The sequence below is a fragment of the Arthrobacter sp. NPDC058097 genome, assembly GCF_042884885.1.
Lineage (GTDB): Bacteria > Actinomycetota > Actinomycetes > Actinomycetales > Micrococcaceae > Arthrobacter.
Map to the genome: position 1 here is coordinate 57,672 of NZ_JBHVSZ010000006.1, position 57,671 is coordinate 115,342.

The 57,671-nt window shown below is 63.1% G+C and carries 49 protein-coding genes, 1 tRNA gene and 1 pseudogene (1 of these 51 only partly in view); 12 read left to right on the forward strand and 39 right to left on the reverse strand.

Annotation, left to right across the window (positions count from 1 at the left end):
• Positions 1-61: 61 nt before the first annotated feature.
• The 10 genes from ACFVTE_RS11830 to ACFVTE_RS11875 form a co-directional block, all read right to left on the reverse strand.
• Positions 62-799, reverse strand: a complete 738-nt coding sequence (locus tag ACFVTE_RS11830; RefSeq protein ID WP_387100619.1) for a M48 family metallopeptidase — start codon at positions 797-799, stop codon at positions 62-64.
• Positions 786-3,887 carry a type I restriction endonuclease subunit R gene (locus ACFVTE_RS11835; protein WP_387100621.1) on the reverse strand — a complete coding sequence of 1,034 codons (3,102 nt, stop codon included), beginning with the start codon at positions 3,885-3,887 and terminating at the stop codon, positions 786-788. Before ACFVTE_RS11835 ends, ACFVTE_RS11830 begins: the two co-directional genes overlap by 14 nt.
• Positions 3,884-5,149: a hypothetical protein gene (locus ACFVTE_RS11840; RefSeq protein WP_387100623.1), complete on the reverse strand. Its 1,266-nt coding sequence runs from the start codon at positions 5,147-5,149 to the stop codon at positions 3,884-3,886. Before ACFVTE_RS11840 ends, ACFVTE_RS11835 begins: the two co-directional genes overlap by 4 nt.
• On the reverse strand, positions 5,146-7,596 hold the full coding sequence (locus tag ACFVTE_RS11845; RefSeq protein WP_387100625.1) for an N-6 DNA methylase: 2,451 nt from the start codon (positions 7,594-7,596) through the stop codon (positions 5,146-5,148). Before ACFVTE_RS11845 ends, ACFVTE_RS11840 begins: the two co-directional genes overlap by 4 nt.
• A 69-nt stretch (positions 7,597-7,665) precedes the next feature.
• Positions 7,666-7,872, reverse strand: coding sequence for a helix-turn-helix domain-containing protein (locus tag ACFVTE_RS11850; RefSeq protein ID WP_377953475.1), 207 nt, complete (start codon positions 7,870-7,872; stop codon positions 7,666-7,668).
• 290 nt (positions 7,873-8,162) lie between these two features.
• Positions 8,163-8,933: a TIGR02391 family protein gene (locus ACFVTE_RS11855; protein ID WP_387100627.1), complete on the reverse strand. Its 771-nt coding sequence runs from the start codon at positions 8,931-8,933 to the stop codon at positions 8,163-8,165.
• A gap of 69 nt (positions 8,934-9,002) precedes the next feature.
• Positions 9,003-9,848, reverse strand: coding sequence for a nucleotidyltransferase (locus ACFVTE_RS11860; RefSeq protein WP_387100629.1), 846 nt, complete (start codon positions 9,846-9,848; stop codon positions 9,003-9,005).
• A complete protein-coding gene (locus ACFVTE_RS11865; protein ID WP_387100630.1) occupies positions 9,845-10,027 on the reverse strand; it encodes a hypothetical protein in 183 nt (60 codons plus the stop codon). Before ACFVTE_RS11865 ends, ACFVTE_RS11860 begins: the two co-directional genes overlap by 4 nt.
• Before the next feature lie 13 nt (positions 10,028-10,040).
• Positions 10,041-10,376, reverse strand: coding sequence for a hypothetical protein (locus ACFVTE_RS11870; protein WP_387100632.1), 336 nt, complete (start codon positions 10,374-10,376; stop codon positions 10,041-10,043).
• Positions 10,377-10,399: 23 nt separating this feature from the next.
• Positions 10,400-14,071 (reverse strand): hypothetical protein, encoded by a 3,672-nt coding sequence (locus tag ACFVTE_RS11875; protein WP_387100634.1) that lies wholly within the window; start codon positions 14,069-14,071, stop codon positions 10,400-10,402.
• 1,231 nt (positions 14,072-15,302) lie between these two features.
• Here ACFVTE_RS11875 and mobF point away from each other — a divergent pair.
• Together mobF and ACFVTE_RS11885 are read left to right on the forward strand one after the other, a co-directional pair.
• Entirely contained in the window at positions 15,303-18,869 is a 3,567-nt protein-coding gene (gene mobF, locus ACFVTE_RS11880; RefSeq protein ID WP_387100636.1) for a MobF family relaxase, read from the forward strand.
• A gap of 20 nt (positions 18,870-18,889) precedes the next feature.
• Positions 18,890-19,447, forward strand: coding sequence for a hypothetical protein (locus ACFVTE_RS11885; protein ID WP_387100638.1), 558 nt, complete (start codon positions 18,890-18,892; stop codon positions 19,445-19,447).
• Positions 19,448-20,104: 657 nt separating this feature from the next.
• Here ACFVTE_RS11885 and ACFVTE_RS11890 read toward each other — a convergent pair.
• A complete protein-coding gene (locus ACFVTE_RS11890; RefSeq protein ID WP_387100640.1) occupies positions 20,105-20,227 on the reverse strand; it encodes a hypothetical protein in 123 nt (40 codons plus the stop codon).
• Positions 20,228-20,628: 401 nt separating this feature from the next.
• Here ACFVTE_RS11890 and ACFVTE_RS11895 point away from each other — a divergent pair.
• Positions 20,629-21,920: pseudogene (locus ACFVTE_RS11895) on the forward strand (IS110 family transposase).
• Between the two features lie 125 nt (positions 21,921-22,045).
• On the opposite strand, the gene ACFVTE_RS11900 reads toward ACFVTE_RS11895, so the two are convergent.
• The 9 genes from ACFVTE_RS11900 to ACFVTE_RS11940 form a co-directional block, all read right to left on the reverse strand.
• Positions 22,046-22,555 carry a single-stranded DNA-binding protein gene (locus ACFVTE_RS11900; protein WP_387100642.1) on the reverse strand — a complete coding sequence of 170 codons (510 nt, stop codon included), beginning with the start codon at positions 22,553-22,555 and terminating at the stop codon, positions 22,046-22,048.
• A 60-nt stretch (positions 22,556-22,615) separates the two neighbouring features.
• Positions 22,616-23,773, reverse strand: a complete 1,158-nt coding sequence (locus ACFVTE_RS11905) for an ArdC-like ssDNA-binding domain-containing protein (protein WP_387100644.1) — start codon at positions 23,771-23,773, stop codon at positions 22,616-22,618.
• Positions 23,774-23,861: 88 nt separating this feature from the next.
• Positions 23,862-24,173, reverse strand: coding sequence for a hypothetical protein (locus ACFVTE_RS11910; RefSeq protein WP_387100646.1), 312 nt, complete (start codon positions 24,171-24,173; stop codon positions 23,862-23,864).
• Between the two features lie 187 nt (positions 24,174-24,360).
• Entirely contained in the window at positions 24,361-26,169 is a 1,809-nt protein-coding gene (locus ACFVTE_RS11915; protein ID WP_387100648.1) for a type IV secretory system conjugative DNA transfer family protein, read from the reverse strand.
• Between the two features lie 9 nt (positions 26,170-26,178).
• Positions 26,179-27,630 carry an ATP-binding protein gene (locus ACFVTE_RS11920; protein ID WP_387100650.1) on the reverse strand — a complete coding sequence of 484 codons (1,452 nt, stop codon included), beginning with the start codon at positions 27,628-27,630 and terminating at the stop codon, positions 26,179-26,181.
• Entirely contained in the window at positions 27,627-29,132 is a 1,506-nt protein-coding gene (locus ACFVTE_RS11925) for an SCO6880 family protein (RefSeq protein ID WP_387100965.1), read from the reverse strand. Before ACFVTE_RS11925 ends, ACFVTE_RS11920 begins: the two co-directional genes overlap by 4 nt.
• On the reverse strand, positions 29,125-30,519 hold the full coding sequence (locus ACFVTE_RS11930) for a hypothetical protein (RefSeq protein ID WP_387100652.1): 1,395 nt from the start codon (positions 30,517-30,519) through the stop codon (positions 29,125-29,127). The genes ACFVTE_RS11925 and ACFVTE_RS11930 overlap by 8 nt, the downstream gene beginning before the upstream one ends.
• A 12-nt stretch (positions 30,520-30,531) precedes the next feature.
• Positions 30,532-30,819, reverse strand: coding sequence for a hypothetical protein (locus ACFVTE_RS11935; protein ID WP_387100654.1), 288 nt, complete (start codon positions 30,817-30,819; stop codon positions 30,532-30,534).
• 666 nt (positions 30,820-31,485) lie between these two features.
• Entirely contained in the window at positions 31,486-32,004 is a 519-nt protein-coding gene (locus ACFVTE_RS11940) for a hypothetical protein (protein ID WP_387100656.1), read from the reverse strand.
• A 98-nt stretch (positions 32,005-32,102) separates the two neighbouring features.
• Between ACFVTE_RS11940 and ACFVTE_RS11945 the strand changes: the two genes are divergently transcribed.
• The 4 genes from ACFVTE_RS11945 (at position 32,103) to ACFVTE_RS11960 (ending at position 34,487) form a co-directional block, all read left to right on the forward strand.
• On the forward strand, positions 32,103-32,843 hold the full coding sequence (locus ACFVTE_RS11945; RefSeq protein ID WP_387100657.1) for an adenylate/guanylate cyclase domain-containing protein: 741 nt from the start codon (positions 32,103-32,105) through the stop codon (positions 32,841-32,843).
• A gap of 38 nt (positions 32,844-32,881) precedes the next feature.
• Positions 32,882-33,583, forward strand: a complete 702-nt coding sequence (locus tag ACFVTE_RS11950) for an adenylate/guanylate cyclase domain-containing protein (protein WP_387100659.1) — start codon at positions 32,882-32,884, stop codon at positions 33,581-33,583.
• Entirely contained in the window at positions 33,584-34,090 is a 507-nt protein-coding gene (locus ACFVTE_RS11955; protein WP_387100661.1) for a Pycsar system effector family protein, read from the forward strand. It begins immediately after the preceding gene.
• Positions 34,091-34,202: 112 nt separating this feature from the next.
• A complete protein-coding gene (locus ACFVTE_RS11960; RefSeq protein WP_387100662.1) occupies positions 34,203-34,487 on the forward strand; it encodes a hypothetical protein in 285 nt (94 codons plus the stop codon).
• Positions 34,488-34,612: 125 nt separating this feature from the next.
• Here ACFVTE_RS11960 and ACFVTE_RS11965 read toward each other — a convergent pair whose 3' ends face one another.
• The 4 genes from ACFVTE_RS11965 to ACFVTE_RS11980 all read right to left on the reverse strand — a co-directional run bounded on the left by ACFVTE_RS11965 (position 34,613) and on the right by ACFVTE_RS11980 (position 38,302).
• Positions 34,613-35,365 (reverse strand): DUF2971 domain-containing protein, encoded by a 753-nt coding sequence (locus ACFVTE_RS11965; RefSeq protein ID WP_387100664.1) that lies wholly within the window; start codon positions 35,363-35,365, stop codon positions 34,613-34,615.
• A gap of 154 nt (positions 35,366-35,519) precedes the next feature.
• On the reverse strand, positions 35,520-36,635 hold the full coding sequence (locus ACFVTE_RS11970) for a C40 family peptidase (protein WP_387100666.1): 1,116 nt from the start codon (positions 36,633-36,635) through the stop codon (positions 35,520-35,522).
• Positions 36,635-37,117, reverse strand: a complete 483-nt coding sequence (locus tag ACFVTE_RS11975; protein ID WP_387100668.1) for a hypothetical protein — start codon at positions 37,115-37,117, stop codon at positions 36,635-36,637. Before ACFVTE_RS11975 ends, ACFVTE_RS11970 begins: the two co-directional genes overlap by 1 nt.
• Positions 37,118-37,396: 279 nt before the next feature.
• Positions 37,397-38,302, reverse strand: a complete 906-nt coding sequence (locus ACFVTE_RS11980; protein WP_387100669.1) for a sigma factor — start codon at positions 38,300-38,302, stop codon at positions 37,397-37,399.
• Between the two features lie 193 nt (positions 38,303-38,495).
• Between ACFVTE_RS11980 and ACFVTE_RS11985 the strand changes: the two genes are divergently transcribed.
• Entirely contained in the window at positions 38,496-38,819 is a 324-nt protein-coding gene (locus tag ACFVTE_RS11985; RefSeq protein ID WP_387100671.1) for an ArsR/SmtB family transcription factor, read from the forward strand.
• Here the strand turns inward: ACFVTE_RS11985 and ACFVTE_RS11990 are convergent.
• The gene (locus ACFVTE_RS11990; RefSeq protein WP_387100673.1) at positions 38,773-39,276 is read right to left on the reverse strand and encodes a hypothetical protein; all 504 of its coding nucleotides are present in this window, start codon (positions 39,274-39,276) and stop codon (positions 38,773-38,775) included. The two genes, ACFVTE_RS11985 and ACFVTE_RS11990, sit on opposite strands and share 47 nt — an antisense overlap.
• A gap of 39 nt (positions 39,277-39,315) precedes the next feature.
• On the reverse strand, positions 39,316-39,657 hold the full coding sequence (locus ACFVTE_RS11995; protein ID WP_387100675.1) for a hypothetical protein: 342 nt from the start codon (positions 39,655-39,657) through the stop codon (positions 39,316-39,318).
• Between the two features lie 182 nt (positions 39,658-39,839).
• On the opposite strand from ACFVTE_RS11995, the gene ACFVTE_RS12000 reads away from it, so the two are divergent.
• The 3 genes from ACFVTE_RS12000 (at position 39,840) to ACFVTE_RS12010 (ending at position 40,796) form a co-directional block, all read left to right on the forward strand.
• Complete coding sequence (locus ACFVTE_RS12000) at positions 39,840-40,148, forward strand: ArsR family transcriptional regulator (RefSeq protein WP_387100967.1); 309 nt, start codon at positions 39,840-39,842, stop codon at positions 40,146-40,148.
• Complete coding sequence (locus tag ACFVTE_RS12005; protein WP_387100677.1) at positions 40,145-40,360, forward strand: helix-turn-helix domain-containing protein; 216 nt, start codon at positions 40,145-40,147, stop codon at positions 40,358-40,360. The genes ACFVTE_RS12000 and ACFVTE_RS12005 overlap by 4 nt, the downstream gene beginning before the upstream one ends.
• A gap of 190 nt (positions 40,361-40,550) precedes the next feature.
• A complete protein-coding gene (locus ACFVTE_RS12010; protein ID WP_387100679.1) occupies positions 40,551-40,796 on the forward strand; it encodes a hypothetical protein in 246 nt (81 codons plus the stop codon).
• Between the two features lie 17 nt (positions 40,797-40,813).
• Here the strand turns inward: ACFVTE_RS12010 and ACFVTE_RS12015 are convergent, their stop codons facing one another.
• From ACFVTE_RS12015 to ACFVTE_RS12025, 3 genes are all read right to left on the reverse strand, one after another.
• Positions 40,814-41,662 carry a tyrosine-type recombinase/integrase gene (locus tag ACFVTE_RS12015; RefSeq protein ID WP_387100681.1) on the reverse strand — a complete coding sequence of 283 codons (849 nt, stop codon included), beginning with the start codon at positions 41,660-41,662 and terminating at the stop codon, positions 40,814-40,816.
• Positions 41,663-41,668: 6 nt separating this feature from the next.
• The gene (locus ACFVTE_RS12020; RefSeq protein ID WP_387100683.1) at positions 41,669-41,944 is read right to left on the reverse strand and encodes a hypothetical protein; all 276 of its coding nucleotides are present in this window, start codon (positions 41,942-41,944) and stop codon (positions 41,669-41,671) included.
• Positions 41,945-42,032: 88 nt separating this feature from the next.
• Positions 42,033-42,114: transfer RNA gene (locus ACFVTE_RS12025), tRNA-Leu, on the reverse strand.
• Between the two features lie 206 nt (positions 42,115-42,320).
• On the opposite strand from ACFVTE_RS12025, the gene ACFVTE_RS12030 reads away from it, so the two are divergent.
• Positions 42,321-42,926 (forward strand): ANTAR domain-containing response regulator, encoded by a 606-nt coding sequence (locus ACFVTE_RS12030; protein ID WP_306922492.1) that lies wholly within the window; start codon positions 42,321-42,323, stop codon positions 42,924-42,926.
• Positions 42,927-43,057: 131 nt separating this feature from the next.
• Here the strand turns inward: ACFVTE_RS12030 and pyk are convergent, their stop codons facing one another.
• The 10 genes from pyk to ACFVTE_RS12080 form a co-directional block, all read right to left on the reverse strand.
• On the reverse strand, positions 43,058-44,572 hold the full coding sequence (gene pyk, locus ACFVTE_RS12035; protein ID WP_387100684.1) for a pyruvate kinase: 1,515 nt from the start codon (positions 44,570-44,572) through the stop codon (positions 43,058-43,060).
• 83 nt (positions 44,573-44,655) lie between these two features.
• The gene (locus ACFVTE_RS12040; protein ID WP_387100685.1) at positions 44,656-46,113 is read right to left on the reverse strand and encodes a glutamate synthase subunit beta; all 1,458 of its coding nucleotides are present in this window, start codon (positions 46,111-46,113) and stop codon (positions 44,656-44,658) included.
• A complete protein-coding gene (gene gltB, locus ACFVTE_RS12045; RefSeq protein WP_387100686.1) occupies positions 46,106-50,722 on the reverse strand; it encodes a glutamate synthase large subunit in 4,617 nt (1,538 codons plus the stop codon). Before gltB ends, ACFVTE_RS12040 begins: the two co-directional genes overlap by 8 nt.
• Positions 50,723-50,987: 265 nt before the next feature.
• Positions 50,988-52,295, reverse strand: coding sequence for a prolipoprotein diacylglyceryl transferase (gene lgt, locus ACFVTE_RS12050; RefSeq protein WP_387100687.1), 1,308 nt, complete (start codon positions 52,293-52,295; stop codon positions 50,988-50,990).
• Positions 52,296-52,302: 7 nt separating this feature from the next.
• Positions 52,303-53,121 carry a tryptophan synthase subunit alpha gene (trpA, locus tag ACFVTE_RS12055; protein WP_387100688.1) on the reverse strand — a complete coding sequence of 273 codons (819 nt, stop codon included), beginning with the start codon at positions 53,119-53,121 and terminating at the stop codon, positions 52,303-52,305.
• Positions 53,118-54,443, reverse strand: a complete 1,326-nt coding sequence (gene trpB, locus ACFVTE_RS12060) for a tryptophan synthase subunit beta (RefSeq protein ID WP_387100689.1) — start codon at positions 54,441-54,443, stop codon at positions 53,118-53,120. Before trpB ends, trpA begins: the two co-directional genes overlap by 4 nt.
• A gap of 94 nt (positions 54,444-54,537) precedes the next feature.
• Positions 54,538-55,356: an indole-3-glycerol phosphate synthase TrpC gene (gene trpC, locus ACFVTE_RS12065; protein ID WP_387100691.1), complete on the reverse strand. Its 819-nt coding sequence runs from the start codon at positions 55,354-55,356 to the stop codon at positions 54,538-54,540.
• Between the two features lie 2 nt (positions 55,357-55,358).
• On the reverse strand, positions 55,359-55,643 hold the full coding sequence (locus ACFVTE_RS12070; RefSeq protein ID WP_331574738.1) for an HGxxPAAW family protein: 285 nt from the start codon (positions 55,641-55,643) through the stop codon (positions 55,359-55,361).
• Positions 55,644-55,739: 96 nt separating this feature from the next.
• Entirely contained in the window at positions 55,740-56,372 is a 633-nt protein-coding gene (locus ACFVTE_RS12075; protein WP_387100693.1) for a Trp biosynthesis-associated membrane protein, read from the reverse strand.
• A protein-coding gene (locus ACFVTE_RS12080) for an anthranilate synthase component I (RefSeq protein WP_387100695.1) crosses the window boundary here: on the reverse strand, positions 56,372-57,671 show its 3' portion. Its footprint extends 260 nt past the window's final position; 1,300 of the gene's 1,560 nt are visible here — the last part of the coding sequence; its start codon lies off the right edge, out of view — the gene reads right to left on this strand; it ends in the stop codon at positions 56,372-56,374. The genes ACFVTE_RS12075 and ACFVTE_RS12080 overlap by 1 nt, the downstream gene beginning before the upstream one ends.

A 57,671-nucleotide genomic window follows, 5' to 3' on the forward strand; every position in this document is an offset into this window, starting at 1 on the left:
GCAAAAGTTTCCCAAAACGTTCACCAGCACCTGCACCAGGCCCTGCGGCTGCTCCGTTTCATCACGCCCGCTCGCATTCTCCCCACTCTTCGTGCCCGAGCGGGGCTTCGTTCAACTCGTCGCGACGTGCCCGCCAGTCGGGAAGGGCCTGGTCCATCAAGGCCACGAACTTCTCGCCGTGGCCACGCTCCAGGAGGTGACCGAGTTCGTGGACGACGATGTACTCCAGGCACCGCCGGTTCTTCTTCACCAACTCCGGGTTAAGCCAGATCGTCCGTGACGTAGTGACGCAGGTGCCCCACTTGGTCTTCATCCGGCGCACGACGAATTTGTCAGCCTCGACCCCGAGGATCGGCTGCCACTTCTCCAGCAGCGCGGGCAAGGCGGCCTTCAGCTCACGCCGGTACCAACGATCCAATGCCCCGAACCGCCCGGCGGCGTCGGTTCCGGTTGGAGTGATCACCCAGAGCGTATTGCCCTTGATCTCGACACCGTACGCACCGCTCGACTTGGAGACGTCGAGGAGATACCGCTGCCCCCACACGAAGTGCGTCTCCCCCGAGACCATCCTGCGCTCAGTCTGCCTGTCTGCGTTCTGGAGCTGCTCCCGCTTACGCTTGATCCATGAGAGCCGCTGCACGACCGCGAGCCGGATAGCGTCTTCAGTGGTCCGTTGCGGTGCAGCGACTCGCACCCGCCCCACCGGGGGGTAGACCGAGATGTGCAGGTTCTTGATGTTTTTGTAGACGACGTCGACGCCAAGGCCGGCGACGGTGAGGTAGGCGTTAACGGTACTCATCGTTGTTCTTCAACAGTTCGATGAACTCCGCCAGTGAATCCTCTTCGACGCCTGAGAGCTCCTTGCGCAGCTCACGGGCGAGCGCGCGTTCCTTCATCCGGCCGGCACCGGCGTCGGCCCATCCGTGTTCCTTGCTCGCTTGGATTCGGTGATGCAGTGCTTCGTGGTCGACAACCAGATCTTCCGGACGCCATCCGAAGTCCATGATCGCCCGACGCGCTGGTGTGCTCGCCCATTCCGGGTACGTCTTGCCGTCTGCTGCCTCCCGGGTGCCGACCTTCTTCGTCAGCTCGATGAGTTTGCGGAGGTAGTCCGCGTAGTCCTCGGCGTCTTCCTTCTGCTTCTCGATGAGTGCGTCGAGGAGTTCGGACATGTGCTCGTAGTAGCGCGGGTTCATCGCGTGCTCGTCGACGATCGTCTTGCGGACGTTGTTGATGATCGTCTCCGCTGTGGCTGCGCTGCTGCCCCTAATTCCAGGTGGCAACGTGTCGATCGCGTCGGGCCCGCGCTCGACGATCAACTGGACCAGGGTCTTCTCCAGGTCGGCGACCTGTTCGACGGGTTTGGCATTGATGTAGTTGTCGAGCAGTTGGCGCATCCCTGCCTCGTACTGCTTCATGTCGATGTTCTCGCCGGCTCCGGCCTCGACCTCGCTCTTGACGGCGGCGTAGTGGGCTACCTCGTCCTTGATCGACGCCATCTCAGCGGCAGTATAGCCGGCGGCTTCCATGTCGCTGGCGACGGCTCCGAAGGCGCGTACGAGGGTGGCAACGAACTTGTAGAGCAGGACGCGTTTGGGTTCGTTGTCCTTGATCTGGTCGGCATCGCCGGGCGTAGACGCAACGAAGTAGTGCTGGTATTCGAGCGTGCCTTTGGGCGGGGCGACCGGCTCGCACAGAGCACGGACGGCGTCCAGGGCCTCCTCGAGATCTTTGCGGTCCTGCTCATTGCGGTCGCTGATGAGTCCGTCGACGTCATCGGCCTCGTATTCGCCGAAGGCTTCGGAGGTGTAGTCGGTCACGGTCTTGTCAAGCGACTTGAACAGGTCACGGTAGTCGACGATGTACCCGTAGGTCTTGTCGTCGCCATCGAGACGGTTGACGCGGCAGATTGCTTGGAAGAGACCGTGATCGCGCATTCTCTTGTCGATGTACAGGTACGTCGCGCTCGGCGCATCGAAGCCGGTCAGGAGTTTGTCGACCACGATGAGCAGCCGCATCTGGCCGGGCTCGTTGACGAACTTCTTTTTGGCATCTGTCTCGAACTCTTCGACCCGGCCGATGGCCTTGTCGGGGTGCTCGCCGAAGTAGTCGGCGAGCATCTGCCGGTAGATCTCGTATTTGCGGAGCTCTTCCGTGTCGCCCTCGCCAGCGTCTTCCTTGGAGATCGCGGTCGGATTGGGCTTGTAGCTGGTGACGATCGCGACCTTCCCCCTGAAACCGCTCTTCACGAAGGCCTCGTAGAAGGTGCAGGCCTGATAGACCGAGTCGCTCACCAACATGGCGTTGCCGCGGCCGCTGATCAACCGTGGCTGGGTCTCCATGTCCATGAGGATGTCCTGGACGATTTGCGCCGAGCGGGGTGCAGAGGAGAAGACCTTTTGGAGCGTGCCCCACTTCTGTTTCAGCCGCGCCTTCGACAGGTCGGTAAGATTCTGGGTTTTGGCATCGAACCACCGGTCGACCTGCGCGGATCCCTGGAGCTCCTGCTCGACTTTGCGGGCCTCGTACTTCAGGTCGAGTACGACACCGTCACGGACGGCCTCGTCGAACTTGTAGGTGTGGATGAACGACCCGAAGGTTTCGATGCTGGTCTTCTTGTCGCTCTTCAGCAGCGGCGTGCCGGTGAAGCCGATGAACATCGCTCCCGGCAGCAGGTCTTTCATGATGCGGTGCATCTTGCCGCTTTGGGTGCGGTGGGCCTCGTCGACGAACACAAAGATGTTGCCCTTGGCCCTGAAGCCGTCGGGGATCTTCGTCTTTAGCTCCTTCGCGAAGTCCTCGGCGTCCTTATCGCGGACCTCGTCGTCGGTGCCGCGAAACTTGTGCACCAGGGAGCACATGAGCCGCGGGTTCGAGGTGTTGAGCATCGCGAGCATGTCCGCGCCCGACTGGGTGCGGACGATCTTCTCCCCGACCCCGGAGAACCCGCCCTCGATCTGCTCGTCCAGCTCAGTGCGGTCGGTGATCACGAGGACGCGGGCATCATGCTGGGTCTCCAGAATCCACTTGGCCAGCCACACCATCGTCAGGCTCTTCCCCGACCCCTGGGTGTGCCAGATGATGCCGCCCTCGCGCTTGGCGATGCGAACCTGAGAGGCCTTGACGCCGAAGTACTGGTTGTGGCGCGGGGACTTCTTCACGCCCGCGTCGTAGACGATGAAGTCGTGGATGATCTCCAGGAAGCGCTCTTTGGAGCACATCTGGGTGATCGCCAGGTCAAGGTCGGCGTTCTCGCCTTCCTCCTTCCACCGCAACCAGTACTTCTCCGGGGTCTCGATCACCCCGTAGTGCAGCCCCTCGACATCGTTGCCCGCGAACAGCAGCTGGACCGTTGTGAAGAACGGGCGGACGAAGTCGTGGCGCTGGTTGCCGATGTTCTGACGGATACCGCTGGCGACGCTCACCGTCGAGCGCTTCAACTCCACCACACCGAGCGCGATCCCGTTCACATAGAGGACGAGGTCGGGTCGCTTCGTGTGCTGGCCCTTGACGGTGACTTCTTCGGCCACGACGAAGTCGTTCTTCGCCGGATTGGTCCAGTCGACCAGGTGGACCGACTGGGTGGTCTGGTCGACGTCGGTCTTGACCTTCGCGCCGTATCTGAGCAGCTCATAGACTTTGCGGTTCTGGTCGTACAACGAAGTGCCACCGCCGAACGCTGCTGCGGTTAGGAGCTGATGTACCGCTCGAGAGACCAAAGCCTCGTCGTATCCACAACGGAGCAGGTAAGCGCGGAGCTTGGCTTCATCGACGTTGCGGTTGTCCTGATCCTTCAGGTTCCCGCCATAGCCGTACCCGAGCTTGTGTTGGAAGAGCTCGACGACCCGGCGTTGTGTCTCACGCTCCTTCTGACCGACCGCGCTCATGCCTCCTCCTTCACTGGCAGACGGGTCCGGCCCGTCAAGAGCTCCTGCATCATCCCGACCTTCACTGCGCGAGCAGACTCCAGACGACGCTCCACAGCCTCGATCTCGGCTTCAGCATCACGCAATACAGCTACGACCGCCTGCTGTTCATCAATCGGTGGGAGCTCGGGCTCGAGTTCGATGAGTTTCGTTTTTGCGATGTTGTAGCGCGTCGCACCTTGCGCCAAGACGGACACCGCCGCGCGCCCTCGGCTAGAACGGAAGTAGTGCGCCAAGTAAACGGGATCAATTCGCTGACGATCACTCAACCGGAATCCGAAGCAAAAGCTATTAAGAAATACATCACCTGATGGATCGAAATCTACGGCGGCCGCTAGAGCGACTTCCTCAGGGATTTCGCTGGATCCATTGAAAATGATGTCACCTCGCTCGACACGATTTTGACGCTCGCCCTTGCTTACGCGAACCCGCTCAAGACGACTACCTCGAAGACGCGGCCCCGTCATGACCTCCGTGAAGGAAACGAATAGTCCTGAACCAGACCCGAAGTCAGACTTATCTTTGCCAACCAGACCCCCGTACGTGGATCCAACATCACGCAGACGGACCGCGCCCCACTCTTCAGTGAAGCCGGGGAGGCGGGTGCGGCCGGTGAGGAGTTCCTGCATCATGCCCTGCTTGACATCACGCGTCTTCGCACTCAGCCGTTCCAAGGAATCGATGAGATCCGAGGCTTCATCCAGTGCAGACGCGATTCGGTCTTGCTCGCGTCGCTCCGGGAGCCAAACAGGAACACGCTCGAGGAGATCCTGATTCAGCGTTGCCATCGTTGTCCCTGTCGCGTTGCGAAGAAGCCATCGTCGAACGTCCGCTGCATGCAATGCATACCCAAGATAAATGGGGTTTACCTGTCGGCTCCCCCGCCCAAGGCGCACACGGATTCCATCGGATCCTAGGAACCAGCCATCCTGACCATCCCGAACGACGGCAGAGCGATCGACCGCCCCTTTACGCGCAAACACGATGTCGTCAACGTTCAAGCGATACACGGGAAGTCGCTTCAGGACCTCCGGTCCGACGCGACGCGTTTCCTTGTGAACTCGAAACGTGCCGTATCCCACCTCTCCCACAGAAACGACCGGCACCCCAACCGCTGCATACTCCGAAGCCTTGAGGGTCGTTCCGAAGGGACCCGTTCGTATAGACCCCCGTTCACGGCGAATAATGTCGCCCAGCAATAAGAAATCCGACACCGAGGTCATCGATTCACCTTCATCTCGATTAGATGTTGGTCGACCTTCGCGGACAGCCGCTCTATGTCCCGCTCCAATCTGGGAATTGCGAACTCGTAACGGAGCGCCAAGACTGAAAGTCGCGCGATCAAGTTTTGCCCGAGCGCTGTCACCTCACCCTTGATCTGTCGCTGGAGCGTGGCCCCCCACTTGTCACCGATAACGAGATCCTGTACGTCGGTCTCGGTGAGCAGCTTGTATTTCGCGACAGCCCTTTCGTTGAGGGCGATGGTGGCGTCTTTGACAGCGCCCTTTGCTTTGGCCTCCGCCGTGTACAGCGCGATGACCTTGGTCAGGGCGGCGATCTCGTCAGGGTCGCCCTTCGTTGCCTTGAGTTCCTTCAATGCCTTCGTCGCTGCTGCGTTGGTGAGCTTGCCCTCATCATCGGCTGCATCGAAGAGCAGGCCTCCCTCGATGGCGTGTTCTTCGATGTACTCAGCGATCGTGAGGGTCGCAGTATCTTTCGCTTCGGTCAGTCGGTCGAGTTCGGCCTGTTCGGTTGCGAAGTAACGGGCGATCACGTACTCGGGCGGCAGGAGGTCCATCACCCAGCGCTGCGCATTGACACCGGAGCCGAAGACAATGTGGGCGTCTTCGTACTTAGGCTTGTTGTTCTTGTCCTTCCAGGTGCGCGCGGTGCGCGGCTGCACGGCCTGGGTCCAGCCTTCGCTGGCGATCAGGAAGACGTCATCGTGCATGACGTCGTTCCAATAGCTCATGAGCTGCTCGTAGACGCCGTACTCGTCGATCAGAGGTCGCGACCGGAACGCTTCCAAGAGGGCCTCGGAGATGTCGTGAATGAGGTCAGCAGGTTTGGTGTCCGGTCCGATCGTTTCGAGCAGGCCGCGCTTGCTCGCCCACCACTGCTGCACCGTGTTCGCGGTGTCGTGTTCGAAAGCTTCGTACTCAGCGGAGCCGGTGACCGTTGACCGGATCGCGCTCGGCTCGACCTTCAACTCAGAGTAGCCGTCACGCAGCGGCGCGAAGAGTTCGCTGCGGAGGCTCGGGAACGCATCCCAGTAAGGCTGGAGGGCATCAATGTCATAGGTCGGAATGCCGCCCAGCATATGGGCGTGGAGGTCCTGGATGTCCTCGGGCTCGGAAGAGTCGATGTAGCGCGGGATGTTGAGGTTGTAGTCGTTCTTCGGATCCGCGATCTCGCTGACAGGCACCATTCGGGAGTAGCGGGCGATCTCTTTGCCGCTGGTGTAGGAGTCGACGATCTTGTGCATGTCGCGCGGGCGCAGCCGGTTTTTGGGGCCGTCCTTTGCGAAGCCCTTGCTCGCGTCGATCATGAAGATGCCGCTGCGCGCCTGGGCGTCTTCCTTGTCGATCACGATCAGGCAGGCGGGGATGCCGGTACCGAAGAAGAGGTTACCCGGCAGACCGATTATCGCCTTGATGTAGCCACGCTTGATGAGCTCGGTGCGGATCCTCGCCTCGGAGTTCCCGCGGAACAGCACACCATGCGGGAGGACGACTACACCCTTGCCTCGCGGCCGCAACGACTTGACCATATGCAGGAGGAAGGCGTAATCGCCGTTCTTGTCCGGCGGAGTGTCAAATCCGTCGAAACGGCCGAAGGAGAAGTCGAAGCCGTTGCGCCAGGCCTTGTGGGAGAACGGCGGGTTTGCCACGAGGTAGTCGAATGTCTGGAGGTTGCCGTTGTAGGTGAACTTCGGGTCCGCCAGCGTGTTGCCCTGGCGCAGGTCGTGGGTCTCGTTGCCGTGCAGAATCATGTTCATCCGCGCGAGCGCCCAGGTGGCGTTGTCGTTCTCCTGGCCGTAGATCGTCAACCCGTTCGGTGCGGCATCGGCGACTTTGATCAGCAGCGATCCGGAGCCGCAGGTCGGGTCATACACGGTGGTGGACTTCGGGGTATCGCCAGGGATCTGGAGCAGCTGCGACATCACGCGGGAGACCTCGGCCGGGGTGTAGAATTGACCCTTGCTCTTGCCGGACTGCGTGGCGAAGTGCCGCATGAGGTACTCGTAGGCGTCGCCCAGGAGGTCGTCACCCTCGGCTTTGGAGCCGGTGAAGTCCATGTCCTGGAAGATGCCGATCAGGTTCGAGACCTTGTCCTGCAGTTCCTTCCCGGACCCCAGCTTGGCGGGGTCGTCGAAGTTGGCGTTGTTGATGACGCCCAGCAGGTCGTTCTCTTCAGCGAGACGCCGGATGGCGCAGTTGACCTTCTCGCCGACGTCGGGCTTGCCCTTGAGCGAGATCAGGTGATCGAAGGAGCCGTCGTCGGGGACGTAGATAAGCGCCGACTTGTCTGCCTTAGCCTTGTCGGAGACGTACTTCACGAACAGCAGGGTGAGGACGTAGTCCTTGTACTGGCTGGCGTCCATCGATCCGCGCAGCTCGTCGGCGCTGCTCCACAGTGAGGAGTAAAGGTCAGATTTTTTCAGCGCCACAGTTCACTCTTTCTACGTTCATGCATGTATCCCGGGCCGAGAGCAGGCCTCCCGGGCCGCCAACACTGCTCAGGGTCTTCCACTGCCATCGCCCTCGTCCGAGATCGCGGCCCCGCCGCTGCGGACCCAGGCGTCGACCTCGCTGGTCTGGAACTTCCAGAGCCTGCCGACCTTGTGGGCCGGCATGGAGCGTTCGGCGATCCAGGTGTAGACAGTCTCCTTGGTTACGCCGAGGTGGGCTGCGATTGCGTCAGCGGCAAGCCACGGTTCGCTCAATACTGCACTCCTCGGGTCAGACGGCGGCCGCCTGGTCGCGGTCTGTCCCGATTTTACAGGTGTCCCACCCGGTCTGACTCGGTTTAGATCGGAGTCACCCGGGTACGCAGGTACATTGTCTCAGTGACTGTTCGTGTCCCATGCGACCTTCAACACGAGACTCGGACGCCCCCGGCGATGACTAGCAAGGCCGGCAGTTCCGTTCAAGCCTTGTCAGGTCCTGCTCCACAACTCTGCGCGCTTCTGGCCGTGGCGCGAAGTTCCGGACGAGGCTCCCTCGTTCTGTGGCACTAGTTGACGTCTCCATCTCGTCGAGCCTCGTTGAGCCGGCGATGGACCATGGAGACCATCGTCAGCACCTCCAACAGCTCCTCGTCAGTCACGGACCGGCTAAGGCGCGGATCATGGGCCGTCGGGTTGCGATAGAGTCCACCGAGCCCCTTGATCAGATTCGCCAGGCCGCTCTGCTCGTCTTTCTCGGTCTGGGTCTGCAAGGTGTTGATCGCGAGCATCTGCGTGCCGCTCTTGCCGAGCGCCAGGGCCGCGTCCACGAGCGCCGCGCCGTCCCCCGGCGCGCCGGTCAAGGTCCTCAGCCTGTCGAAGATACTCTTCGTCGCTTCCAGGCAGGCGTGGAAGCGTGAGCGCTTCAGAACCTCGGTCGAGCAGTACCTCAACACTTCGGGGTGTGTCCTGCGGCGCTGGAGCTCGTCGCGGATCGACGTCGCGATTCTAGTCGCCTCGTCCAGGGTCTGCGCCTGGGCACCGCGGGCGACCTGGCCTTTGTCGTTGACGTGGAGCCCGACGAATGCCAGCCGCTCGTTGAGGCGGTCCTGGCGCAGCGTGAACAGCTCAGGACGATCCCGGTATCTGACGGGTTCCATCGCGTGCACGATGAAGGTGATGATGCGCTTTGCGCTTCCGTCCTTGTTCTGGCGTGCAACAAACGCCTCGGTCAGCCGGTCCCGCTTGGTCGCGCCGGGCAGTGGGTCGGCCATGGCGAGTCGAACGAGCAGGTCACCGATCTCCTTGCCGGTCAGACCATGCTCAGTGTCCGCGAGCACTGCTCCGACCTCTTTCAAAGTCGCATACGACCACTGGGCTTGTTGCACAACCACGTCTTCACACCCCCGTCATGACTGAACGTTGAAGAGCCGGACGAGGTGTCCGACGGCTGACGCATGGTCGCCGGCCTCGGCTGCTCCTCGCGCGAGGGCCGCGAGTCTCGCCGCCTCGTCCACGGCAAACTTCGCAAGGATCGACTCTGTGACGCTACTGGTGCCTGTAGCTATGCGCCGTCCGTAGTTGGTGGGGTCATTCATCTCTCGGAGGCCGTTGCTTGAAAGCGACTTGAAGAGGTTGCGGAGATCCCAGTCGTAGATGATCGGCTTGTTACCGAGCGCGTATTGGGCCGTGCGGATCTCCAGGTAAAACGACGACAGCGGGACGTTGTTCCAGGCCCGCCAGGTCTTCGCAAGGCGGATGAGGCCTTTGGCCCGGCCATCAGTCTCCTGTTGTGCTCGATTCACGTACTCCAGATGCACAGCCGGATTGCTGCGGATCCAGCCGATGCCGCTGGGGTCGGGGATGTCGTAGTCGTCTGTGTTCTGGAAGTAGGCAGGCGTGATTTCCACGTCAGGGCCGTCACCGAAGTAGCGCAGGCGTACTGCTGGCCGGTCTATGGATACAGACGCACCCTGGATACCACGCGCCAGCGACGCCCGCAGCACTTCGAGCGTTGTGGAAGAGAAGTTCGGTCGGATCCCCGGCATTGTGACGAAGTAGTCTAAGTCGCTGAACCGGTCGAGGGCGGTGCCGTGGTGCCACGAGCCGGTCTCCCGCATGCGGATGATGCCCAAATCGGACGTGAGCCAGTCCTCGATTTCTTCGCGGTGACGTGCCGCCAAAGTACGCGCCGCCTCATCGGGTGTCATTGCGCGGATCAGCGAATCCAACGTCGAGGCTGCTGTTGCGCTCATGCGGCATCGGCCCTGAACTGCTGGCCGCCATCCCGCTCGACGTTTCGTTTAGCCTTCTTGTAGGCAAATCGAGGAATCGGATCCGAGATGTGGTCGAGATCGGATGCACGTGCGGCGAGCCCGTCGAGTGCTTCACGAAGTGTGGCGATTGGATCGCTGGGAACCTGGATGTGGAGCAACCTCCGAGCGTCGTTACGCAGCGTGGTGTAGTCGTTTGCCCCGAGCGACGGCAAGCTCGGCAAGCTTGTCCGGGTGGCTAGTAGTGAGTACAGCGGCAGCCACCGCTGCAAGTACAGCGAGGATGCCGGAGGCCACTTGTGAGTCGGTGGCGAACGTCAATACCGCTGCGAGCGTGCTGAGGGCAGCGGTGAGGCCGCCAAGGCTCCAATGGATGGTTCGCCAAGCCTTGGCGGCCTCGAACTGTCCTTGTGCTGAATAGACCGCGCTTTCGTGGATGCGGGATACTTCGCCGCGGATGGACTCACGCTGAGAAGATTCTGCGAGACTCAACGGGTCACCCATAGCCATGCTCCCGCTTCTCCGCCCGGATCTCATACAAGGTTCCGGACCTTCCTTCCGCGGATGAGCTTTGGAACGATCTCAATCCTCCCGGCGGCTTCGAGGCGCTTGAACAGAGTATCGTTCGACGATCCTCCAGGGAGGTCGAACTCAATCCCGGGACCTGCCGACAGCTCGTCGTAGGGCTGGCCGAGCGACACAAGGATGCCCGAGAGATCGGCCGGGTCGGTGTCTTTAGCGTAGGTCAGCTGACGCAGGACCACGTCCGGGTCCTGTGTAACACGAGCGATATGTCGGATCTCCCCGAGGGGCAGCCAGATCTGGTTTGCGATCGCGAACTGTCCAGCGGCGCGTAGAGCTTTCTTGTCGTCGCCGGGCACATAGTCGCCAAGGCGCTCGACCACCATCCGACGCAGCTCGTCGGGAATCCATGGGCTCTCCACGAACTCGCCGACGAAACCCGCCACGAGCGCCGGCGTCATGAACTCCGAGGCATTCTCCGACACCGCAAAGGCCTCGGAGACCGATTCCCACCCGCACTTCGCGAAATGAGCGAAGGTGTCGAAAGTATCCGGCAGCAGCTTCGCCTCCAGCGCCCTGGCGAGCAGCTGGTCGGGGCTCGGAGTCACCTCAGCGAGCTCAATCGCGGACTCGAGATTCAGCTGCTTGACGAGCTGGACCCGGGCCTGCGCCGTCAGATGCGCCGAAGCATTCAGTACGCGGACCGCGAGGACGCCTCGGTCCTGGTCCGCAATCTCCTCGACGTCCCGCAGTTCGACCGGATCGGCTTCGTCCGGGACGAGAAGGCCGGACAGACGTCCGTCGACCCCATGAGCCAGTGCGTAAGCGGACACGTTGGCGACCGTCGGAGCCATGAGGCCAGCATCCACGATCAAGGGCCAGGTCGGCTGTGGGACGTCCTCGATCTCCTGGATTGTGGCGGAATCGGAGCTCCGCTCGATGACGTCACGCAGCTGGTCCTCCGTCCAGGAGCCGTGCTGCTCGTTGATGACATCGACCAGTACGGACTCCATGAGCACGATCGGCCGGGCCGACCCATCGGCCTCCATTGCGGCGATGTAGTCGTCGATGTGCGTCTTGCAGAACTCCCACACGCTCGGCTTTTTGCGCACCTCGTCGAGCGTCGGGGCTTCGTCGACCCCGAGTGCCAGCTGTAGGTTTGGCGGGCTGATCTTGTACCTGTGCGCTGCCACGATGTGGTCCCGGAGCGGGGCGCTCAGATCGCCAAGGTCCGTGACCAGCAGCTCCACCGTCTCGAGGATTTCGAAGACCCGCTCAGTCTGTGCTGCGGTCTGACTCTCGCGGACGGCGGTGAGCCGTGGATAGGAAGACTCGAGCAGCGCCCGGGAGGATTCGCCGATCTCGTAGGCGTCGGCATGCAGCGCGTTCAGGAGCGCCGCGTCGAACAGCTTCAGCCGCGTCTCTTCATCCGGGATGCCGGGGTGGTTCGCGAGGTACTCGAAGACGTCGCGCCACGGGTGTTCCGTCAGCTGCTGGACGAGTAGATCGCGCGGGGCGTTAGGTGCGTTGAGGAAGGCATCCATGAATGCCTGGGCGTCCTTGCCGTCATGCGTGATGACGTACGTGACAAGTTGCTTGGCGTCTTCGGGCTTTTCTTTGAGCAAGTAGGACGCGACTTGGAGGTTCAGCGCGCTCACGCTGCTCGTGAAATCGGCCGGGACCTGTTCGAGCAGATTTCTTATGGCATTTTCAGAGGTGAACTCGTGGTCGATGTACATCTCGTTCGGCTGGACGCTGTGGTTGTAAAAGAAGGCGACATCGACTCCGACGAAGCTGCCGTAGAAGATCGCGGAGTATTCGGCGTAGTTGCGCGTGATGAAACCCCGCCGCACGAGATCGCGCGCCAGCTCCGACTCAAGTACGTCGGTGATGCGCTGGTCGAACCCGATTCGCCCCTTCGGTACGCGTTCGTAGCGGGCCAGTCCGGCGAAGTCCGCTCCTCGCAACGTCGCAATGTCCTGGTCGTACCGCTGGATCAAGCGGGCAAGCTCAACGGGATCAGGATCCAACCATTGCGCGGAATTCATGACCTCAGGGAAGACGCGGCGGATCTGTTCTGCAGAGGGCGTCACCGTAGCCCCGCGGTTCTGCTGTACGAGAGAGAACGACTTCGTCTTGGCAACGCGCTCCCAGAAGTCCACCGAGCCGACGGCATCGAACCCGTAGCCATGGCCATCGACCGTGACCGAGACGTACTGCCAGCCGTTTGACGGAGGGAACAGGTCCTTGATCTCGCGGAGCCGACTTCCCAGCTTCGCAGCGGTCTCCTCTTTCTGCTCGCGCTGTTCCTCGGTCCTCATCCGTTTGCGGCGCTGCTCTTGCAGGACCTCGATCAGGGCCCTGACCTCGTCGCGGTGGAGCCGTTCGAGCTCATCGAGCGTGCTGGTGCGCTGCGAGATGGCCTCGAAGTCGGCGAGGTGGAAGTTCTTGTACGCGACGAGCGCGAAGAGATGGTCCGCCGTCATGCCCGGCGCGGGGGTCTTCGTCCACAGGAGGTGCTCGGCGAACACCACGAACTCGTTGCAGATGTTCTTCATCAGGCGCATGTCGGTGGTGTGCCGTGCGATCAGGTCCAGGAGAGGACGTGACAAGACGTTTTCGGCAAGCCCAAGTTTCACCAGCTCCCCGGCGAGGAGGTCACGGGCGTTGCGGTGCGAGATGAACGGCACCATGGGAACGACGATTTCGAAAAACTTTGTCCGGTTCGCCCGCCGGACGGCCTCTGCAGCAATGTCGAGCCGGGGCTTCGCGCTGGCCGTTGGGCTGTCCTTGCCGTCACTGGCTTTAGCCTCGCCGTCCTTGGATTCCGGTTCCTTTCCGAGCTGCTCGAACAGGCTGTCCTTGATGGCGTAGATGAACCGCAGAGGCTCGTCACTGGCCTGCCAGTTCGCGGAAGCGTTGATGAGGGTGTTCAGTTCCCGAAGCGAGTCGAAGATCTGCGGATCCTCGAAGCGGTCCAGATCTTCGAAGATCACGAACTTCGGCCTGACGGTGTCAAAGAAGGCAACGATCTCGTCGAGAAAGCTGTCGAAGTAGGTGGTCGGGCCTTCGCCCAGGGCGATTTTCGTGCCGGCGGTCGTGACCTCCGAAACGATCCGGTCGCCGATGATCCACCGGGCCGCCCACAGGGACGCCAGAACAAGACTGAAAAGCATTCCAGCCCGCACGAGGTACCCGGGCAAGTCAGCTTCGGCGTCCGGCCAGCCGGGTCCGGAACGCACCCCCAGCACCCACAGAAACCCCAGGCCCACCACGCTGATAAAGAGGGCATGAAGGAACGCACGGCCCTTGGTCACGGGTTTGGGCCGGGCGAACCGGGATCGACGGATCTTCCCTGGTGTCAGCCGGTAGACGAGTTGCTTGACCAGTTCCTTCTGGATCCGGTTGGTCAGGTCCTCGTCGTCTTTATCCGGGCCAAGGGTGTTGATACTGATGCGGACAGTGTCTTTGTGGTGCTTCTTCTGAAAGTCATCCAGCACGCTGGACTTGCCGGCTCCGTAGCGGCCGGTGAGCGCGATGTTGCGGTTCCTCTTGTCCATGACCGCCTCTTCAAGGTGCCGCACGTAGATCTCGTGCTGGCCGCTCTCGAATTCAGGAGCGAGGCTGCGCAGCTTGATCTGCTGCCTCGGTGCCTCCGGCTGGCTCGGACGTTCCTCGGCCACGATTCCTCTTCCCCCAACGAGCCATGGCAGCGCTTGAGCGCACTACCTCCTTGATCTTATCCGGGACCAGGATGCGGTTGTTTCCCTCACCGCGTCACGCGACGGCAGTGCTTCTCCGTGCCTCGATAAGCGCACCTATCAGGAACCCGCCAGCGAATGTCGCGTCTGTCCATCGACTGGTAGGAGACACTCGCGGCATGAGCGCCGTAAAGGGAATCGGGCATCCAGCACGCGCAGAAAGTTCTGGGCCAACCCTTACCCACCCGAAAAGATAACTGTCACTCTGAAACGGCCGTCAGGTGCGTCAGGCACGCGGTTTTCACGGCAGCCGCCAGTTCCTCGCCGAGCCCCCCCTGTTCGCCGGTGATTACAGCGAGAACCCGGCCGCGGGCATCAGGGGCAAGCCAGACAGAAGCCGCGGCAAACCGCCTATCTTAGGCGGCCCTGGCCTCGGCAGTACAGCTAGTCCTGCGCTGCTGCCAGCCTGACGGCGCCTGCACCCCTTTCCGCGGTGGATCCGCCGAAGCCAATTTCTTCACCGCAGCGTTCCCACAGACCCGAACCCGGTCGAATTCTTCTGCGTCGGCTACCAGTCCGGCTCTTATCGCTGGTGAATCACCTGCCTCACACCTCTGGCATCCAAGGCAGTCGCCGTGAGTGCGGCTCACGGCGGATCATGTCGCGAAGTCGACCTCTGCAGATGAACCAACGTGAGCGGGTTAATGTGTGCCGAGTGTGGTGAGCCATTTGAGCCGATACGTCGTTCCCAGCGCTTCTGCTCTGCTCGCTGCGCCAACAGACAGCGCGACCGTCGACGGCGCCGACGGACCACGGGGTCGCTGCCGACTGCCCCTGCGGCGTCACGAAACGACTCCGCCATGACCGCAGCGGCGTCACCGGGGTGTCAAGACCGACCACGCGTCAGGCTGGCTCCTGCACAGGCCCGGAGCGGCAGGCTCATAGATTCGCTCCGCGCCCGACTCCGGCTCCAATCCGTAGACACCGAACGCCTCGAAGCCGAGAACGCGGAGCAGCGGGCCATCGTCAAGAGCCTTAGGCATGAGCTCGCCCGCCTTCAAGCCACTCAAGAATCCGATACCCGCGACTTGGTTCACCTAGCCGGCAAGCTACTAGCACTCAGTCGTGCCACCGGCGTCGACCTTGACCACGGTTCCAAGGAGCTGTTCCGCCGCCGGGGATGGAGCAGCTCCGGCCGCCGAGGTCAACATCCATGACCATGTCCATCGCCCGCCTCTCGGCCCAGTCCGGCCTGAGGTACCTGTTCAAAACCACCATGATGGACGACATGAAAGTCGCTCCCGTGGATGCCACTAACTACTACATGAAGTCGGGAACACCGCCTGGTCGATGGATAGGCTCAGGCGTGCTAGGAATCAGTCGTGCAGCCGGGGACGTCGTCACGGAAACGGACGCCAAGGCCGTCTTCGACCGAGCCGCTCATCCCGATACCGGCACTCCCTTGGGCCGTCCCCACGGCCAGCCGACACTAGTTCAAAGGAACGGAGGAAGAACCGAAACGCGTCACGCCGTCGTCGGGTTCGACCTCACATTCAGCGTCCCCAAATCCGTTTCAGTCCTCTGGGCTCTCAGCCCACATAGCATCCAGGACCAAATCCTCCAGACCCACCGCCAGGCCGTCAACGCCACCCTGCAATGGCTCGAAGCGTCGGTCATCCACACAAGGGCAGGCCGCAATGGCGTCGCCCACATCGGCACCCGTGGGGCTATCGCCGCCGCCTTCGACCACTGGGAGTCACGTGCAGGCGATCCTCAGCTGCACACGCACATGGTCATCGCCAACCGGGTCCAGCGCAGCACCGACGGTGCATGGGTGACACTGGATTCTCGGACGCTGTACAAGGCGGCAGTCGCGGCCAGCGAGCGCTACAACGGCCTCCTCTTCGACGCTCTCAGCCGGAACCTCGGCACCGAGACCGATTTCCGCAAGCCAGCCGCGAACACACACAATCCCAGTCAGCAACTCACCGGCATCGACGATGCGCTGATTCGCGAGTTCTCCAACCGCTCCCGCCTCATCGATCTCGAAACCGACCGGCTCGTTGCCGAATGGTCCATCGGCCACGGCACGCCCCCATCCGCGACAACCGTCATTAAGCTCCGACAGCAGGCCACCCTTTCAACCCGGACAGCCAAATCGGAAACGGTCGCACCACTGCATGAACTCTCAGCGCAGTGGCAGCAACGGGCAACCAACAAAGGCTTCAGCCCAAGTCATGTTCTCGCCGCAACGGTTCGGCGCAGCCAAAGAACCCCATTCCGCTCCCGTGACTTCGCTCCGTCCTGGATCGACGCCGTCGCGTCACTAGCACGGGAGCGTGTGGCCATGAAACGTGCCACCTGGAACCGGTGGAACCTCCTCGCGGAAGCGGAACGTGTCTGCGCCGAAATTCGCTGCAAAACAGCGGAGGACCGTAACGCCATGATCGATGCCGTGGCCAGGGCCGCAGAAAACCAGTCCGTAGCGCTCAACGAGCGTCGCTACACCGTCCCGGTCAATGCGCATTCTGATCTTCATTTCGCGGGCCATTCGGTCTTCGATTTCCAGGGTTCACGCCTATTCACGGATGCGGGAACTCTTGCTGCCGAGGATGCCGTGATGGACGCAAGGAACGACGACGGCGGTCCGGCTGTTAGCGCGGATGTCATGGAATCGCTCGCCAATTACAAGCACCATGGGCGTCTTGAACTGCACGTCGATCAACGCGCGGCTACGGCCACTGTCTTGGCCAGCGGCAATCACCTCGACGCCATCGTCGGCCCTGCCGGTACCGGCAAGACGACCACCCTTGGTGCCGTAAAGGCAGCATGGGAGGCAGAGTTCGGCATCGGTACCGTGGTTGGTCTGGCGCCGGCAGCAGCGAGCGCCGAGGTTCTTGGGCGAGAGCTTGCGATGGCCACTGAGAATGTCGCCAAATGGCTCTACGAGTCCGTCGGCCAGGGAGCCGGCACTCGGGCTGCCCAGTTCTTCGATGTGGAGCAGCGTCTTACTCGTCACCAGGGCGACAGGAACCCCCACGCCGTCCGGCTGGCACAGAAGGCCGCATGGCTCGCTGCCGAACAGGACAGGTGGCGTTTCCATCGGAATCAGCTGATCGTCGTCGACGAGGCCTCGATGGTGTCCACTCTTCAGCTAGCCGCCTTGGTACAGCAGGCGCGAGACGCCGGGGCGAAGGTCCTGCTGGTGGGCGACCCGGGACAATTGGACGCTATTGATGCCGGCGGAATCCTTGGCTGGCTGGACCGTCAAGGCAAGACGTCCCGGCTGACAACTATCTGGCGGTTCGAGCAGGCCTGGGAGCAAGGTGCATCGCTGATGCTCCGGTCGGGCGATTTCTCCGCAGTTGCCGAGTACAACCGTCACGGACGCCTTCGACACGGCTCGTACCTGGACATGGTTGATCATGCCTATCTCAATTGGCAGGCCGACATCAAAGCTGGCAAGTCCTCCATTCTCATTGCAGCCGAGAATGACACGGTAAGCATGCTCAATCTGCGCGCTCAGGCTGACCGGGTAATCCAAGGTGACGTAGATGCCGAGCAAGCCGTGCCGATCGGCGATGGATCACGTGCAGGCCGCGGTGACGCCGTCATCGCCCGCCGGAATGACCGCACAATCATGGACAGCAACGGAGACTTCATCCGGAACGGAACGATGCTCGACGTCGTCCGCGCGGACAGACGCAACGGTTCCCTTACCGCTGTGCGCCGGGACACCGGTGCAGCCATTTCCTTGACCCGTGACTACGTCGAGAGTTCAGTTGAGCTTGGATATGCGACTACTGCCCACCGTTCGCAGGGCCTGACGGTGGACACAGGACATACCGTCGTGACGCATGGTCGTCTCACACGAGAGCTGCTGTATGTGAGCATGACCCGTGGACGCGTGGCAAACCATGCCTATGTCAGCGAGAGCGATCCGCTGGAGGACGAACCTCTGGATCCCGCTCTGCAAGCCACATGGCAGCAGATCCTCGGCGAAGTCCTTGCTGCCGAGGGCGCTGAACGGACGGCGCACGAAGTCCGCGACGCGGAGAGGACGAAGGCGGATGGCTTGCAGCGCCTCAGTGCTGAGTACGACTATCTCGCGCAAATCGCCGCTGCGGAGGACCTGTCGGCATTCCTAGAGACGTACTCCCCCGGCTCAGTCGCTGAGCTGCAGCAGTGGCCAGCCTGGGGTGCGACTGTTGTGGCCTGGCGCCGCTCTGTTCAAGTCAGCCGTCCAAGCGCGCAGCGCGTGGTGAAGGCCGCCCTGGGAACCAGCGAATCGGCCAAAGACGTGGCAGCCGTGGTCCATTCCCGGCTCCGGCGCTTCCTGACTGAGATGCCCGCAGTTGCAGAAGATCCGCTAGCCCCAGTGCACTCCGCACGCCCTGACCTGGCAAACCTAATCAGCCAAGTCCAGGAGCGGATGCAACACAGGATGGATCACATCATCACAGACGCCCTCACTCATGATGCAGTTTGGAAACGGCACCTTGTGGAGAGTTTGGCCCCGGACGTTCGGTCCGATGGCGCACACGACGTCGTACGCCGAGTCGCGATTTTCAGGGACAGATGGGGAATTGAAGATTCGCCCCTTCCTTTGGGACCCGTTCCGGCAGCGTACGAGTGGGAGCAACGGGAGCAGCGCTCGGGCATTGACCAGCTCATTGGCCAGCTGGCTCTCCCGCTTGCCGGACAGGCTCAGGGGTACGGCTGGGTCGGAGAACCGGTTGCTCAAGCAGACAGCCTTATCAATGTCGGCTGGCAGCTCTAAACTGGGCGCGGGGGTAACCAGTGGATGTAAACCCAGTCCTGAAGCCCAAGCTTGCAACACCTGCGCTGATCCTCGTCAGCGTGGTGACGGTGATCTGTGCCGCCTCTCTTCTAGCATCTATTGCCGCGAGCTGGCCGTCTCAATGGCCATCAATGATGGCGGCTATTGCATTCCTTCTCGCTGCGCCCATCGTTGGTGCGATCTGGCTGGCCCGGGTACGTCGGCGGCGTAGTTGGACGGCGGCAGCAAGGGAGAGGTGGAAGGGCTTCGATGAGGCGAAGCGCCTACACGGCACGACGGCGGAGGTCACCGTACTGAGCGTCGATGCCCTTGAGCCCACAGGATCTTGGATCACCATCAAGTGGAACCGCTTTGACCACGTGCAGCCCGCTTGGCTCGAGGCCCTGCACGAACCAATCTGGCCCGGCTCCGTGCTACTTATTTCACCGGATCCTGCTCAAGTCGTGCCGGGTTCGCCGTGGCCGGTAACATACTACATACCTGCTTCGGATTGCCTTGCCTGGGCGCCGGCGGCGGCCGACGCGGGAGCGATCCAAGGAGTGGCCGAGGAGCGCTAGGACTGCGTCGACGTGCGTAAGTAGCGGGCTGGCCCAGGTATGACTCCCGCTTTCCCGCAAGAGGCTTGTTGCTGAGGATGCCAGCTGCCCACGGTTGCTCGACCAATGCCGACAAAACCCATGCAGAATTGGCTGTCCAGACGAACACGGCCAACACCACCGTCAGCCACAGCACGCCGAAGACAAGCGGCACCACAGTGGTGCACCGTTGTGATTACTTCCTCCCGGGGGGGAGGGCACCAAAAGAGTCAACTAATATCGCTGCTACGGGGCAACAAACTTCGCGGTCTCAGCACCGTAGCCGCACCACGACAAGACACAAAGGTCCCATGGGGGGAACAAAAATGAGCAAGGCCTTTACCATGTCCGATCTCGCACACCACTTCGGGATTTCACGATCCCAGGCTTTCCGGGAATGCAGTCCTGGCCGCACGACACGCAGGGCGCCACAATCACTTCACGCTGGATCACATGACGGAAATCAACCGGCCGATGAAGTCTGGCCCGGATGCGCAGCTCGCACGGCTGACGCTGATCGAAACCAAACGGGCAGCACTACAGGCGCAAGACGCCGCATAGGTTCACAAACAAGGAAAGCCCCTGCCAGCATGGTTCGCTGGCAGGGGCTTTCGTCGTCATTCGGTCACGGTCGCTTGATTACCGCGAGTTGCTGCGCAGGAACTTGATCAGGATCACGATGAGCCAGAGGCCCCCGGTGAGCAGAGTCAGAATCACGTCGAGCAGCAGTTTGCCGAAGCCGTAGGACTTTTTACGTGCCATTGTTTTCTTCCTTTGTATTTTCCGGGGCTTTCGACCCGGTGCTTTTTCCTCGACCGGGCAACGCCCAGGACTTCGATGACTGTAGACCGAATCCAGAGGCCGGCCCAACTTGATGCCGATGTAGTCCGAGGTTGGTGGCCTGGCAGCAACAGAACCCCCACGTGCCTTAGCTTGATAAGTGAGGGGCCCTCGTACAGCAGCCCCGTTACATTTATTCCGGCCTCGAAAGCCGGGGACCTGGTCGCTGGACCTGGTATAACTTTCTTGCCCTGTCGCTAATGATCCGGGGGTGTTGTCGCCAGATTCGGAGGCACGCGTTGACTGCTGATAGGGACACGGCCGGCTCCTTCCACGGGGGCCAGGTCTCTTTGTAACGTGGGTGCCAGCATCGGGTGTCGTGACTGCGGCCATTAGGGTGCGAAGGAGCGCCGGATGGACGAAGGATACGAGGTCTACTGCGGCTTGACGTTGGCAAGTCCGAGCATCACGCCGCGGCATTGAACACAGCCGGTGAGCGGGTCTTCGACAAGCCCCTGCCCCAGGACGAGGCTCGGCTGCGCGGAGCTCTTCACCGGCCTGCAGCAGCACGGCCGGGTGCTAGTGATCGTGGACCAGCCCAACACCATCGGCGCACTGCCGATAGCCATGGCCCGGGACAGCGGCTGCACCGTTGGTTACCTGCCGGGCCTGGCGATGCGTAAAGCCGCTGACCTGTACCCGGGAAAGTCCAAGACGGACGCGCGGGATGCGTTCATCATCGCCGAGACGGCACGTGCCATGCCGCACACGCTGCGGGCCGTTGACCGGGACAGCGAAGTGCTCGCGGCGCTGAAGGTGCTCTCTGGATTCGACGCGGACCTGACCCATGAATGCACCAGGGCGATCAACCGGCTGCGGTCGCTGCTGCTGCAGATCTTCCCCGCTCTGGAGCGGGTCTTCCCCGGAACAGTGCTGACCCGGTCCCTGGTCCTGGAACTGTTCATCAAATACACCGGACCGACCGGCCTTCGGGCAGCCGGGCGATCCAACGTGCTGCGCTGGGCCAGGAACCACAGCCGCAAGGACCCGGTGAACCTGGTTGACGCCATCTTCACGGCACTGGGCGAGCAGACGGTCACCGTCATCGGCACCGAAGCCGTCGAACTGGTCATCCCCCGCGTCGCCGCCCAGATCAAGGAACTCAACCACCAGCGAGCCATCGTGGCCGAAGAAGTCGAAAAGCTCCTCGATGACTTCCTTCTTTCCCAGGTCTTGATGTCCATGCCAGGAGTAGACATCAAGACCGCAGCGACGATACTCCTGACCATCGGCGACGCCGGCACCTTCACCTCCGCTGGACACCTCGCGGCCTACGCAGGCATAGCCCCGGTGACACGACGCTCCGGCACCTCGATCCGCAGTGAATTTCCTGCCCGCTCCGGCAACAAACAACTCAAGAACGCCCTGTTCAGATCGGCGTGGATCGCCAGCTGCCACCACCCGGCCTCGAAGGCCTACTACCAAAAGAAACGCGCGCCCAGGGAAAGAAGCACAACGCGCCGCCGTCATCTGCCTGGCCCGGCGCCGCTGCGACGTCATCTACTCAATGCTCAAAAAACGGCACCCCCTACGAGGAGAAACCTGCCCAAGCCGCTTGACGAAAGACATAGGGACACCCCCCTTCTGCCGACGGGATCAGTTCGCATCCGAATGATCTACTGTTCCAGGGCAGGTTGATAAGGTGCCGCATAAACGAGGAATCGGAAGGCAGCCAAGCTTGCCTTCCGATTCCTCGCTTTATCAGGCCGCGAGCGCCACGGCGCGACTCAGCGGCGGCGGCTAGAAGCTGATCTGATTCCCGGCCGCCTGGCCTTTACGAGGCAGAAACACCGGAGGCTTCAACGAGACGTTGTACGCCGGCGCCACAGATTCGACAGCTGCCGCCTCGACACCGGCTTGAACCTCGGGAGAGGCCATCACGCCCGAGGCATGCGACGAACGCTGGTATGCCGCCGTCCCGAACCGAAGGTCCGGCCCGATCGTGTCGGCGACAATGCGGCGGGCTTCGCGCCGTTCGCCGTCCTTCTCGTACGAACGGAATTCCAAATCACCAGCAACGGTGACCGGGTCCCCCTTCTTCAGAGAAGTCGCGGCGTTCTCCGCCAGCGCTCGAAACGCCGAGACGTTATGGAAAACGGGTTCTCCGTCCTGCCATGTGCCGTCCGCCCCCTGGATTCGCTGATTGACAGCGACCCTCAGCTTGGCGTGCGCCACCCCGCTTTCACCAACGGTCAGCTCGGGATCGGCAACTAAGTTGCCCGCGATGTTGATCGGGATCTTCGTACCCATTTACTTCTCCTTTCAGGAGCCAGCGGGACTCTCCCGCCGGACAGATATACGCAGTCGACTTCAGGGTCCAGCCATCACCGGCCCATCGGTCGACGGCGGCCGGCCGATCCCGACGTAAGTCGGGATCGGGTCCAGCCGAGGGTCCGCCTCGACGGCCGTGATCTTTCCGCCGAATCCCGGCGGATGCGTGATTTCGAGGATTCCTTTGCTCGCAGCAGTAACGCGGCCCAGTACCGACTTCGCGATGTCCACACGGGACTCAGGAAGCTTGCTGCCCGCCTCTTGGGAGATCGCATCCTTCTCCGCGTCTAGGACTGCATCAGCCCAGCCGGCCAAGTAGGTCGCGGATTGGGGGCCTCGGTCGATTCCGTGAGCCTTGAGGACCGTGTACGCCACGGATTCGGCCTCCACCTCAGCCAGTCCACGGTGGTCGGCACTGCTCCCGTAGAGGCGTCCCAACCTGTCATCGGGCCCATGGAGCAGCACGTGTCCGAGCTCATGTGCGAGGACCGCTGTTCGCTCCTCAGAGCTGAGCCAGGCGCCAACCTGCACCCGATGTTCGGCGAAATCCGTGAAGCCACTGGTCAGCCCATACTGCGCATCCGTCACGTCGACTTTGAATCCATGACTCCTCGCTACGGCTTCCAGAGAACCCCAAAGTTCAGCGGCATCGACCCCGGAGCCGAGACCCCGCGGCACCAGCAGCGGAGTACCCTGCGTCTGGGACACATCGAAGACTGCTTGGCCACGCCAACCCGTGATTACGGTCTTTTTCCCGTCGTCGAAGGCGCCATGCGGCAACTGATCGCCCACAGGCACGCGCCGCCGGCTACCGTCGGGAAAAGTCACCTGCTGGACTCGCGCCGTGCGCGGAGCGATCACCCAGAGTGCATGTTCACCTTTTGTCACCGTACGGCCGTGGCGGGCCCACTCCTTGTACCCAGCAACAAGGGTGGGTTCCTCGGTACCGCGCTGGGCCATCTGCATCATGAGCAGTGCGACGTTGCCGCCCGAGTATCGCCACAGAGTTGACGAGGCATCAAGCAGCACCTGCCAGTGCGACGGCGACTCCACAGCTTTCTCCAGGATCCTATGGAGCCCCTCTGTCAAAGTGGAGATGCGCTCTTCCGGTGTCCTGCGCGTCGTGCCGGACACCTTGCCGTCAGCCGGGATATCGGCCGTAACGGCGCTCGACGCGTCTTCAGGTCTGGGGGCCACGACAGCCGCCTTCCTTGCTCCTTGGGAATCCGCCGGAACCTCTTTGCGGGTACCAATTCATGTCCTCGGCTGCGCCAGCAGCATGACTTCAGAACTCGTCGACGAGCTGGTGGGCAGCCGTCTGCCACTCGATAAACTCCGGCGTGTCCGTCAGGAGGATTCTCCGCGTCGGGTCCTTATGAGCCTGCAGTCCGACACAACCGGCAGTCCTGGTATGAGTCCGCAGACGTTCGACGGCGTGGGGCAGCCTTTCGTGAAAGGCCAGGGGTCCGAAACCAGAATCGTCGCCGGCGTATGAGGCCAGTTCCGCCCGGTGGAGCGCATAGAGCTCGGCCACTATCTCGGAGTGTCGCCACCAGCAGTCTGGAACGACCGACGTCGTCAGCTGGTAGGTTGCCACCAGCCATCGCACCCATAGAGCCAGAGCAGTCCACACACTTCGGGCTTGCTCCCCGGTCAACTCACGCCAGCGATAAGTCACGCCGGCGGTCCGGCGAGGTGGACGCAAGGCAGAGCGAAAGAGCTCCGCGGTCAGCTCGTCGTCTTCCCCTCCGGCTGAGGGGATCTCAAAGTGTTCGACGTCGTCACTACTGATCATCGTTCACCTCACCTGCCGCTTGCTGTCTCAAGGCATGACCGTCTGCCAGGGCCTGTTCGACCTCCCGTTTGGAGCGGCCAAGCTCGGCGGCGTCCTTGCGCTTGTGCCATTCCCGCAGATCCAGGAGGATCGGCCGGCTTCGTCGTCCGAGCATGAGCGCGGTGCCCGCCGGTAGGCGACGGATCTCATGGAGCGGAAGGACCGGGCTTTCTCGGATTTGTTCTCCGTCCTGACGCCCCTGCACGGACCAGGACCGAGTGTTGAGGGTGATGCTTCGCTCCCCCAGCAGTCCAGCGAGGGAGCGCAGATCACGTTCATCGGAGCCACCGCCGAAAATCACCTTGATGATGGCCGAGTCCCAAATAGTGGCGGCCTCATCGACGGACCAGCCGGTGCGCGCCTGGGAGAGGGACTGCAGGACTACAAGTGTCGAGATACCGATACCACCGCCATCAGAGAGAACGATGGGCAGCCCCGGCCACGGAGCTAGGTTGGCGATTTCGTCAAGGATGAGGGACAGCGGCGGGTCGAGCCTGCCTCCCGGCGCCACAAAGGCCATCTCCCGGGCAGCATTGTCGATGTCGTCAATCAAAGCCGAAAGGTACGGCCCTGCCGCCGCGGCTCCCGCCCGCGTGCCTATCAGGTAGAGAGTGCCGCGGTCCCGAATAAACTTCTTGGGTTCGAATTCCTCGGATTCGTCCTGAGGATCAAGGGCGGCGAGCACTTTCGGTGAGGACAGCGGCGCGACGGCGGCCGAGACACCGATCCACGAGTTGGAGGTGTTCCTCGGGTCGTCCTCGAGTATGCCCATCAAATCTGCCTGCCAACCCAGCGCTGCTTCCTTGCGGCTGAGAATTTCGAGCGCTTCCCGTGCCAAGACAGGACTGGACGACCAACGGCGAAATGCACGGACTCCTTCCCCGGACAAGGCGGCGGCGTGGAGAAGGCATTGCAGGATGATCAGCGAGCGCTTCTGCCAAGCGGCATTCTCGCCTTTCATCTCAGTGTCTGCAGCGATGACAAGGGCGCGGCGCGTGGCGATGTCTGGGTTCTCGCATCCTCGGACAGGTGACCAGCGGAGGGTTGACGGCAGCCCCGACATGCCTTGCGGGTCGAAAACAGTAACCGGCCGGCCGCCGGTGGAACGGGCTCTCATGGTGACGGCCAAGTTGTCCGCGCGTGTGGAAGTCGTCACCACAGCGCCGGGCGCATCGAGGATCGCGTTGATGATCACGTAGAGCCCCTTGCCCGAGCGAGGAGCACCTTGGATGACCATCGACTCCTCCGTGGAGACATGGATCGTGACACCGCGGGAACGGCCCAGCGTCCAGGCCACGTCCTGAATCCGGGGCTTGGTCAACCCTGGCCTTGTGACCTTTCCTCGTCTCCGGACAGCCCGACTTCCGAAGTCCTGTTGAATTTCCGCGCGTCGGGCGATTCCTTCGCGGTTCAGGATGTCCAGGCGCAGCCAAGCGCCAGATTGCTTCCACCTTCGCCACAGCACAACACACGCAACGGCGAGCGCGGCCAGGGTGAGAAGCACTGGCCCAACGATCCACCACACGGTGCTGGTCCCGACGTCGCACTGCTTCGGCTCACGGATGATCCAATCCATTCGGCCGGCAAAGAGCCCGACGACGGCGGCCGGGTTAAGCGGCGACGGCCTACTGCCGCCGCAGCGCCAAGTTATCGCCATATTTGCAGCGGCCTGGACCAGGAAGCAGAGACAGATGTAGCCGGCCGCGGCCACAAGTCCGGCGGTGAGCAGCGGGTTTTCGGTACCTCGACGGGAACTCATGGGATGGCCTCAGAGCATCCGGGCGTCGGTGCCGAATACTTTCAACTCATCGGTCGTGACCCGGTTCGCCACAATGAAGGACCGGTTTCCGACCTTCCAGAGTCCGACGCCCTTGGGGAGGTTCTCTACGTGCTCGCACTCAGCCTCCGATAACCCAAGTGCTTCCTTGGTCAGGCGCATCGCGTCGTGCTTTTGCCGGTAGATGATCCTGGTATCTGCTTCAGTGAGCAGGCCGAGGGCCTTTTGTCGGTGGCCGCTCGTGCTGTCGCCGATTTCATTGAGGTCAGCCACCTTGTGCATGATGAGCAGGTTCGCGATGCCGTACGTGCGTGCCAGACGCCACTGTTCGCTCATCTTGGCGAGCATGTACGGGTCTGCCAGCATGCGCCAGCCTTCGTCGTACACCACAAGCCGTTTGCCGCCGTCGGGATTGGTGACGGCCGCCTCGAGCCACGTGGCACCGCACGCGGCCGCGAGCGCCAGTGCTTGTTCGGAAGCGCCGATAAGTGCTGACGTGTCCATCACCATCATGGGTGCGTCGGCGTCGAAGGCAACGGTGGAGGGAGCGTCAAACATTCCTTCCAGGTCACCGGAGACCGTGCGCCGGAGAGAGTGTGCAACCGCCAGTCCGCCATCCTTGCCAACCAGCCCGACTGTTTCCTTGGACGGATTCAGGAGGTGGTCCAGCACCATGGGCAACGTCGGGTTCGTGTTCTCGGCAACGGTCTCAGTCAGCGCCATGTCCAAGGCGGTATGTTCCACGGGACGTAGCGGCATGCCCTGCCGCATCAGGGAGACCAGCGCCACCAGAAGGTAGCGGCGGCGCTGACGAACCACGGCATGCCACTGTGCCTCACTCAGTGCGCTGGAACGCGGACCGGCATCGAGTGGGTTGACGCGGGCTGGCCGGCCTGGACCTACCGAGATGACCTTGCCGCCTACCGCTTTGGCGACTGCAACCCATTCGCCTTTGGGGTCGGAGGCGACGGCGGCTTTCCGGCCAAGTGTTATGGACCTGGCCACCAAGGATTTTCCGCACATTGACTTCCCGGTCCCGACGGTTCCTATGACGACGATCGAGGGCCCACTGATGACTCCCTTGTCGTAGAGAATCCAAGGGTCGTAGGAGAACGCGCCCGAGCCGAAGACGTCTGTGCCGATGTAGGTTCCCTCGTGGCCCAGCCCTGATTCAGTGATAAATGGGTAGGCCGCCGCGAAGGTCATTGTGGAGGCGCGGTGTGGTGCCGGGCGCAGGCGATGTGGACCGTGGAGGGAGTTCGGTTCCCGGCTCCCCCAGTCGCCGCCGCGCTCCGTCCTGTCCAGCCGGGCGCCAAGCTTCTCACAGAGGTTCTGAATCGGGGATCCGGAGACCTGACTTGCGTTGGCGTCCTTTAGCCGCGGTCCCTTCTGCCGCTTCGCGCCCGACGGCATGTACTGAACAGCCTGCGTTGCGCGCTTCATCGTAGACCCCGCCCGAACGGGAGCGCCCCGGCCACGAACGCTGCCCACTGCTGGCCAGCCAAGAGCCGCAATTCAACGAAGGCTCCCGCGGCGGCCGACTCCAACTCTTGCCTGTACCGCGCGAGATCTTCAATTGTCGCACCCGTGATCGTCACGTATGCCGCTGGCCGCACATCCCCGTGGCCCGCGACGATCTCTTCTTCGCGCTGTGCGACTTCTTCCTCCTCTGCCTTCTGCTCGCGGGTAAGTGGTCTGTCGAAGCGCGTGTTGATTCGCCGCCGGGTCTCATGGGCTTCCTGGGCGGAACGGATGTCGCGGAGCGCTTCGGTTGTCGGCACAGTCCGGATCACTTCGGTCACCGTATGGCGGAATTCACCAACGTAGATGAGGGGGTGGAGAAAGCCGGGAAAGACCTTCTGACGAGGCCATTCGGCTGTCCAGAAGGTTTGGTGAAAGCCTGTGTCCGTCCGCACATACGTCCAGTGCTCCTCGACCGCCATGGGCGCAGCGAGGACGCTGTAAGCCGTGGGCTCCGGCTCGTTCTGCCCCTCCGGTTCCGTTAGTCCGCCGGCTTGTTGCCTGTTCGTGGTTGCTGCAGATGCTGGATCGAAGGCACCACGAACAACATCGAGGAGGCCTGCCTCCGGCAGCCACTCTTCGACGCTGACGCTGTGTGTTCCCAAGGCGGTAGTCATCGCCTCTACTTCCAGCCGCAGTACCCGTTCGACGCCGAGTATTCCCCCGCCTGCCTCCCGTATCCGACGTCGGGCCTTGGCAGTGTCCACAACAATCGTTAGCAACAGCTCATGACTCATGGCGGAGCCAGCCGCAGCGATCAGATCTTCGTAAGAGCGTTCGCCCCAGGTGCGTTCATCGGAGTTACCGGATTGCCGGCGGACTGTGCCTTCGTAGAAGTCACGAAGGGCCGTGGAGGGATACGGGACCGTGTAGTCCTGAACGGCGATCCTGGCCACGCAGCCCCGCTGCGCCAGTCCCGCCTGTACCCTGGACCACGCCTGCACCGCCCAGGCTTTATCGTCACCGTCCATGAGTGCGAAAGACTTGGTGCTGCAGCGCAGAACGGCTATCGCTTCCTTGCCGCGGGAGTCCACAATGAACGACTCACCGCGGGAAGCCCGGCGCAGCTCCAGGTTCCCCAGCCCGCCCGGAAGCGCGAGCCGCCCAGCAAGGACAGGCCGCTCCGGCCGCATCAGGTAGCGGGTCTGTTTTGTGGCCAACCTGTAGAAGAAAAGCACGGCATGGCTGATCCACACTGGGTAGGGAATCCGTGAGTACTGCAGCAATCCGAGAAGTATCAGAACAAGCCATAGCGGCCCGGACGTGAAAAGGCCTAGGGGTCCGCGCACTGCCGAAGCCACACTGCCCACGAGAACACCGGCGGCGAGCAGGAGCAATTGGTACCACTTCAGCCCCATGAACAGGCCTCGGCGCTCGTACCGGGGGAACTTGACGGGTTCAAGAGTTCGAGAGTTTTCAGACATGGGTATCACTGTCAATCGGAGGCTTGGCCGTGGTTTGGGGGCGGATGGGAGAAGGCGGCGCAGCCGCCTCTGGGGAGGCAGCGGCGGCGACAGGGGCCTTCGAAGCCGGGGACTGCGGAGATTCCCTTATGGCACTAGCCGGCGTTCCATTGCCGGACCGTTCCGGGCTCCAGCCCGGCTCACTAACCCCGGTTCGCGCTAGCGGAAACGATGCACCGTGAGGCGACGTATCGCCGTCGAGCATCAGAGCCGAGGTGTTCCCGCCGGAAGTGCGGGACGGGGTAGCGCCCATCAGTTGTCCGGGCAGCGGCACTCTTGGCGGCAGCGCCCGGGTGGGAAACTGCGGCCGGCTCGGAACCGGCCGGGTTATGGCCGAGCGGCTGGCCAAGGCAGCCAGGGTGAAGCGACCGCCTGTTTGGCGGCTGATCTGCCGGGCAGCAAAACCGGAGCTTCGGGAAAGGACGTGGCCGCCACCAGCAGTTTGCGCAGCAGCTGCCAACTCGCCACCAGCGAAACTCACGAGGCGCAGAGCCATTAGCGGTGCGCCGCAGGCCAGGGCCATGCCAACGACGCCAGCGGCAAGTCCGGCGAAAGACTTTGATTCGGCAAAAAGCTTGATGGCCACGGCTAGCACCGTCGCGGCGAGCGGCTTGGCAATGAGCAACGCCACCACAATCTCGCCCCACCGCCGCGCCCACGATTGCGTCTTCTCCCAGGGCATCAGCATGAGAGCCACGGGAGCTACGGCGGCGAGCAGGATGAGGGCGAAGGACCGGAAAATCATCGAACACATCAGGATGAACGCCAGAATCCAGACAACGATAACGGCCATCGCCGTCACGACCACGGCACCCCCGGCGCCCCCACTTGTCCCGGGGGCCAACGAGACAACGTTCCACTCTCTGCCCGAGTCGGCCGGAGCTTTCTCGAAGCCGAAGAGCCGCATGAATAGTACGAAGGGGTCCGTCGCCAGGGAGTCCAAGAGGGCCGTGGCAGCAGAATCCCCGACTTTGGCGAGTTCCCGGACCAGGTAAACAGCGCCGGCCACCATGGGAACCGCGACGGCCCCGCCAACCAAGGCCCGGATCAGACGACGAGGCTGCTGGCTGATTAGGCCTGACAGCAACTGGAGGATCATCGCAATGACGAGCGGGGTCATCATGACGACGACCCACCAGTTGGTCAGGCCCTTGACGGAGTCCCACTGGGAGTCGTCGATGTCAGAGGCGCCAAACGCGCCGGTGATGAAGGACCAGATCCAGGAGGCGACGTTCTCGAGAATGTCGGCAAAGAACGCCGTGATGGAACTCTGGACACCGTCGTTCGCCTGCGAGACGAGACCGCAGCCAGGTGGCCGCCAGCCGTTCAGATCGCACTCAACCGGCATGACCGACTGGGCCTAAAACCCGAGCGGGAACGCCGTCTGGGACCAAAGAATGTAGCCGTTGATACCTCCCAGGATGGCGGCCACAGGTCCGGTCCAGAGCAATATCATGCCGCCGCCGGCAGCCAATCGGGAGGACTGGCTCAACTTGCCGGCCAGGAGCATGGCTGCTCCAATGATGGCCACGATCGCGATGACGACGAAGGCTCCAACCAGAATGCCGCCGCCGATCTGTTTGAGCGACTCAAGAAAGGGAAAATCAGCGTTTGGGGTGATGCCGGGATCCACCGCTGCGAGAAACATTGCGCGCTCCGTCTGTCGACTTCCATGGGATGAGCAGATTGGCTCACGTCTTCATGGAGGTGGTGGAGCCGCGCAACATGACTAGATGCGATTAGGTGCCCAGACCTTTTGGACTCTCCCCTTTGGACTGTCGAGGATCCGACACCGACCCTGGCGCAGGTTGTGCCCAAGGTTCTACTGAACTCACCAGCTAACTCGGTAGATTTTTGTACCTGAAGCGGGCTGAAGTTGCCGGATGCAGCAGCCATGATGGAGCCCAGCGACCCTATAGCGCCGGACATGCGGGCAGAGTGGAGGCGCCGCATCAAGCCTGTAGGCGCTACCACACCCTTCCTTGGAAGCTCGACCTGTAGGGGCTGGTTGGCCGCCCGGAACAGCTGGAACCGCGTGGTCAAGGGCCGCGCCGGCGGAGCGGCGGAACTAGGGGCCGATAGTGTCCTATGTCCCTTTGTTTACGCACAATAACCAGAAATCAAAAGAGCAAGGCCCCCGCCCATATGACGAGAGCCTTTGCTCCACTACTTGGTTTTAGGCGTTGGCGCTTGGGGCGGTTTAGGCTTGGCGCTCTCACTGAACGTCCCACCCTTTTGCACGCGTACAGTCGTTGAGGGGATCTGAACGCGAGGCTGGCTCCTCGGGTTGTCGTTATTCGCCACAGTCTTCTTCCTAAATGACTCTTGCCTGCATAAGTCCGACAGTTATGGGCATTGCCACCCAAGCTAGCGCAAGTATCCCATAGCCAGCGACGATCAATTTGGCGGCGCGCTCTATCCGACCAAGGTCATCAGACAGACCCTCCATACTATCCCTGACGATGCTGTACTCAGTGCTCCAGGGATCAGCCTCTAGTCGTTCCTGGAAGGCGAGCGTGGCGTTTGCGTCGATGCCAGGTGAGGGACGCATCGCCCATAGACCGATAACTGCAGCAACTACGGACAGGGTGATGCTCACGCATTGCCAGCCGGTTACCCAGTTGTTGGCCTGGACCGTACTGAACACTCCCGAAGCGGTGACGAGGATTGCCGCACGCGTATGCATATTGCTGGTCCGCTGAAGGACTGTGGCGCGTTGGCGGTCCACTTCCGCATGTACGAGCTTCAACTGCTCCGCCGAGTCAGCGGGCGAGGGCTTCTTGAACTTCCCTCGAGAGTGAGGTCTTATCGAAGCTCGGATCTTCGGCGGCATGTCACAAGTGTATGAGGGCAGACAGACACTCCCAGCGAGGCGCGAAATTGTCAGTGCCGGTCAGTAAGGTTGGAAAGTCAAGTCAGCAAAGGGGAATTATGTCTGTTTTTGGGGAAAAGGTTGAGGGCCGACTGAAAGATCTGATGACCGCCGCTTGGGTTGTTCGCGATGGTCAGGTCGTTCCAAAGACGGAGGACGTGGCTTTGAAGAATGGCGCCGTCAAGCTGGACGCTGCCTATCTCTACGCTGACTTGGCGGAGGCCACGCTCCTGCAGAAGCGATACCTTCCTGACTTCGCCGCCCGTGTGGTTCGAATGTATCTGGCAGGTGCATCGGAGATCATCCGCGAGACTGGCGGAAGCATAAAGAGTTTCGACGGCGACAGAGTGATGGGTATCTTCATCGGTGCCACCAAGAACAACAACGCCGTCGACGCTGCGCTGAAGATCAACCACATGGTTGCGAATGTGCTGAACCCCATCGTCAAGCGACGGCTGGAGGTTTCGAAGAGTACCCCATGGGTGGTCAGCCATGGCATCGGCATCGACAGTGGTGCAGCTTTCATTGCTCGCGGGGGCGTCCATAATCGAGCCGGGCAACATAATCACAATGATCTAATATCCATCGGCGTAGCACCCAACATCGCAGCCAAGTTGAGCGGATTGAGAGGAACGGAAGCCGGACCTATCACGATCAGCACGCGCGTGTACGACAGGCTCTCTGATCCTCAGAAGTATGGCGGGACTCCACGCAGGCACATGTGGGGCGAGGCAAAGAACATTGTCCTGGGGCCTCACGTAGTTAGCGTTCGGCAAAGTGGTTGGCGGCGCACGCTCTAACGTGCCGCACTGATCGCAGAACAAGAACAGGAAGTTGAATGTACCCATCCATCGAGACGTCCGTCTCCGAGATCCTCGGTGCGCCTTGGAACATCACTAACGGAACCAAGGTACCTGAGACGGATGACATCGTAATGAAGAACGGCGGTCGGCTCGTTGATGCTACTTATCTGTACGCCGACCTCGCCGGATCATCTAGGATGGCGAGCTCGCTAAAGAAGGAAACCACGGGGAAGATCATCCGCGCATACATCAACACGGCCTCCCGCATCCTCCGCAACTTTGGAGGAGAGATCCGCAGCTTCGATGGCGACCGCGTCATGGCGATCTTCATGGGAGCAGACAAAGAAACTCAAGCGGTTCGCGCTGCTCTCGCGATCAACTGGGCAGTTTATGAAGTCTTGCGGCCAAAGATCAAGGCCACCTGGAGTGACGGGGAGGACTTCTGCAACATCAGTCACGGCATCGGTATTGATACCGGAGAGGCGCTAATTGTTCGCGGCGGCGTCCGCGACAACAACGACCTGATTTCCATTGGTCAGGCACCGAACCAGGCGGCCAAACTCAGCGAGATCCGTGACTCTTATGATCTGGCCATCACCCAGGCAGTCTATGAGGCCATGTCCAACAATGTCGCCTTCATGGCTGACGGCACACGGCTTTGGACAAAGCAGTATTCCCGCACTCCCAGTGGACGCCAGGAAGTCTTGTTCCGCTCCTCAGCCAACTGGGGAGTCTGAATGGAGGACAAGGAAGCTATCGACAATGCGTGGAAGATTCACGCGGCTCAGGTTGATTGGACCGGCAAGGTTGATGCCAAGGCGTCCTTTGCGTTCGCTCTTGAATCAGCGGCGATCGTCTCAACCGTTGCCCTCAGCGCACAAGGGCGGATTTTTGGTGACCTTAATGATCCGGCTGCCGCTTGGTTCTACGGAATCGGCTTGACGCTTATCTTGGTCGGAGCAGTGTTCGCAGTCGCCGTGGTTATCCCCCGGCTCAAGTCAGACCTGGTGAAGAGCAAGGCACCAGACAACTACATCTTCTTCGGCCATGCTCAGCATTGGGAGCCAGAGAATCTAGCCACGACGCTCAAGGAGGGCGACATCCTCCCAGTAATCAGCCGGCAGATCGTGATCATGGCTGAGATCGCCTGGCAGAAGCATCGTTGGGTTCAGCTGTCCATGTTTGCTGGTTGCGGGGGTGGCGTCTGCATCGTCTTCGCTGCACTGGTACTCAGATTCCTGTAGTTGGGATAGCCAAGAAAGAAGGGTCGTCATATGCAGGTGAGGCACTTCTTTCGCCTGATGGTCAACTCGAATCCGGCGAGACTCATTCGAATATATGTTCTATCATTGTGTGGTGATCAAGTCAGGCTCTCCGGACGATATGGAACGCATGTTGGCTCGTATGGACGCCGACAAGACCCGGCCGATAGACGATCCAGCTCCCGTCCGCGACTTCCCGAAATATGGTCGCCCCCTCGTCTACGTGACCGGCATCTACGGTAAAGCCGTGGCCTGGACCCACACCTACGGCCTGATTGAATGGCTAGATCCGTCCGGCAAATACCACATAGGTTGGGCACACTCGTCAAGCATCAAGCGCGTGACGCCGGAAGAGTGGAAGGGCAGCAGCCGGCTCTGACAAGTGCGTCGCCGCCCATTTGTGTCGGTGGCGTCAGTGAAGACTCTCTCGTCGTCTACCTAGAGGCATGCCCTTCAAAGGTGCACCCACATGGTGAAGTATGAAGCAGAATATCGAGCCGAGAATCAGACGATGGGGTCGCTTGCCAAGTCGGATTGCTGAACGGCAAATTTGTGACCATACCTCTTGCACACCTTACGAATTAGATCGCTGACCCACTCAGGAGCATCCGGAGCGACGTGAACGGCCTGAATCAACTGCTCGAGATCAACGGAGATGGGAATCACAGGAGGCTCGGGGCCAAGCGAGATGGCGCTATGGTCTTCCGTGGGGTGCGGGATGCTTCGCCCCGTCATCATTATTAGACGGACCTCGTGCTCATGAGCAAAGCTCAATCGCTTATGCATGAACCGATCAAAGAAATTACCCTCCGGGATGAAGTGTGTTTTGTAGTCGACGTAGTTGACGCGGCCTCCGAAGATGCTCCGATCAGAAGCGATGCTCGCGATCAAATTGGACCACGTTGTCTTGAGGGCTACCCCCCGCCCCTCACGCTGATAGATGTCCCACATCGCAGCAGACTCTACCGGAGACTCGTGCCAACAATTGATATGAGTTGTCCTAAGTCCCGACTCGTGCATGATCGGATACTGGCGATTCATACTTTCAAACAACTCGCCGTAGAGCCCAGGGCGCATCTCCACGTTGGCCTGGCTATAGGACCCCTCCCACTTGTCACTCATCTGGTCGGCGCGGGCAAAATATATGGCCTCGTCCTCTAATAAAGAGAGGAACCGAGCAAGATCCATGTAGCGCCAAAGTATGTCATCGTCACTCGGCTTGTTCGTGAAGCTGGGATGAAAATCTGAAACAAACACATTGGCCAGCCTATCGGCAGGCAGACCAGAGTCATGCTTCATTGACTTTGGAGCGTGACATTTCCAGAATTGCCGTCCTATCTGGGGACACCGTGTACGGGGGCGGCGAGGCCCGGGCACCCCGACCTTGCCAGGCGGATATTCGCAGCGGAAGTCACGTCAGCAGATCGAAGTATGCAGTATCCGAATTCCAAGCGACCGGGTGCAGCAATGTGCCGACCGCAGGATTGAGCGCGCTGTACATCTTGCCGTCGCCGGCGTAGATGCCTACGTGCCCCCAGTTGTTCGGCCCCTGCGCGTTCTGGACGACCAAGTCACCCGGCTGTGGGATGCGAGTCCTCACGCCCACCCTCCACTGCTCTACTCGCGGCAAATTGATTCCTGCCTGCCTGTAGATCCATTGGACATATCCCGAACAGTCCCATGCTTTGAACGCCGTCCCGCCCCAGACGTATTTGCCGCCCAGCCCTGCTTGAGTGAACCGCAGGATGTCTTTTCGGATCTGACTAAGATTCGCGTGCTGGAGGACCGGTATGGAGGCATCGGGTGACTCGATACAGCTACTTGCCGCTACACCGCCGGCGAGCGCATCGACGATGGCAGAGGCCTCGCGCTCCCACCTGGCATACAGTTCGGGAAACGCCGAAACCTGGACGGCCTGTGCAGCTTGGCCTTTGCTCATGAACTGCCAGCCTGGAATGTCCAGCAACCCGCGAGGGCTGCCGCGGTTGGGTCCAGCCGGGCCGCCATAGAACGCTCGCACGTTGTACGTGGGATCCATCAGCTGCTCGACGCTCCCCCAGCCGGCTGCCGGACGCTGCTGGGCGGTGCCAAGGGAATCGTGGTCGCTGCCGACGCCGTCATGCGGGAAGCGAAGCGACGCAGGAACGTTCGAGTTGGCCAGGACTCTAAGGCTCGATTCCTGCAGTGCCATCATGATCGCAACGATCTGGCCGTCTCGAGGCACCCCCAACTGTTTTCCGACGGATATATACCCCTGAGCAACGGCAGCTTGCCGGGCAGTCAGTCCGGCTGGAGCGAGGCTGCCAGGATCAATGTTCACAGGATTGGGGTCTGCGGTGGCCAGTCCGTCACTCGTCGCCTCCGGCGGGCAGGCGAACTCCGCACTAACACTGCCCATGCCGAGCACCACCACGCAGGCCGAAAACGCAACAGCACCCACCATAACAAGGGTTGTAGCTGCGGCCACCGCGGTCCGCAGAATCACACGGCGCTTGACCAGGGACGCAAGCAAGGCTGCCGCCGACATCAGTAGACGATCCTGCTCGCAGCAGCGTAGAAGCCGACCATCAGGCAGTGATCGACGGGAGCTGTTTCAGCCGGCGGACAGTTCATCATGACGCTCACTGGCGCCGTGTACACGTTGCGGGAAGAGCTCGTTTGGTCCAGGATCCGTAGGGAAACGGTGCACACGTGCAGTCCGGCCCACGGTGCTGGTCGCTCCCGTACTTTGGCCAGCTCAACGTCGCAGCGAAGAAACTGCACGACCGCACTACGGCGCGCCTGCTGCCCAGCCAAAGAGGCATAGCTCCCAGCATTGATCCCAGTCGATTCGAACTCCTGCACAAATACCGCAAGTGGGTTGGATCCGTCCGGCAGTACGTTCCACCAGCTGCGAAGCCTGGAGTAGACCTCAGAGTAGGATGCCGCCCGCGTATCCCATGTATAGATCGCCTTCGCGGCCGCCGAGGCTAGCTTGCGATAGTCGACAGTTCGGGGTTTTTCCGGCATTGCGCTGCTCGTGATGGAAGGCTCCGTCGCTGGCGCCTCCGCCTGCAGGGGTTTCGTCGGTTCCGGGGATGCCGCCACCGTCGGAGACGAAGGGGCAGGCTGGGTTACAGGCGCCTCCATAGGACGCGAAAGAACGAAGATGACCGTGGTCAGGGACATGACTGTGATGACAATAAACCACCATCGACGCCTGCCTGGTCCGGGGAGCGACCTGATCTGCGATAACCACATTCCTGCCTCCTCACCTACTCATGGCAAGATGACCGGCCCTGGACATGATCAGGCAACGCCTTGCATCCCAGCCCGGATGATTCTCCAGGCGGCCTGATACAGCCGGCGTGCGAAACCTATCTGAACTGCCACATAGCGCTCAGTCACGCCAAGCTCCGCGGCCACTGCTGCCAAAGCCGTGGTTCGTGCTGGTCCACGCACCCCCGGGCGGACAATGGCGGCGGCAGTTCGGCGGAGCACCACTGTGGGCAGGCACGCTGCCGCCTGCTCGCAAAGCTCGCCAATGTTGCAGACCGCCTCCGGCTCAACCTCGAGGGCCTTTTCAACGGTCCGGGCCGTCTGGCGCACGACGGTGGCCGCATGCCACCGTCGGCGATCTTGCGGCGACGGCGGACCGTATCGGCGTGGTCCACCAAGGCTGGCGAGGGCGAGTTCCCAATCTCTCGCTGACACGCTAGTGCGGGTCAGTTCAATAATCGTTCGCGCCCACTCCTGGTCGATGATTTTCTCGCAACTGCGACCCCCAGCTCGGTCCATGCCAAGGAGCACGGCAGCGTCCAGGGACGCCGTTCCGTTGCAGGCCGCAGGATCACCGAGTAGTGGGTAGGTCTTATGGCTCATCTCCCAGCGGATGTGAGCGGCGCACACGTTCGTGCAGATTCCCTGGACCCATGCGCCGAAGGGAACGCCGGGGAGTGGGCGATAGCGGCCCCGCGCTACTCCGTCCCACACGGCGACTCTAATGTCTTGCAGTACGTCGTCCGCGTCGGAGGCCCGGCCTATGCGACCTAGGTGCGAAACGACATATCCACGCACGCTTTCAACGGCGACCATTATCTGATCCACCGGGATCGCAGCTGCAGCGGCTTCTGGGGCCCTGCGCAGGGAAACATCGACGTCAATCTTGATTTCGTGATCTTGCCGGGCTTGATCTGCCCTGGTTTCGACTCGCATGGTCTTCACCGCTTTGCGTAGACGATCCAATAAGTTCCGGCGCCCGGCGAGTCCGGCGCCTCCGGTGTGGTGGCAAATAATCAGGACCAACCACGACTACAAAGAGACTACGGAAACTATTGTCAAAGATAACTAAAGTATCGTCAAGACTGCGAGACTTACTTTTCCAGCGGCCTTCGACAAGAATGGTCCTATGCCTAGGATTACGCAGCCTCACGACGACGCCTGGTCCGCCGACGTCGAAGCTGCCGTGGCCACGTTCGGCAACAGAGCACGGAATGAGATCCTGCGCTATCTTTCAGCGCATGGCCCGGCAACCAGAGGGGATATCGTGGCGGCGGTCAGCGCCGGCGAGCCGAGCGTTGCGAAGCACCTGCTTGCGCTTGAGGAAGCTGGCGCCGTTGTAGTCGACGTAGAACCTGGAAGACGGCACGGCAGGTCACCCCGATATTCAGCAAGCCCAGCACGGATCAGGGAACTTCTGGCTGCCCACCTTGAGTATCTTCTGGAGGACTAGCGGCAGCTTGCTCGACCTCGGGATGCCGCCCAATGTCCTTGTTCAGATATTCAGAGATGGCCCTCAACGTCTCAGGCGACACGTCCCCCAGGGTCCGGGCGGCGAAGGACTTCACTCGAGCCGCCCTCAGAGACTTAACGAATTCGAGCTGCGAATCAATGCGCTCGGGCAGCTCGGTGTCGTTCCCGAGCAGATACGAGGGGTCGACCTTGAAGATGCTGCACAACCCCGCGAGCAAAGCCGGGTCCCTGACCAGGCGGCCTGTTCCCTCTTTCATGTAAAACCAGCGTGCACGGGACAACTTGATGCCCCTATCCGCGAGCTCGGCCTGAACTTCCCTGAACGTCAAGGGCTTGCCCCGTTCGGCAACCGCAGCATCGAGTAGCAGATTCAGCCGACGTGCCAGCTGGGCCTGCGGGGACAGTGCATCACCACGCCCAGACTCGGCACCCCACATTGGCCCTCCTCGATCAGCATGCGGGACCGGCGGCGCCTGTCAGTACCCGCGGCTCCCCTCCGCCCCAGTATTCCCTGAGTCGTTCGAGTCGGCAATCAACTGCTCGATCCGGGCATCCAGGTAAGACACCAGCACGAAGCCGGCCGACGGCGCGGCTGGCACGTCGCGGATTCCCGGACCAGCCAGATCCTGGCAAATCTGTAGAACAGCCTGCGGCAGCACGCCGTGAACATCCAGCTGGAAGCAAACTTCTGTAAGGACGTCCCTCAGCGCCCGCAGCAGCTCCACCTGCTCTCCACGTGAACCGCAGTGCCAGTAGCGATCAGCGTGGAGGATTGTGGCCGCCTCCAAGAAGGCTGTGATTTGCGGATGGTCCTGCATGTCGAGCCCCTCACCGTCAGGAGGCTCGCCGCCGCCCGACTATCCGATTCTGCTCGAGATCATTTCCACGGCGCGCCTCTTCCAACATGATCGTGCCGAGAGTAACCTGCTGCTGTAGACCCGTCTACAGCAGCAGGTCCCGCACATTCTTGGGTTGTGGTCTCTCCATGTCGAACATCCTGATGAACCGAACGCGAAGCCAAATTATCCGTTTCCTACTGCGGAACGGGCCATCAACCTGCGGTCAGATCGGCACAGGGCTTCGTGCGTCTCCATCCACGATTCGCCGACAACTGTTGCTTCTGCGGCGAGCCGGTCTGGTGCAGCACTCCGCCAGTCAGTTCGACGCTTTGCCCGAGCAAGTCCAGCGGCAGGTTGAAGCCCTCGCAGAAAGCTTCACCGGCACCGTCATGCCGCCCGTGGGCTCTTCCCCCATGAACCAGGAACCGAGCTGGCCATCGTGCTGGCAAGCACGACGGAGACCCATATGACCTCACTTCCAGAACGCAGTCACAACACCGAAGCCACGGATGAAACATGGCTGACTCCCAAGGAAATCTGCGCGCAGCTACAGATCCCTGAACAGACTTTCTACCAGTGGCGTGCCAAGCACGTCGGGCCGCGGGCCTATCGAATCGGCCGGCACCTTCGAATCAACCGCAGCGACTTTGTCGCCTGGCTCGCCCTGCACGCCGAGGAATAGATCTCGAACCCTGGACTATGAACAGCGGGCCCCATGCCCGAGGAACATGGTCGCACCTCATGGCGCCTAGGGACCGCAAGCAAACCCTCCCGACGACAATCCGGTCATGCAGCCAGCGAGTGCTGATTCCATGAGCTAGTGCTGGATCAAACGGGGGCAAGGCCGCCATCGACGAAGGGACCGAAGCAGCATGAAACTCGAATTCTTCGAACCTGCCGAGGCTGCTTCAGTCCTCAAGTGTTCCGAGGCCTGGCTCCGCGACGGGGCCGCCAAGGGCGACTTCCCGCACTCCGTCTGGGGCAAGGGAAAGATCGTGTTTACCTCGGTCCACCTGAAAGAGATTGCCCAGCTGCGCGAAGTCCGACGCACAGCTCAGGCACCGTCATCCGTCCGGGTGATTGGGAGCCGGGCCCAGGCACGCCAGAAATCCTCGTAGCTGCGAGACGATCCTAGTCAGCTGCGCCAGACAGCAGCGGAGCGCTCGACGGCGTCCGCGGCATCCTGAAGGGCTTGCGGCATTAGGTGTCCGTAGACCTGCTCCGTCGTACGCGTAGATGCGTGCCCCAGGCGCCTGGACACGGTGAACAGGGATACGCCGTCCTGGATCAGCCAGGACGCATGGGTATGGCGCAGATCGTGAATACGCGGCGACTTGGTCAGCCCGCGGGCTTGGGCGGTCTCCACTGCGGGAACCCAGTAGTGATGCCAGTAGAGCTTGTGAATAATCCGCTCACCCTTGGGGGTCGTGAAAAGCAGGTCGGTCCCGGGGCGGCTGGCCACCAGCGGGACGAGGATGTCCACCAGGTGGGGGTTGAGCGATACCGTCCGCTTCCCGGCACCCGTCTTGGTCGCGCCGATGTAGTACTCGGAATTAGTGCCGCGTTTCCACGCCTTGTTGATCCGGATCGTCGCCGGCTTGGACAAGAGATCCACGTCCGCCACAGTGACGGCAGTCGCCTCTCCAAAGCGGAGCCCAGTCATAACCAGGAACTCTGTAAATGCCTTGTACCGCTCCCCCATGCACTCGAGGATGAGCCCGAATTCAGCATGCGTCAGGAACCGGGCCTCGTCCTCCGCCTTCTCACTGGACGGAAGCTGAACACGCTGGCACGGGTTGTCCTTCCGGTAGCGCAGCATAACGGCCGTCTCCATGGCGCCATAGATCAGGGCATGGTTGTTCTTGATCGTCTTGGGCGACCTGCCCTTAGCCTGCATCGACTTGATCCAGTGGGTCACGTGCCGATAATCAAGCTTGTCGACGGGGCTGTGCCCTATGACGTCGGCGATATGCAGCTTCAGCATCGTTTGCTACGTGTGGACCGTCCCTACGGACGGCCGCACCAGCAGATCGATGTGCTCCTGAATCACGGCCGCGACAGTTGGGGCCTTCGTCTGATTCTTGACCATCGCGTGCTGCGCGATTTCGAACGATTGATCGTTCGCGTCCAGGAGCCGTTTAAGCGTTTGGGCTTCGGCGGCGGTGGAGAAGGTGATTCCTTCTTGCTTCTTCGTTTTCGGGTTGCGCCAGCGGACTGTGAACGAGGTCGATCCGTCCGCTTTTTTGCGCTCCCAAATGCTGGCCATGGGCAAAATTTTAGGCCTGGTGTGCACGGAAAACGAGCTTTTGTGCACGCCCTCCGGGCCAATAGGCCCCTGACCTGCGAAAACACTGTGCCCGAGGTGGGACTCGAACCCACACACCTTTCGATACCGCATTTTGAGTGCGGCGCGTCTGCCAATTCCGCCACTCGGGCGCGGAGTACACGGAGTAACAATCGTAGGCTCACAGCAAAGTGTGAGCAACGCAGCCACTACCAGTGCGCGGATTTACTCTACATGCAGATAGGCTAAAACCCAGAATCGCGCCACCGCCGTCGCAACAAGCCATGCCGATCCAAGTACAAGCGCGGGGCCCAACTAAGATAGTCATAGTCCCGCCGTACCTTTTCAAGGAGATCCCGTGTCAGAACCGACGGAGTCAAACAAAACGTCCCAGCCGGCGCGCCGCGTCGTCGTGGCCGAAGACGAAACCCTCATCCGCCTGGACATCATCGAAATCCTGCGGGGCGAAGGCTACGACGTCATCGGCGAGGCCGATAACGGCGAGAAGGCCGTGCAGCTGGCCGAAGAGCTCAAGCCGGACCTGGTCCTCATGGACGTCAAGATGCCCGTCATGGACGGCATCTCCGCGGCCGAGAAGATCGTCAAGGCACGCATCGCCCCCGTGGTCCTGCTGACGGCCTTCAGCCAGAAGGAACTCGTGGAGCGCGCCCGCGACGCCGGCGCCATGGCCTACGTGGTGAAGCCGTTCACCCCGGCCGACCTGATCCCCGCCCTGGAGATCGCGCTGTCCCGCCACGAGGAGATCAAGGCCCTCGAAGCCGAGGTCACCGACCTGCAGGAGCAGTTCGCCACCCGCAAGCTCGTGGAACGCGCCAAGAGCCTGCTGACCACCAAGATGGGCCTGACGGAGCCTGAAGCCTTCCGCTGGATCCAGAAGACCTCGATGGACCGCCGCCTCAGCATGCGCGAAGTGGCCGAGACCATCATCAACCAGGTCAACTAGCGCCAAAAAGCAGCAAAACGAAGAAGGACCCCGGCAAAGCGCCGGGGTCCTTCTTCGTGCCACGGAGGCCACGAAAAACAAAAGAAAGGACCCCCGCCACCAACGGTGACAGGGGTCCCCTTCAGGCCGGCCTACTCAACAGGAGGGACCGGAGCCTTGTTCTTCTTCTTCTTTTCCGGCCACGGGCCGAGCTTTTCCTTCTTCTCGGCGGCCTCGCCCGTGCGGGACGTGTCGGCGAGGTCGCCCACCTTGTGGACCTTCAGCGAATTGGTCGAACCCGCCTTTCCGGGAGGGGAACCGGCAGCGATGACCACGAGATCGCCGTCTTCCACCAAGTTCATGTCCAATAGGCTCTGGTCCACCTGTGCGGTCATTTCATCCGTGTGGCCCACCATGGCCACCAGCTGCGGCTGGATACCCCAGGTCAGCGCCAGCTGGTTCCACACGTGCTCCACCGGGGTGAACGCGAAGACCGGCTTGATCGGGCGGAGGCGGGACAGGCGGCGTGCCGAGTCACCGGACTGCGTGAACGTACAGATGTACTTGGCGTCCAGCTGGTCGGCGATTTCGACGGCGGCACGCGTGATAGCGCCACCACGGGTCTTGGGCTTGGTTCCCAGCGGGGGGACGCGCTCCAGGCCGTGCTCCTCGGTGGACTCGATGATCCGGGCCATGGTCTTGACCGTCTCGATCGGGTACTTGCCCACGCTGGTCTCACCGGACAGCATGACCGCGTCGGCGCCGTCGAGCACCGCGTTGGCACAGTCGGAAGCCTCTGCACGGGTCGGTCGCGGGTTGTCGATCATCGATTCCAGCACCTGCGTGGCCACGATGACCGGCTTCGCCCAGCGGCGTGCCAGTTCAATGGCGCGCTTCTGCACGATCGGCACTTCCTCCAGCGGAAGCTCCACGCCGAGGTCGCCACGGGCCACCATGATCGCGTCGAATGCGTCGATGATCTCGTGGAGCTGCTCCACGGCCTGCGGCTTCTCAATCTTGGCGATCACCGGAACCCGGCGGCCTTCTTCGTCCATGATCTCGTGGACGCGCTTGATGTCGGCAGCGTCACGGACGAAGGACAGGGCAACGAGGTCCACGCCGCGGCGGATGGCCCAGCGCAGGTCGTCCTCGTCCTTTTCGCTCAGCGCGGGGACGTTGACGGCGACACCTGGGAGGTTAATGCCCTTGTTGTTGGACACAAACCCGCCCACGGTCACCTTGGCGACAACCTTCACGTCGTCCACCTCGATGGCGCGCAGCGCCACCTTGCCGTCGTCGATCAGCAGGGCGTCGCCCGGGTTGACGTCCTCGGTGAGGCTCTTGAGGGTGGTGGAGCAGATCTCCTTGGTGCCGGGCACGTCTTCAGTGGTGATCGTGAAGATGTCCCCCACGGCCAGCTGGTGCGGACCGTCAACAAAGCGGCCCAGGCGGATCTTGGGGCCCTGCAGGTCGGCCATGATCGCCACGGCCTTGCCCAGGTCGGACGCTGCCTTGCGGACGTTCTCATAGGTGTTGTCGTGCACGGAGTAGTCGCCGTGGCTCATGTTCATGCGGGCTACATCAACGCCGGCTTCCAGCACCGCGAGGGTGTTTTCGTAGCTGGCAATGGCCGGTCCGAAGGTGGCCACAATCTTTGCGCGTCTCATATACCTACCCTATTTGTCACTTGCATTGGTTAAGTTGTCGCGGAGATGAATTCCCCGGGTCGGCCGCCACGAAGGAAGGCGCGTTACAGGACGGCGATGGCGCGGTCCGTCGGAGCCACAGGTGCAGGAAGGATGGTGCTGCCCATCAGGTACTTGTCCACGGCAGCAGCGGCGGCACGGCCTTCGGCGATGGCCCACACGATCAGGGACTGTCCGCGGCCGGCGTCGCCTGCCACGAAGACACCCTCGGTGTTGGTCATGTAGTAGCCGTCGCGCGCCACGTTGCCGCGGCCGTCGAACTCTGCGTTGACCTGCTCGGTGATGCCGGCCGGTTCCGCGCCGGTGAAGCCCAGGGACAGGAACACCAGGTCGGCCGGGATGATCCGCTCGGTGCCCGCCTTGGGGAGGCGCTTGCCGTCAACGAATTCGGTCTCCGCAACCTTGACGCCGGTCAGTTTGCCGTCCTCGCCCACAAATTCAACGGTGGAGGCAAGGTATGTGCGCTCACCGCCTTCCTCGTGGGCGCTGGCCACCTCGAAGAGGGTGGGGAACGTCGGCCACGGCTGGTGGCCGGCACGCTCCAGCGGCGGCTGCTTGCCGATCGCCAGGGTGGTCACCGAGGCTGCCTGGTGGCGGTGCGCCGTGCCGATGCAGTCCGCACCGGTGTCGCCTCCGCCGAGGATCACGACGTGCTTGCCGCGGGCGTCGATGTGGTTCTCCGGGGACTCCCCCGCCACCACGCGGTTGGAAGGCACCAGGTAATCCATGGCGAAGTGCACGCCGTCGAGGTCGCGGCCCGGGATCGGCAGGTCACGCGGCACTGTGGCGCCGGTGGCGATGACCACGGCGTCGTAGCGGCGGCGCAGCTGCTCCCAGGTGACATCCGTACCGACGGCGACGCCGGTGCGGAAGCGGGTGCCCTCGGCCTTCATCTGCTCGAGCCGGCGGTCCACCTGCTCTTTTTCCATCTTGAAGTCGGGGATGCCGTACCGCAGCAGCCCGCCGATCTTGTCGTCCCGCTCGTACACGGCCACGGTGTGGCCGACGCGGGTCAGCTGCTGTGCAGCCGCCAGCCCTGCAGGGCCGGAACCGACGACGGCGACCGTCTTGCCGGTGAGGCGGTGCGGCGGCAGCGGGTTGACCCAGCCGTTGTCGAAGGCCTCATCGATGATGGACACCTCGACCTGCTTGATGGTCACGGCTGGCTGGTTGATGCCAAGCACGCACGACGCCTCGCACGGGGCGGGGCACAGCCGGCCGGTCCATTCGGGGAAGTTGTTGGTGGCGTGCAGCCGCTCAATCGCTTCCTCGCCCTTGTCCCGCCACACGAGGTCGTTCCACTCGGGAATCAGGTTCCCCAGCGGGCAGCCCTGGTGGCAGAACGGCACGCCGCAGTCCATGCAGCGGCCGGCCTGGCTCTTCAGGACACCCTTTTCCTGGGCCTCGTAAACTTCCTTCCAGTCCATGATGCGGACGGGAACGGGACGGCGCGGCTGGGTTTCACGCTGACGTACTTTCAGAAATCCGCGTGGATCAGCCACCGGTCACCTCCAGGATTCGAGACCAAACTTCTTCGCCATCGGGGTCAAGGCCCTCTTCGATGGCGTCAAGACGGGTTTGCAGCACTGCAGCGTAGTCGCGCGGCAGCACCTTGGTAATGCGGGCAGCGGTGTCGTCGAAGTTGTCGAGCAGACGCGCCGCCAGCTGGGATTCGGTTTCCTCCACGTGCTTGACCAGCAGGCCGTGGACAATGTCGCGGTCCTCGGCGTCCAGCTCGAGGAGCTGGAGCTCGCCGGACTCGAGGGCCTGCTTGTTGACGCGTTCCGTCCGCAGGTCCAGCACGTAGGCCGTGCCGCCTGACATGCCGGCGCCGAAGTTGCGGCCGGTGCGGCCGATGATCAGCGTCTGGCCGCCGGTCATGTACTCGCAGCCGTGGTCGCCGATGCCTTCGACAACAGCGGTGGCGCCCGAGTTGCGGACCAGGAAGCGTTCGCCCACCTGGCCGCGCAGGAACAGCTCGCCGCTCGTCGCGCCGTAGCCGATCACGTTGCCGGCAACCACGTTGCGCTCGGCCTGGAACACGTTGGAGCGGTCCGGCCGGACGATGATCCGGCCGCCGGACAGACCCTTGCCGACGTAGTCGTTGGAGTCGCCGTACAGGCGCAGCGTAATGCCGGCAGGCAGGAAGGCGCCCAGCGACTGACCGGCGGTGCCGTTCAGTGTGATGTCGATGGTGTCCGTGGCCAGCACGTCCGTGCCGAACGTCTTGGTCACGACGTGGCCCAGCATGGTGCCCACCGAGCGGTCCGTGTTGATGACGTCAACCGTGATCTTCACCGGGGCACGGTCGGTCAGCGCCTCGGCGGCCATGGTGATGAGCCGCTGGTCGAAGTGCTTGTCCAGTTCGTGGTTCTGGCCGGTCAGGTTCCGCAGCGGGGCGTCGTCGTCGAACTCGAGGCCGTGCAGGATCGGATCCAGGTCCAGGCCCTCGGCCTTCCAGTGGCTGATCGCCTCCTGGGTGTCCAGCATTTCGGCATGGCCGATCGCTTCCTCGATGCTCCGGAAACCGAGCTCCGCGAGGATCTCGCGGACTTCCTCGGCCAGGAACTCGAAGAAGTTCACCACGAACTCCGGCTTGCCGCTGAAACGGGCGCGCAGCTCAGGGTTCTGGGTGGCGACGCCCACCGGGCACGTGTCCAGGTGGCAAACGCGCATCATGATGCAGCCCTCAACCACCAGCGGTGCCGTGGCGAAGCCGAACTCCTCGCCGCCGAGCAGCGCGGCAATGACGACGTCGCGTCCCGTCTTGAGCTGGCCGTCCACCTGTACCACCACGCGGTCGCGCAGGCCGTTGAGCATGAGGGTCTGCTGGGTCTCTGCGAGACCCAGCTCCCACGGCACACCGGCGTGCTTGAGCGAGTTCAGCGGCGAGGCGCCGGTACCGCCGTCGTGGCCGGAAACAAGCACGACGTCGGCCTTGGCCTTGGTCACGCCGGCGGCAACTGTGCCAATGCCCACCTCGGAGACGAGCTTGACGTGCACCCGGGCGGAGGGGTTCGCGCGCTTGGCATCGTAGATGAGCTGCGCGAGGTCCTCGATCGAGTAGATGTCGTGGTGCGGGGGCGGGGAGATGAGTCCGACGCCGGGGGTCGAGTGCCGCGTCCGAGCAACCCAGGGGTAAACCTTCTGGGCCATCAGCTGGCCGCCTTCGCCGGGCTTGGCGCCCTGGGCCATCTTGATCTGGATGTCGTCCGCGTTGCTCAGGTAGAGGCTCGTGACGCCGAAGCGGCCGGAGGCAATCTGCTTGACGGCGGAACGGCGCTCCGGGTCCAGCAGGCGGTCGACGTCCTCGCCGCCCTCACCGGTGTTGGACTTGCCGCCGAGCCGGTTCATGGCGATCGCGAGGGTCTCGTGGGCTTCCTTGGAGATGGAGCCGTAGCTCATGGCACCCGTGGAGAAGCGCTTGACGATGCTGGAGACCGGCTCGACTTCCTCAAGCGGCACGGCCGGGCGCACGCCGTCCTTGAACTTGAGCAGACCACGGAGGGTCATCAGGTTCTCGGACTGGTCGTCCACGCCCTTGGTGTAGGCCTTGAAGATGTCGTAGCGGCGCTCACGCGTGGCGTGCTGCAGCCGGAAGACGGTCTCCGGGTTGAAGAGGTGCGGTTCGCCGTCGCGGCGCCACTGGTACTCGCCGCCGCCCAGCAGGGGACGGTGTGGCTGCTCGATGCCGCCCTCCGGGTAGGCCATCTGGTGCCGCGCGGAAACCTCGGCCGCGATGACGTCCAGGCCCACGCCGCCCAGCTGGGAGTGCGTGCCGGCGAAGAATTCGTCCACGAGCTCCTGGCCCAGGCCCAGCGCTTCGAACGTCTGGGCGCCGGTGTAGGACGCCACGGTGGAGATGCCCATCTTGGACATGATCTTCAGGACGCCCTTGCCGAGGCCCTTGATCAGGTTGTAGACACCGTCCTGCGGGGTCACGCCCACCACGTCGCCCGCAGCGATGAGCTGCTCGACGGATTCCATGGCGAGGTACGGGTTCACGGCAGACGCGCCGTAGCCCACGAGCACTGCAACGTGGTGCGTCTCGCGGACGTCGCCGGCCTCGACCACCAGGGCGGTCTTGGTGCGGTTGGCGCTGCGCAGCAGGTGGTGGTGCACGGCGCTGACCAGCAGCAGGGACGGGATCGGGGCCCACTGTGCGTTGGAGTCACGGTCGGAGAGGACCACGTACTGCACGCCGCGGTTGATGGCGCCGGACACCTGCTCGCAGATTTCCGTGAGCCGGGCGCGCAGGGCGTTCTCGCCGCCTTCGGGGCGGTAGAGGCCGCGGACCTTCATGGCCACCCGGTTGCCCTCGGCGTCTTCGATGTTGGCGATCTTAGCGAGCTGGTCGTTGTTGATCACCGGGAACGGCAGCGAAACCTGCGGCTGGCGCACCTGCTTGGTGTCCAGGAGGTTACCGTTGGGACCGATGGCGCAGGTCAGGGACGTGACCAGCTCTTCACGGATGGCGTCCAGCGGCGGGTTGGTGACCTGCGCGAAGGACTGCACGAAGTAGTCGAAGAGCAGGCGCGGGCGCTTGGACAGTACGGCCACGGGGGTGTCGGAGCCCATGGCGCCCAGCGGCTCGGCACCGGTGCGGGCCATCGGGCCCAGCAGGATCTTCAGCTCTTCGGTGGTGTAGCCGAAGGTGCGCTGGCGGATGTTCACGGACGCAGCCGTGTGCACCACGTGCTCGCGTTCCGGCAGCTCGTTGAGGTCGATCAGGTTGTCCTTGACCCACTCGGCCCAGGGGTTCGCCGCGGCGACCTCGGCCTTGACCTCGTCGTCGCCGATGATGCGTCCGGCTTCGGTGTCCACCAGGAACATCTTGCCGGGCGAGACGCGGCCCTTCTTGACCACCTTGGAGGGTTCGACGTCGATGACGCCCACCTCGGAGGCGAAGACGACCAGGCCGTCCTCGGTGATCCAGTACCGGCCGGGGCGCAGGCCGTTGCGGTCCAGGGTGGCGCCCACGAGGGCGCCGTCGGTGAACGACACGGCGGCGGGGCCGTCCCAGGGTTCCATCAGGAGGGAGTGGTACTCATAGAACGCACGGCGTGCCGGATCCATCGTGGCGTGGTTTTCCCAGGCCTCGGGGATCATCATCATGATGGCGTGCGTGATGGGGCGGCCGGACAGCCACAGCAGTTCGGCCACCTCGTCGAAGGACGCGGAATCGGACGCACCGGGGGTGCAGATCGGGAACAGCTCTTCGGGCGAGTCGCCCAGCAGCGGGTTGGCCAGCTGCGACTGGCGGGCACGCATCCAGTTCCGGTTGCCCTTGACGGTGTTGATCTCACCGTTGTGGGCGATGGTGCGGAACGGCTGGGCCAGCGGCCAGGACGGGAAGGTGTTGGTGGAGAAGCGCGAGTGGACGATCGCCAGCTTGGTCTTGAAGCGCTTGTCCGACAGGTCCGGGTAGAACGGCTCCAGCTGCGCGGTGGTCAGCATGCCCTTGTAGACGATGGTCCGGGAGGACAGCGACGGGAAGTACACACCGAACTTGTTCTGGGCGCGCTTGCGGATCCGCCAGGCACGGCCGTCCAGGTCGTTGCGGTCCAGCTGTTCGCCGGTGGCCGAGGCGAAGAACGGCTGCGAGAAGTACGGCATGCAGGCGCGCGCCATGGCGCCGACCAGGTCGGCGACGACGGGAACCTCGCGCCAGCCCAGGACGGTAAGACCCTCGTCGGCGGCCAGCCCCTCGATGCCGGCCTTGGCGGCGTCGGCTTCGCGCTGTTCGGCAGGCAGGAAGGCAGTGCCCACCACGTACTGGCCAGGGCCAGGAAGTTCGAATTCGGTAACGGCACGGAAGAACTCGTCCGGTACCTGCATCAGGAGGCCGGCGCCATCACCCGTTCCCTCATCGGCACCGACGGCACCGCGGTGTTCGAGGTTGCGCAGGGCGGTAAGGGCGGCGTCGACAATGTCGTAGCCGGGCTCGCCGCGCAGGGTGGCGATAATCGCAAGACCGCAGGCGTCCTTCTCCTGCTCCGGGTTGTACAGCCCGGATGCCTCGGGGAGCGCCGCAAACCGCTTGAACGGCGACATGGCGGCGTCCGGCTGGTTCGGTTCGGACCAGCGGGGGCTTGAAAGAGTTTGGGTCATGGGAGACGTCCTTCCTCCTGATCGTGCGTATGGAAGGGACAACGTTGGCCCCACTCAGAGCGCCTCTGTGATGGGCACAACAAAGTGTTACTGCTTACTGGAAATTGTAGGGCAGGCATACGCGCTGAACTAACAGTTACGCAGGCTTCCGCCCCAGGCTTGACCGGGCAGCAGCTCTATGCTGACCGGAGTCGCCTCTGCCACGACGCTGTGGGGGTGGGCGCTCCGAGCGGTAACTCTCTGCTGCCCTGGGTACCGGCGCCTTCTAGCGTGAGCCGTCGGCCTCCGATGCGGTCCCGGTGTCTGTGCCACCGGACTTTCCGGTGTTCCGCGACTCCGCGGCGGTTGGGGTTCCGCCGGTGGATGCCGGGACTGCTTCCGTTTGGGCAGAAGCTAGCCCGGAACCGTTTTGGTTATCAGGGAGATTATCACGCGATTCACTATCTGAGACAACGGGGTCCGTATCACGGACCGGTTTGCCGGTCACATTCGGAGCGGAACCGGAGTCCCTTGGCTTGTCCGGTCCCGACGCCGGCACTGCCGACGCCGGACCTGCCGTTCCAGCGGCAGCGGGCTTCCCGCCGTCGGTCCTTACGGACGCCAGCTTCCCGCCGTCGGCATCGGCGGAGACCGCGGGGGCCGGCTCGCGGCCCGGCAGGTAGACACTGTCCGGGTTGCCGTCCTTGCGCCGGCCCAGCCAGATGAACACGGCGAGGGCGGCGATGAACACGAAGATGCTGGTCCAGACGTTCAGGCGGGTGGTGATGCCGAACAGGCTGATCTGCTCGGCGTCGTCGATCCGCATGGCCTCGATCCAGACCCGGCCCAGCGTGTAGTACATGGCGTACAGCCAGAACAGCCTGCCGCGGCGGAAGTGGAACCGGCGGTCGAGGGCCAGCAGGATCAGCACACCCGCAATGTTCCAGAGCGATTCATAGAGGAACGTGGGATGGAAGAGCGTGTCCGCGGGGTAGCCGGCCGGGAAGTTGGCGTTGTCAGCGTCCACCTGGAGCCCCCACGGCAGCGTGGTGGGGCCGCCGAAGAGTTCCTGGTTGAAGTAGTTACCCCACCGGCCGATGGCCTGCGCGAGCAGGAGCCCCGGTGCCGCGGCATCGATGAAGGCCGTCAGCTTGACCCCGGCCCTGCGGCAGCCGATCCAGGCGCCGAATGCACCCAGCACCACGGCGCCCCAGATTCCGAGGCCGCCGCGCTGGATCTGCGGGATCAGGGACAGGTCCCCGGTGCCGTCGAAGCCGGGGCCGAAGTAGGCGTCCGGAGACGAGAACACGTGGTAGAGCCGGCCGCCGATGATGCCGAACGGGATGGCCCAGATGGCGATGTCCCAGACGCTGCCCTCGGGCGCCCCGCGCCTGGCCCAGCGGACCGACGTCAGCCACAGGCCGACAACGATGCCCGCCAGGATGCACAGGGCGTAGGCATGGATGCGGAGCGATCCCCACGGCAGCGGAATATCGAATCCGGACCAGTCCGGGCTCGGGATGCTTGCGGGCACCATACCGGCTGAAAGCGGACCAGCCTGTACCAGAGCGGCTGCGGTGAGGAACGTCTGCATGGTTGCGTTACTTCCTGGTCAGTCCGGTACTGAGGTCTTTGGTGAGCCGCGCGACGGCGTCCACGCCGCCGTCGCGGACGGCCGCCACGAGTGCCGAACCGACGATCACGCCGTCCGCGTAGGCGGCGATCTCCGCGACCTGCTCCGCGGTGGACACGCCGAGGCCGACGCACACGCGTTCCGCGCCCGCGGCCTTGGCCGCGGCCACGACGTCCTCGGCCGCCGAACTCACCGACGAGCGGGCACCGGTGACGCCCATGATGGAGACGGCGTAAACGAAGCCGCGGCTCGCGTCCACGGTGCGGCGCATGCGCTCAGGCGTGGAGGAGGGCGCCACCAGGAAGACCCGGTCCAGGCCGTACTTCTCGGACGCGTCCATCCATTCGGCTGCCTCGTCCGGGATCAGATCCGGAGTGATGAGCCCCGCTCCCCCGGCCTCGGCCAGGCGCCGCGAGAACTCGTCGACACCCATCCGGACCACAGGGTTCCAGTACGTCATGACCAGCACGGCGGCGTCGGTCTGGCTGGTGATGCCGGCGACGACGTCGAAGACCTGGCGCACATGGAACCCCTTGGCCAGGGCCTCGGTGGTAGCGGCCTGGATGACCGGGCCGTCCATGACCGGGTCCGAGTACGGGATGCCGATTTCGATCAGGTCGGCGCCGTTGCGCGCCAATGCGATGCCGGCGGCGATGGTTTCCTCAACGCTGGGGTACCCGGCGGGGAGGTAGCCGATCAGCGCCGCGCGGCCCTCCGAGCGGGCCTTGTCGATCGCGATGGCCGACTTGCTGGTGGCCGTCTTACCGGTGGTTTGGGCCGTGGTCACAGCTGTTCCCCTTCCTTGCCGATAGCCGCCTCGGCCGAGTCCTTCTCCAGCAGGTCGAACCACTCAGCTGCGGTGGCCACGTCCTTGTCACCCCTGCCGGACAGGTTCACGATCACGATCTTGTCAGCGGCCCCGGCGGAGCCGGCTTCCGCTGCCAGCCGCTGGCCCACCTTGATGGCGCCGGCCAGCGCGTGCGAGGACTCGATCGCGGGGATGATGCCCTCGGTGCGGCACAGCAGCCGGAAGGCTTCCATGGCTTCGCTGTCCGTGATGGGCTCGTAGCTGACGCGCCCGATGTCGGCGAGGTAGGAGTGCTCCGGTCCGACGCCGGGGTAGTCCAGGCCGGCGGAAATGGAGTGCGACTCGATGGTCTGGCCGTCGTCGTCCTGCATCAGGTAGGACCGGGCGCCGTGCAGCACACCCGGCCGGCCGAGCGTGATGGTGGCCGCGTGGCGGCCGGTCTCAACGCCGTCGCCGCCGGCCTCGAAGCCGTAGATCTTCACGGACGGGTCATCGAGGAAGCCGTGGAAGATGCCGATGGCGTTGGAGCCGCCGCCGATGCAGGCGCAGACGGCATCCGGCAGCCGGCCTGCCTGCTCAAGGATCTGGGCGCGGGCCTCCTCGCCAATGACCTCGTGGAAGTAGCGGACCAGGGCCGGGAACGGGTGGGCACCCGCTGCCGTGCCGAGGAGGTAGTGGGTGTTGCCGACGTTGGCCACCCAGTCCCGGAGGGCTTCGTTGATGGCGTCCTTGAGAGTCTGCGAACCGTTCGTGACGGGAATGACCGTAGCGCCCAAAAGCTCCATCCGGGCCACATTCAGCGCTTGCCGGCGGCAGTCCTCGGCGCCCATGTAAACGACGCATTCCAGGCCCAGCAGCGCCGCGGCCGTGGCGCTGGCCACGCCGTGCTGGCCGGCGCCGGTTTCGGCGATGACGCGGGTCTTGCCCATCCGCTTGGCAAGCAGCGCCTGGCCCAGCACGTTGTTGATCTTGTGCGAGCCGGTGTGGTTCAGATCCTCGCGCTTGAGGAAGATCCGGACACCGCCGGCGTGCTCGGCAAAGCGCTTGGCCTCGGTCAGCAGCGAGGGCCGGCCGGAGTAGTTCTTGTTCAGGTCCGCGATCTGGGCGGTGAACTCGGGATCGGCCTTGGCCTTCTCGAAGGTGTCCTCGAGCTCGTCCAGGGCGGCGATCAGTGACTCAGGCATCCAGCGGCCCCCGTAGGCGCCGAAGTAGGGTCCCGGGGCGTGGCGCAGCGAGGTGCCTCCCTGCAGGAATGCATCCACCGAGCCCTGGTCAGAGCCGGCTGTTGGCGCGTCGGCCATCAGTCTCACCATCCTGTTCACTTTTTCTTGTTGATGTCAGGCGCCATCTGTCCGCACGGCGTGCGGACAGATGGCGCCACGGTTGGGTGGGAGCTCAGGCCCGGGCGGCGATGGCCGCGGCCCCGGCCGCCGTGAACTCCGCGATGCGCTCACGCGGGGTGGCGTCGCTGACGAGCGCCTCCCCCACGAGGATGGCGTTGGCGCCGTGCGCCGCGTAGTGCGCGACGTCGTCAGCGTTCCGAACGCCCGACTCCGCCACCACCACGGCGCCGGCGGGAATGCTGCCGGCGAGCGAGGCGAAAACCGAACGGTCGACGTCGAGCGTCTTGAGGTTGCGGACGTTGACGCCGATGATCCGGGCGTCAGCGGCCACGGCGCGCTCGACTTCCTCCGGCGTGTGCGTTTCCACCAGTACGTTCATGCCGAGTTCGCGGCTCAGGGCGCTGAAGTCGCGCAGCTGCTGGTCGGAAAGCGCGGCCACGATCAGCAGGATGAGGTCAGCGCCGTGGGCACGGGCTTCCCAGATCTGGTACTCGTCCAGCGTGAAGTCCTTGCGCAGCAGCGGCACGTCCACCCGGGCGCGGACTGCGTCGAGGTCGGCCAGCGAACCGTTGAAACGGCGCTGCTCTGTGAGCACGCTGATCACCGCGGCTCCGCCGTCGGCGTACTGCACGGCCAGCGACGCGGGGTCCGCGATGCTGGCGAGGTCGCCCTTGGAGGGGCTGCGGCGCTTGATCTCGGCGATGACCTTGAGGACGCCGCGGTCCTGGGACAGCCCGCCCAGGGCAGCCCATGCATCACGGGCAGGAGCCGCTGCCAAGGCGCGGTCCTTCAGCTCCGCGAGGGACACGAGGCGTTTCCGGTCCTCCATGTCCTCCCTGACACCGGCGTTGATGTCGTCGAGAACAGTCACGACTAGTGGCCGGTGTTCTTGATCTTGCTGCCGCCCACGCCGTAGCCGGCCTTGCGCATGATGAAGCCGGCCAGCAGGCCGACGAACATGACGGCGATGCCGGCCCAGAAGATCGGGCTGTTGGCGATGACGAACGCGATGGAGGCGATGAGGGCGCCGATGAGCATGACGATCACGCAGGTCCAGGCGGCCGGGCTGTTGCCGTGGCCCAGGTCGATGCTGTGGTCGATGCCGTGGTGCTCCTTGGGGGCCGCGGGCTTGGTACCGGAAACAGTGGCTTTGCTCATGTGAATCTCCTCAGGATCAATACTGCTTACATTCTGCCATTTTTTGCCGCTGCCTTCGGCATCGCGGCCGGGGTGCGCGGCTGCGTGACCCGCGGCTCAGGTGGGGTCGTCGCCCCGGGAGAGCCTGTCCCAGCTGTCGATCTCGTCCACCGGGCCGGCCTGTTCGCCGGCGGGACCCGCCGCCGCGGCGTCGTATTTGGTCCGGGACTTCCAGTAGCGCCCGGCCGGAACCACCAGCAGGCCGCCAACGGCCAGCAGGGATCCTGCCACGACGGCGAGCACCGGGAAGGTGCTGACGCTGACGTCCGCGGTCCCTCCGGAGACGCCGGTGGCGGCGGCGATGGAGCCCTGGGCTGCGGCCAGCGGATCAGCGAGGACGGTGGCGGCGGCGGCGATGATGCCGGCCGCCGCCAGCACGATGATGGCCGTGATGATCCAGCGTGCGATCTTTCCGGCGATGGAGGCCGCGAGGCCGCCCGCCAGCGCCACGAGGGCCAGGGCGGTGACCGTGGTGGCGGCTTTGCTGCCCTGGACCTGGAGGCCGTCGCTGCCGGCGGCCTGGCCTACCTGCTGGGGGTCGAGGTGGACCGTCAGCCAGGTCTGGGTGGTGGTACCGAAGGCCGCCAGCGCCAGCGCAGCGATCAGCAGCACCACCGTGGACTTGCGGGCCCAGCCCGGCACTGTGCGGCGCGTTTTGCCGGGCACGGCGGATCCTGCGGGAACCGCCATCAGGAGTTTGCCTCGGTGACGGAGTCCGGGCTGATGTTGTGCAGCGAGCCGGCCGTGTGGACAGCGCGAAGCGGGGCCGCCGCCTTGTTGACGGTTTCCTGCGCCTCGGCCGGGTTGCTCGAGTCAGCCACGATGCCGCCGCCGGCCTGGACGTAGGCACGCCCTTCGCGCAGCAGGGCGGAGCGGATGGCGATGGCCATGTCCATGTCGCCGGCGAAGTCCAGGTACCCCACCACGCCGCCGTAGATGCCGCGCCGGTGCGGCTCGAGCTCATCCAGGAGGCGCAGGGCGCGCGGCTTGGGGGCGCCGGAAAGCGTGCCGGCCGGAAAGGTGGCCTTCAGGACGTCGTACGCCTTCGCCGTCGGGGCCAGGCGTCCGACGACGGTGGAGACCAGGTGCATGATGTGGCTGAACCGCTCCACTTCCATGAACTGGGTTACGTCCACGGAACCCGCAACGCAGACTTTCGACAGGTCGTTCCGGGACAGGTCCACCAGCATGAGGTGTTCCGCGCGCTCCTTCTGGTCGGCAAGGAGTTCCTCGGCCAGGGCCTTGTCCGCGTCCACGGTCTTGCCGCGCGGCCGGGAGCCGGCGATGGGGTGGGTGATGACGTCATCGCCGGTGACGGTCACCAGCGCCTCCGGCGATGACCCCACGATGGAGTACTGCCGGCCCGCGGCATCCTCGAGGCTGAAGATGTACATGTACGGGCTCGGGTTGGTGTTGCGCAGCACCCGGTAGACGTCCAGCGGCGAAGCCCCGCACTCCATCTCGAAGCGGCGGGAGATGACCACCTGGAAGACTTCACCGTCCACGATCGCCTCCTTGCCCCGGTCGAGGGCCGCGAGGTACTCGGACTCGTGCCACCGTTCCTGGACGCTGGCGGCGAAATCGAGGGCAGCCGGCTCCAGGACGGACACCGGCTGGACTACCGGGGTGCTGATGCGCGCCAGCAGTTCCTTCACGCGGGCGACGGCGTCGTGCCAGGCCTCATCGACACGCTCGGAGCTGTTGTCGAAGTTGATGGCGTTGGCGATGAGCAGCACCGTGCCGTCCATGTTGTCGTGGACGGCCATGTCGGTGACGAGGTTCAGGGCCAGTTCAGGCAGCTGCAGGTCGTCCTCGGGCGGGCTGGTGAGCTTTTCCCAGTGGCGGACCGTTTCCCAGCCAAGGAAGCCCACCAGGCCGGAGGTGAACGGTGGGAGCCCGTCGAACCGGTCGGTGCGAAGCGCCTCAATGGTGTCGCGGATGGCATCGACCGGATTTCCATCCACGGGGACGCCGGCCGGCGGTTCGCCC

Bases quoted from the DNA above. Each gene is read 5' to 3' on its own strand.
- ACFVTE_RS11830 (WP_387100619.1), bottom strand. From the start codon at position 799: ATGAGTACCGTTAACGCCTACCTCACCGTCGCCGGCCTTGGCGTCGAC.
- ACFVTE_RS11835 (WP_387100621.1), bottom strand. From the start codon at position 3,887: ATGAGCGCGGTCGGTCAGAAGGAGCGTGAGACACAACGCCGGGTCGTC.
- ACFVTE_RS11840 (WP_387100623.1), bottom strand. From the start codon at position 5,149: ATGACCTCGGTGTCGGATTTCTTATTGCTGGGCGACATTATTCGCCGT.
- ACFVTE_RS11860 (WP_387100629.1), bottom strand. From the start codon at position 9,848: ATGAGCGCAACAGCAGCCTCGACGTTGGATTCGCTGATCCGCGCAATG.
- ACFVTE_RS11870 (WP_387100632.1), bottom strand. From the start codon at position 10,376: ATGGCTATGGGTGACCCGTTGAGTCTCGCAGAATCTTCTCAGCGTGAG.
- mobF (WP_387100636.1), top strand. From the start codon at position 15,303: ATGACCATGTCCATCGCCCGCCTCTCGGCCCAGTCCGGCCTGAGGTAC.
- ACFVTE_RS11890 (WP_387100640.1), bottom strand. From the start codon at position 20,227: ATGGCACGTAAAAAGTCCTACGGCTTCGGCAAACTGCTGCTCGACGTG.
- ACFVTE_RS11900 (WP_387100642.1), bottom strand. From the start codon at position 22,555: ATGGGTACGAAGATCCCGATCAACATCGCGGGCAACTTAGTTGCCGAT.
- ACFVTE_RS11915 (WP_387100648.1), bottom strand. From the start codon at position 26,169: ATGAGTTCCCGTCGAGGTACCGAAAACCCGCTGCTCACCGCCGGACTT.
- ACFVTE_RS11920 (WP_387100650.1), bottom strand. From the start codon at position 27,630: ATGAAGCGCGCAACGCAGGCTGTTCAGTACATGCCGTCGGGCGCGAAG.
- ACFVTE_RS11925 (WP_387100965.1), bottom strand. From the start codon at position 29,132: ATGTCTGAAAACTCTCGAACTCTTGAACCCGTCAAGTTCCCCCGGTAC.
- ACFVTE_RS11930 (WP_387100652.1), bottom strand. From the start codon at position 30,519: ATGCCGGTTGAGTGCGATCTGAACGGCTGGCGGCCACCTGGCTGCGGT.
- ACFVTE_RS11935 (WP_387100654.1), bottom strand. From the start codon at position 30,819: ATGTTTCTCGCAGCGGTGGATCCCGGCATCACCCCAAACGCTGATTTT.
- ACFVTE_RS11940 (WP_387100656.1), bottom strand. From the start codon at position 32,004: ATGCCGCCGAAGATCCGAGCTTCGATAAGACCTCACTCTCGAGGGAAG.
- ACFVTE_RS11945 (WP_387100657.1), top strand. From the start codon at position 32,103: ATGTCTGTTTTTGGGGAAAAGGTTGAGGGCCGACTGAAAGATCTGATG.
- ACFVTE_RS11950 (WP_387100659.1), top strand. From the start codon at position 32,882: ATGTACCCATCCATCGAGACGTCCGTCTCCGAGATCCTCGGTGCGCCT.
- ACFVTE_RS11955 (WP_387100661.1), top strand. From the start codon at position 33,584: ATGGAGGACAAGGAAGCTATCGACAATGCGTGGAAGATTCACGCGGCT.
- ACFVTE_RS11970 (WP_387100666.1), bottom strand. From the start codon at position 36,635: ATGTCGGCGGCAGCCTTGCTTGCGTCCCTGGTCAAGCGCCGTGTGATT.
- ACFVTE_RS11975 (WP_387100668.1), bottom strand. From the start codon at position 37,117: ATGCCGGAAAAACCCCGAACTGTCGACTATCGCAAGCTAGCCTCGGCG.
- ACFVTE_RS11980 (WP_387100669.1), bottom strand. From the start codon at position 38,302: ATGCGAGTCGAAACCAGGGCAGATCAAGCCCGGCAAGATCACGAAATC.
- ACFVTE_RS11985 (WP_387100671.1), top strand. From the start codon at position 38,496: ATGCCTAGGATTACGCAGCCTCACGACGACGCCTGGTCCGCCGACGTC.
- ACFVTE_RS11990 (WP_387100673.1), bottom strand. From the start codon at position 39,276: ATGTGGGGTGCCGAGTCTGGGCGTGGTGATGCACTGTCCCCGCAGGCC.
- ACFVTE_RS11995 (WP_387100675.1), bottom strand. From the start codon at position 39,657: ATGCAGGACCATCCGCAAATCACAGCCTTCTTGGAGGCGGCCACAATC.
- ACFVTE_RS12000 (WP_387100967.1), top strand. From the start codon at position 39,840: ATGAACCGAACGCGAAGCCAAATTATCCGTTTCCTACTGCGGAACGGG.
- ACFVTE_RS12005 (WP_387100677.1), top strand. From the start codon at position 40,145: ATGACCTCACTTCCAGAACGCAGTCACAACACCGAAGCCACGGATGAA.
- ACFVTE_RS12010 (WP_387100679.1), top strand. From the start codon at position 40,551: ATGAAACTCGAATTCTTCGAACCTGCCGAGGCTGCTTCAGTCCTCAAG.
- ACFVTE_RS12015 (WP_387100681.1), bottom strand. From the start codon at position 41,662: ATGCTGAAGCTGCATATCGCCGACGTCATAGGGCACAGCCCCGTCGAC.
- ACFVTE_RS12020 (WP_387100683.1), bottom strand. From the start codon at position 41,944: ATGGCCAGCATTTGGGAGCGCAAAAAAGCGGACGGATCGACCTCGTTC.
- pyk (WP_387100684.1), bottom strand. From the start codon at position 44,572: ATGAGACGCGCAAAGATTGTGGCCACCTTCGGACCGGCCATTGCCAGC.
- gltB (WP_387100686.1), bottom strand. From the start codon at position 50,722: ATGACCCAAACTCTTTCAAGCCCCCGCTGGTCCGAACCGAACCAGCCG.
- lgt (WP_387100687.1), bottom strand. From the start codon at position 52,295: ATGCAGACGTTCCTCACCGCAGCCGCTCTGGTACAGGCTGGTCCGCTT.
- trpB (WP_387100689.1), bottom strand. From the start codon at position 54,443: ATGGCCGACGCGCCAACAGCCGGCTCTGACCAGGGCTCGGTGGATGCA.
- ACFVTE_RS12070 (WP_331574738.1), bottom strand. From the start codon at position 55,643: ATGAGCAAAGCCACTGTTTCCGGTACCAAGCCCGCGGCCCCCAAGGAG.
- ACFVTE_RS12075 (WP_387100693.1), bottom strand. From the start codon at position 56,372: ATGGCGGTTCCCGCAGGATCCGCCGTGCCCGGCAAAACGCGCCGCACA.